Below are 57,222 nucleotides of genomic sequence, written 5' to 3' on the forward strand. Positions count from 1 at the left end.
CCCAGGGCTCCAGCACGGAGCTGCGCGTGCTCGCGGCCGGGACGATCGCCATCACCGCCCTGGTGGTGCTGCGGCAGATCGTGTCCTTCTACGACAACGCCAGCCTCCAGGAGCAGCTGTCCCACCAGGCCAGCCACGACGCGCTGACCCGGCTCGCCAACCGGTCGCTGTTCACCGAGCGCGCCACCGGCGCCCTGGCCGAGGCCCCGCAGCGCGGCGTCGCACTGGCCCTGATCGACCTGGACGACTTCAAGGGCGTCAACGACCGGCTCGGGCACGCGGTGGGCGACGCCCTCCTGGTGGCCGTGGCCGACCGGCTGCGCGAGTGCGTCCGGCGGGGCGACACGGTCGCCCGGCTGGGCGGCGACGAGTTCGCCGTGCTGCTGAACGACGTGAGCTCCGCCGAGGCCGACCGGATCATCGACCGGATCATCGCGGCGCTCGCCACGCCGGTCGCCGCCGACGGTCACGAGCTGCTCGTGCAGGCCAGCATCGGCCTGGTCGAGGGCGGGGAGGAGGTGAGCGCCAGCGAACTGCTGCGCCGCGCCGACGTGGCCATGTACTCCGCCAAGGAGCGGGGCAAGCGCCGCTGCGTGCGCTACGCCCAGGACATGGACGCCCGCGCCGTCGAGAACGCCCGGCTCAGCGCCGAGCTGCGCCAGGCCCCGGCCCGCGGCGAGCTGTTCCTGCTCTACCAGCCGGTGGTCACCCTGCCCGACGGCGAACTGTCCGGGGTGGAGGCGCTGGTGCGCTGGCGCCACCCGGAGCGCGGGCTGGTCTCCCCGGCGGAGTTCATCCCGGTCGCCGAGCGCACCGGCATGATCGTCGACATCGGCACCTGGGTGCTGGGTGAGGCCTGCCGGCAGATGGCCGCCTGGCAGCGGGAGTACGGCCCGCAGGCGCCCGCCAAGATGAGCGTGAACGTCTCGGCCCGGCAGCTGCTCGAACCGGCCTTCGCCCAGACCGTCGCCGGCGCGCTGCGCGAGCACGGGCTGCGCCCGTCCGACCTGCTGCTGGAGATCACCGAGACGGCCGTGTTCGACGGCGGGCTCGCCCTGGAGACGGTCAAGGCCGTCCAGGCGCTCGGCGTGCCGATCGCGCTGGACGACTTCGGCACCGGGCACTCCTCGCTCGGCCTGCTGCGCACCTGCCCGGTGGACGTGCTGAAGGTGGACAAGCTGTTCGTCGACGGCGTGACCGGTGACACCGAGCAGGCGGCGATCGCCACCTCGCTGGCGCACATCGCCCAGGCCCTGCGGCTGCGGGCGGTGGCCGAGGGCGTGGAGACCCCGGACCAGGCCGAACGGCTCTACCAGCTGGGCTACCGGCTGGCCCAGGGCTACCACTTCGCGCCGCCGCTGTCGCCGGACAACATCGAGCGGATCCTGCAGACCCGTACCGCGAACCCGGGTCCGGAGTCCTGGGAGCCCTCCGCCCTCGCCGGTTAGCCCGCGAGGGGACGCCGGTGGACTAGCGGGATTCGTCGGCCTCGCCGCGCTCCTCGATGAGCGCGGCGAGTTCCCGCACCTGGAGCACGGTGCGCGTCTTCTCCGATCCCTGCAGGCCCATGGCCCCGATGGTCATTCCGTCGGAGAAGTCGACCTTCGCCCAGGGTTCGCCCTCGACCAGGGTGACCGAGATCACCTCGGCCCACTCGTAGCGGTGCACCCGCAGGCCGTTGACCAGGGTGATCCCGCGCTCGTCCGCCTCCACCCGGCACCGGCCGAGCAGGTGCAGCACCCAGGCGACCAGCCCGGCGAGCGCCACCACCCCGAGCTTGTCGAAGATCGTGAACGGCGGCGGCAGGAAGATCGCCATGATCACGGCCCCGATCATGATCACCGTGGCGAGGCCGTACGCCACGATCCGGCCCGTCTTCGGCCGCCACACGACGGGCAGGGCGGGTGCGGGGACCCTGTCGGAGCTCACCTGAAGTTCACTTTCCTTAGCGGGGACGGCCGGTCGGACGCCGAAGGAAACCTACCGCACCGCCTCGCCGCCCCCGCCTCCGCCGGGGCGGGACACCGCCCCGGCGCGCCGGGACCGCCGTCAGTCCCGCAGGCCCCGCAGGATCAGGGCCGTCTCCAGCGCGGCCACGGTGGCCTCGTACCCCTTGTCCTCGTGACTGCCCGGCAGTCCGGACCGGTCGAGGGCCTGGTCCAGCGTGTCGCAGGTCAGCACGCCGTTGCCGACCGGCGTCTCCTCGTCGAGGGAGATCCGGGTCAGTCCCGAGGTGACGGAGTCGCAGACGTAGTCGAAGTGGGCGGTCTCCCCGCGGATCACGGCTCCCAGCGCCACCACCGCGTCGCAACGCCGGGCCAGCGCCTGGACCACGACCGGGATCTCCAGGGATCCGGCCACCCGGACCACGGTCGCCTCGGCGCCGCTGTCCCGGCACGCCCGCACGGCCCGCGTCACGAGCTGATCGGTGATCTTCTCGTGCCAGCGGGCGGCCACGATCCCGACCGTCAGCCCTCCGGCCTCGACCGCCTCCGCCCCCGGACGTCCTTCGCCACTCATGCTTGCCTCTCCCCGATGTCGTGGCCCAGGCGGTCGCGCTTGGCCAGCAGGTACTTCTCGTTGTACGGGTTCATCGCCACCGGCGTCGCCTCGCGGCCCAGCACCTTGACCCCGTAGCCGTCCATGCCGCGCAGCTTGGCCGGGTTGTTGGTCAGCAGCCGGACCGACTTCACGCCCAGGTCGGCGAGCATCTGCCCGGCGTTGGAGAACTCGCGGGCGTCCACCGGCAGGCCCAGTTCCACGTTGGCGTCCACGGTGTCGCTCCCGTTGTCCTGCAGGCCGTACGCCCGCAGCTTGGCCAGCAGCCCGATCCCGCGCCCCTCGTGCCCGCGCAGGTAGACCACCACCCCGCGCCCCTCCTCGGCGATCCGCGCCATCGCGTGCTCCAGTTGCACCCCGCAGTCGCACCGCAGCGAGCCGAGCACGTCCCCGGTGAGGCACTCGGAGTGCGCCCGGACCAGCACGTCCTCCCCGTCGCCGAGGTCGCCGTAGACCAGGGCCAGGTGCTCGCCGCCGTCCAGGGAGCTGGAGTAGCCGTACGCGCGCCACATCCCGTGCCGGGTGGGGATCAGCGTCTCGGCGACCCGGGTCACCATCCGCTCGGTCCTGCGCCGGAACTCCACCAGCTGCTCGATGGAGACCAGCGCCAGGTCGTGCTCGTCGCAGAACGTCCGCAGCTCCGGCAGGCGCTTCATGGTCCCGTCGTCGTTGACGACCTCGGCGAGCGCGCCGGCCGGGCTCAGCCCGGCCAGCCGGGCCAGGTCCACGGCCGCCTCGGTGTGGCCGCGCCGGACCAGCACACCGCCCTCGCGGTAGCGCAGCGGGAAGACGTGGCCGGGCCGGACCAGCTCGTACGGCTCGGTCGCCGAGTCGCACAGCGTGCGGATGGTCCTGGCGCGGTCGGCGGCCGAGATGCCGGTGCTCACGCCGTCACGGGCGTCGACGCTGATGGTGTAGGCCGTGCGCATGCGCTCGCGGTTGTCGTGGACCATCAGCGGCAGGCCGAGCCGGTCCAGGTCCTCGCCGGGCATCGAGACGCAGATGACCCCGCTGGTGTGCCGGATGGTGAAGGCCAGCAGCTCGGGCGTGGCCTTCGCCGCGGCGAAGATGATGTCGCCCTCGTTCTCGCGGTTCTCGTCGTCGACGACCACGATGGGCCGGCCCTCGCGGATGTCGGCGATCGCCCGCTCGATCGGGTCCAGCATGGTCACACGGCCTCCTTGGGGACGAGCACGGCCCGGGACCGGTACTCCTTGAGCCAGTTGGCGAATCCGGCGAGAACGAGGACGAAGAAGATCCCGTAGACGGCCCCGGAGACGACGAGACCGGAGCTGAACGCCAGCGGCACGCCGACCAGGTCCACCGCGACCCAGACGATCCAGAAGTCGACCAGCGCCCGGCCCTGCGCCCAGGTGGCGACCGCGCTGCCGACGAAGATGTAGGCGTCGGCGGCGACGAGGAGGTAGCCCTTGGGCCCCGGCGTGTGCACGCCCCACGACAGCTTGAACACGAAGAACAGCACGCCCACCACGGCGGTTCCCGCGAGCATGGCCGCGACCAGCCAGAGCCGTTCGTAGGAGGTGGCCGGCCGTACGGCCAGCGCCTGGCCTCCGGCGGTGCCGCGCGCCCACTTCCACCAGCCGTAGACCGCCAGCGCCCCGAACATGACCTGCTTGAGCGCGTTCCCGGTGAGCCCCGCGCCGACCGAGGCGATGAGCAGCAGCACCGAGCCGGTCAGCTGCACCGGCCAGGTCCAGATCGACTTGCGGATCGCCAGCACCACGGTGGCCAGCGCGGCCACGTTGCCGACCAGGTCCGTCCAGAGGACCTTGACGTCACCGAACAGGATGAATCCCGCGTCCGCCCAGTTCACGACCGACCTCCCAGACCGTAGGCGCCGACGAGCCTCTCCACGTGCTTGGCGATCACGTCGACCTCCAGGTTGACCGGGTCGCCGGGCCGCTTGGCGCCGAGGGTGGTCAGCTCCAGGGTCGTCGGGATCAGGCTGACCGAGAACGCCTCGCCGTCCACCGCGGTCACGGTGAGGCTGACGCCGTCCACCGCGATGGAGCCCTTCTCGACCACGTAGCGGTTCAGCTCGGCCGGCAGCGAGATCCGCACGACCTCCCAGTGCTCGGCCGGCTCCCGCGAGAGCAGCACGCCGGTGCCGTCCACGTGGCCCTGGACGATGTGACCGCCGAGGCGCTGGTCGGCGCGGACCGCGCGCTCCAGGTTGACCGGGGAGCCGGGGCGCAGCGCGCCGAGGCTGCTGCGCTTCAGGGTCTCCTTCATGACGTCGGCGGTGAACACCTCGCCGTCGGTCTCCACCACGGTCAGGCAGACGCCGTTGACCGCGATCGAGTCACCGTGCCGGGCGTCGGCGGTGACGACCTTGCCCCGGACGGTCAGCCGGGCGGCGTCCGGCAGCGGTTCGACGGAGGATATCTCCCCCAGCTCCTCGATGATTCCGGTGAACATTCTCACTGCTCCTTCACGGGTACCGGCCGGGCGGTCAGACGCAGGTCCGGCCCAACGGGGGTGATGTCCTCGAACTCCAGGCGGCGGGTTCCGGCGATCGTCGCGACGCCCGCCGGGCCGAGCGCGGCGGCGCCCTCGCCCAGCAGCGCCGGGGCGAGGTAGCCGACGACCCGGTCGATCAGGCCCTCCCTCAGGAAGGAACCCGCCAGGACCGGCCCGCCTTCCAGCAGCACGCCGACGATCTGCCGGCGGTGCAGTTCGGCCAGCAGGTCGCGCAGGTCGAGCCCGTACGGCCGCCGCGGCAGCCGTACCACCTCGGCCCGTTTCTCCAGCTCCGCCGCGTCGGCGTCCGGGGCGACCGCGACCAGGGTCGGGGCCCGCCCGTCCAGGACGCGGGCGGAGGGCGGGGTCCGGGCGTCGCTGTCGACGACCACGCGGAGCGGACCCCTCGCGGTGCCCGGACCGGCGCCACCGGGCCCGGGCCCGGGCCCGCCGGGACCGCCGGGCGGGCGGGCGGTGAGGCGGGGGTCGTCGGCCAGGACGGTGCCGACGCCCGCGATGATCGCGTCCGCTTCCGCGCGGAGGCGGTGCACGTCGGCGCGGGCCTCGGGCGAGGTGATCCACTGGCTGGTGCCGTCGGCGGCGGCCGAGCGGCCGTCCAGGGTGGCGGCGTACTTCCAGGTGACGTGAGGCCTGCCGAGCCGGACCGAGGTCAGCCACTCGGCGTTGCCCCGCTCGGCCTCCTCGGCGAGCACGCCGGTCTCGACGGCGACGCCCTCCGCGCGGAGCCGGTCCGCGCCGCCGGCCGCCGCGGGGTTGGGGTCCCGCACCGCCACGACGACGCGGGCGATCCCGGCCCGCAGCAGCGCGGCCGAGCAGGGCCCGGTCCGGCCGGTGTGGTCGCACGGTTCGAGGGTGACGTAGGCGGTGCCGCCGCGGGCCCGTTCCCCCGCCTCCCGGAGCGCGGCCACCTCGGCGTGCGGCCCTCCGGCGTAGGCGTGGAAGCCCTCCCCCGCGATCCGGCCCGAGGCGTCCAGGACGACGCAGCCGACGACGGGGTTCGGACTGGTGGTGCCGCGCCCGCGCGCGGCGAGTTCGACGGCCCTGCGCATGTGCGCGAGATCCACCTCGGGAGCGGGGTGTCCCGAGGACCCGGACTGTCCTGAGGGGCCGGACTGTCCTGAGGACCCGAGCCGTGCTGAAGGTCCGGGACGACCTGAAGGTTCGGGGTGCCCGGCACGCGGTAACGCGCCGTCGCTGGGGGTCGGCTGCCTCAACCCGGGTCTCCTACTCGCCAGTAGCTTCCTGCCACGGCGGGCCCCGGGGACGACGGGCGCGCAGACTCCCGCCTGCGAACCGTCTGCGGAGGGTGCCTCGACGGCACTCTCCGCTCGCGCGCTTCCTCCCATCCGGACTTTAACCGTCGGTCCCGGAATCTCACCGGGTCAACCGGTCGATGGCTTCGACCGGGTCGCGGACTTTAACCGCCGGTTCGGACTTTCACCGACCCCGGAGCACGCTGCTCTCTCTGATCACACGCCCTCCCGGGCGTACTCTCGTACATCAGTGTGCCACGCCCGGCAAACCGGACGGAACCGGCCTCCACCATATGAACCAAGCGAGCGCTTGGTCAATACTCGGGGACCGCCCACCGGCCTGAAGCGCCCGGCGAGCCCGGACTTCTCCCCCGTCCCCCTCAGGACGACTGCGACCCGCCGGCCCTCACGCCGCGTCGCCGACCGGCTCCCCGAGCGCCGCGGCGGCGCTGAGCCGCAGGGCCCGCCGGGCGTCGGGGGCGTACCTGACGGGGGCGGGGACCAGCCCGATCCCGGCGTGCAGGGTCTTCAGGGTGGCCGTCGCCCACAGGTCGCCGACCGGGCTGCCCGGCAGGCCGTACAGTCTGCGGGCCCAGCGCGGCAGGGTGGCGAAGGCCAGCAGGGTGAGCACGGGCATGACCGGCTTGAGCGGGAGCAGGAGCGGCGGGAGCGGCGTGCTGAGCGACTGGCGCAGCGGGTGGGTCGCCTCGGGCACGAACCGCAGGCCGGGACGGCACGCCTCGATGTAGTCCCGCATCTCCCCGACCGAGCCGGGGACGTCCTCGGGCGCCAGTCCGACGACCTCGGCGGCGCGGCGCCACTCGGCCACGAACCGGTCGGCCTCGGCGTCGGTCAGGCGCACTCCGGCGCGGCGGGCGACCGACAGGTAGGAGTCGACCTCGCCGACGTGCACCCAGAGCAGCCCGTCGGGCTCGTCCAGGCGGAAGCGCTGCCCGGTGTCGGGGTCGAGCGCGGTGAGCCTGGAGTGGATCTTCCGGACCCTGGCACCCGCCCGCTCCACCTCGGCGCTGGTGCCGTAGGTGCGCACGCGGACGAACTCGGTGGTGCGCACGAAGCGGTTCCACGCCTCCGCCGGGTCCATCAGCGCGGAGTTCTGCAGCACCCCGCGCATCGTCCTGGGGTGCAGCGCCTGCATCAGCAGCGCCCGGAATCCGCCGACCAGCAGGATCGGCTCCCCCATCACCCGCCACGTCACCGACTCCGGCCCGAACAACCCGTGGTCCCTGTCCATTCGCCACCTCCTCGTAAGTGAGTAATTACCCTACCTCTCCGGCACTCACACCCGGCGGGCGGGGCGGCTCCGGGAGACCGGCAGGACCGTCCCGGGAGGCGACGGAATTCATGTCACAAAATCGCGATGAATCACGGACGCGAACGGGACGAACATGTCATGGAAGCGTCATGGGCGCGTCACGGATCCGTGAAAACCGGTTTCCGGGGGACTCCCATTCTTCCATCGGGTTCCCGAAGGTCAACGAATTTACCGCAACGACCCCATGGAATTCGCACAACGATAAAAATAGCGGCGGCCGTTCCATTGATTGATGCCGGCGGTTTTTGCGATGGTTCCCCCAGATCCCGACCAGCCGTCGCCCCTGGGAGACCGCCCGATGACGATCCCCATGCCCGCCGTGACCGAGCACGGCGGGGCCCCGGCCCCGAAGGCCCCGGAGACGGTGGGCCGCTCCCCGGGCCGGCTGATGTGGCTGAGGTTCCGGCGCGACCGCACCGGAATGGCGTCCGCCGGAATCGTACTTTTCTTCTTTCTGGTCGCGGCGCTCGCACCGGCCATCTCCAGCGTCTACGGAAAGGACCCGTACACGCTCTACGGCCAGGACGCCCCGGGGCTGCTGAACGAGTACGGATATCCGGTCCTGCCCAACGGCGGAATCAGCTCCGAGTTCTGGTTCGGCATCGAGCCGGCGCTGGGCCGGGACGTGTTCATGCAACTCGTCTACGGGATAAGGACCTCGTTGCTGATCGCCGCCGCCGCGACGGTCCTGATCGTGGTGATCGGCATCGTTCTCGGAATCGTCGCCGGCTACGCGGGCGGGAGGACGGACTACACCATCGGCCGCGTGATCGACATCACGCTGTCGTTCCCCGCGACCCTCTTCATCATCGCGTTCATGCCGGTCGTGGAGAACCTCTTCGTCAGCCCGGACGAGGAGACCCCGGTCTGGCTGCGCGCGGTGACACTGGTGATCATGCTGTCGGCCTTCCAGTGGGCCGGCCTGGCCCGGCTCCTGCGCGGCCAGGTCCTCTCCCTGCGCGAGCGCGAGTTCGTCGAGGCCGCCCGGGTCACCGGGGCCTCCCCCGCCCGGATCGTCTTCAAGGAGCTGCTGCCCAACCTCTGGACGCCCATCCTGGTCCAGGCGACGCTCCTGCTCCCCGCCCTGGTGACGGCCGAGACGGCGCTGTCGTTCCTGGGCGTCGGCATGATCGAGCCCATCCCCGACTGGGGCCGCATGTTCCTGCGCGGCACCCAGGTCTACCAGAGCGACATCACCTACCTCATCTTCCCCGGCGCCGCCCTGGTCATCTTCGTGATCGCGTTCAACCTGCTCGGCGACTCGGTCCGGGACGCCTTCGACCCCAAGATCAAGCGCTAGATCCGATAGGAGAGACATGCCAGTCCTCAAGCGGTCGGCCGCGGCCGCGCTCGCCGCCGGCCTGCTCGTGCTCACCGGCGCGTGCGCCGAGGGCAACCAGGGCGCACCCCCCGCCCCCAGCGGCGCGCCCGCCGCCTCCGCGGAACCGTACAAGCCTCCGACGATCACCGTCGGCACGGCCGACGACTCCAAGGGCCCGGCCATCGCGCCCGAGGGCGTCGTCAAGGGCGGCACCGTCACCATGATCGACCGGGACGACTTCGCCCACTTCGACCCCGCGCAGAGCTACGTCAACACCGCGACCAACTTCGGCCTGCTGATCCACCGCGGCCTGACCGGCTACAAACGCGTCGCCAAGGGCGAGTACAAGCTGGTCGGCGACCTGGCCACCGACCCGGGCACCCCGTCCGACGGCGGGAGGACCTGGACCTTCACCCTCAAGGACGGGGTGAAGTGGCAGGACGGCTCGCCGATCACGTCCGAGGACGTGAAGTGGACGATCGAGCGGACGTTCGCGCCGTTCATCACCCAGGGCCCGACCTACATCCAGCAGTGGCTGACCGAGGTCGACCACAAGAAGGCCTACCCGGGCCCCTACGACGGCAAGCGCCTGGACGCCATCGAGACGCCCGACGACAAGACGGTCGTCTTCAGGTTCAAGACGCCGCACGCCGACGCGAACTACGCCTTCGCGATGGGCGGGTACGCCATCGTGCCCAAGGCCAAGGACACCAAGGAGAAGTACGACAAGGAGCCCTTCTCCAGCGGGCCGTACATCATCAAGAGCCACGTCGTCGACAAGTCGATAGACCTGGAGCGCAACCCGAACTGGGACGCCGCGACCGACCCGATCCGCGGCGCCTACCCGGACAGGTGGCGCATGGAGTTCGGCCAGGAGGCCCTGCAGATCACCGACCGCCTCATCGCGGACGCGGGACCGGACCAGACGGCGTTCACCTTCTACGCCAGCGTCCCGCCGGAGCGGCTCCAGCAGGTCCTCAACGACGCCTCCCTGGCCCCGCGCCTGCTGAAGAGCCCCTCGCCGTACGGGAACTACTACTACTTCAACCTCGACCGGGTGAAGGACATCAAGATCCGGCAGGCCGTCAACCACGCCTGGCCGTCCAGGCAGATCCAGCAGGTCTACGGCGGCCCGGCCGCGGCGGCGCTGCCCACCACGATCCTCAACGAGAACACCACCGCCGGTTACGAGCCCTACGACCTGTTCGGCAAGACCGCCAAGCCCGAAGGCGACATCGACAAGGCCAAGGAACTGCTGGCCCAGTCGAGCGACCCCAACCCGACCATCGTCTACGCCTACAACCAGACGCCGCTCCAGGAGCAGATCACCGTCGTGATCAAGAACGCTCTGGAGAAGGCCGGGATCAAGGTGGTGGCCAAGCCCCTGGACCGCAAGACCTACTACGACTCCATCGGCCTGGTGAAGAACGAGTTCGACCTGTACTGGGGCGGCTGGGGCGCCGACTGGCCGTCGGGCTCCACGGTCCTGCCGGTCATCTTCGGGCCCGTCGGCGACGGCGCCCCGAACTACGCGCACCTGAAGGACCCGGCGCTCACCGAGGAGATGGAGAAGATCGCGGCGATGCCCGACCTCGACGCGGCGAACGCCGCGTGGATGGCCCTGGACAAGAAGATCCAGGAGACGATCACCCCCCTGGTCGTCGCCGAGAACCGGATCGCCAACACCCTCCACGGCTCCAAGGTGGGCGGCGCGGAGATCGACCCGCAGTTCTGGATCGTGTCGCCGAACACCATCTTCGTCAAACAGTGACCACGCCCCGGGGCGCCGCGGCGGCACGGCCGCGGCGCCCCGGGCCACAGCGGTCCCCGCCACTCCCCCGGGAAGCAGCCGATGCTCCGTTTCCTCACCCGCCGCGCCATCGGCGCCGTGCTCACCCTGGTGATCATCGCCGCCGTCACGTTCTTCCTCTTCTTCGCCGTCCCCGCCGACCCGGCCCGGCTCGCCTGCGGCAAGGCCTGCCCGCCGGAGCTTCTGGAGCAGGCTCGGCACAACCTGGGCCTGGACCAGCCGCTGTTCGCCCAGTTCACCGCCTGGCTGACAGGGATCTTCGCCGGGCGTGACTACGCCGGGCTGGGACACTGCCCGGCGCCCTGCCTCGGCTACTCCTTCGTCAACCGGGCCCCGGTCCTCGAGACGATCCTGGACCGGCTGCCGGTCACCGTCTCCCTCACCATCGGCGCGGCGGTCATCTTCCTGCTGTTCGGTGTCGCCACCGGCATCGTCGCGGCGCTGAACCAGGGCCGGCCGCTGGACAAGATCACCAGTGTCTCGTCGCTGGTCGGCAGTTCCCTGCAGATCTACTTCGTCGGCACGCTCGCCCTCTACTTCCTGGTCTACGAGAACCAGATCCTGGCCAGGCCGCAGTACCTTCCCTTCACCGAGGACCCGCTCGCCTGGGCCGCCGGGCTGACGCTGCCCTGGGTCGTGCTGTCGATCATCTTCACCGCCGGCTACACCCGGATGACCCGCTCGACGATGGTGGAGCAGCTCGGCGAGGACTACGTGCGCACCGCGCGGGCCAAGGGCATGAAGGCGCGGAGCGTGACGCTGCGCTTCGCGCTGCGCGGCACCCTGACGACCGTCATCACCATCTTCGGCGTGGACCTCGGCGCCCTCATCGGCGGCGCCATCATCACCGAGACCACCTTCGGCCTGCAGGGACTCGGGCGGCTGTCCATCAACGCCGTCACCGACTCCGACCTGCCGGTCCTGATGGCCACGGTGCTCGTGGCGGCCGGGGCGATCATCGTGTTCAACATCGTCGTGGACGCCCTGTACGCCTTCATCGACCCCCGAGTACGGCTGAACTAGGAGCCCCGTGTCAACCCCGTTCCTCTCGGTCCAGGACCTGACCGTCGACTTCCACACCGAGGACGGTGTCGTCCACGCGGTGGACGGGCTCTCCTTCGGCGTGGAGAAGGGCACCACGCTGGGCGTCGTCGGCGAGTCCGGCTCGGGCAAGTCGGTGACCGCCCTGGCCGTCCTCGGCCTGCACAGCCCCGAGACCGCCAAGATGAGCGGCGGGATCCTCCTGGACGGCCGGGAACTGATCGGCGCCCCCCGCTCCGTCATGGAGCGCATCCGCGGCAACAAGGCGGCGATGATCTTCCAGGACCCGCTGACCTCGCTCTCGCCGTACCACACGATCGGCAGGCAGATCGGCGAGGTCTTCCGCAGGCACACCGGTGCGAGCCGGGCCGCCGCCAGGGACCGCGCGATCGAGATGCTCACCCGCGTCGGCATCCCGCAGCCGAAGCTCCGGGTGGACGACTATCCCCACCAGTTCTCCGGCGGCATGCGGCAGCGCGCGATGATCGCGATGGCCCTGGTCTGCGACCCCGACCTGCTCATCGCCGACGAGCCGACCACCGCGCTCGACGTGACCGTGCAGGCGCAGATCCTCGACCTGCTCCGGGACCTGCAGGAGCAGACCGGGACCGCGATCATCCTGATCACCCACGACCTGGGCGTGGTCGCGAACACCGCGCACGAGGTGCTGGTGATGTACGCCGGGCGGGCGGTGGAGCGCGGCACCGTCCGGGAGGTCCTCGGCGAGCCGCACCATCCCTACACCTGGGGTCTGCTGGCCTCCATGCCCCGGCTGAGCACCCCGGTGGACGCGCCGCTCCGGCCGGTGCGCGGCACCCCGCCGAGCCTCATCAACGTGCCGTCCGGCTGCCCGTTCCACCCCCGGTGCGACTATCCGGCGCTGGCCGGTCCCGAGCTGTGCCGTACCGAACGGCCCGAGCTGTCGCCGCGCCACGGCCACGGCGACGCGTGCCACCTGACCCTCGCCCAGAAACAGGAGATCGTCCGTTGAAGGAGACCGGGCCCACGACGGGGACGGCGGCCGAGCCGCTGCTGGAGCTGTCCGGGCTGGAGAAGCACTTCCCGATCATGAGCGGCCTCGTCTTCAAGCGGCAGGTCGGCCGGGTGCACGCGGTCGACGGCATCGACCTGGCCGTGTACCCGGGAGAGACCCTCGGGCTGGTCGGCGAGTCCGGATGCGGCAAGTCCACCACCGGGCGCCTGGTCGCGCGGCTGCTGGAGCCCACCGGGGGCACCGTCCGGTACGGCGGGCGCGACATCACCCACGCGAGCCGCAGGGAGCTCCGCCCGATCCGCGCCGAGATCCAGATGATCTTCCAGGACCCGTACTCGTCGCTCAACCCCCGGCACACCGTGGGCGGCATCATCCGCGGTCCGATGGAGATCAACGGCATCGATCCGCCGGAGGGACGGGAGCGGCGGGTCCGGGAGCTGCTGGAGATCGTCGGGCTCAATCCGGAGCACTACAACCGCTTCCCGCACGAGTTCTCCGGCGGCCAGCGCCAGCGCATCGGCGTCGCCCGCGCGCTCGCCCTCAACCCGAGGCTGATCGTCGCCGACGAGCCGGTGTCCGCGCTGGACGTCTCCATCCAGGCCCAGGTCGTCAACCTGCTGCGGGAGCTCCAGCGGGAGCTGGGCATCGCCTTCCTGTTCATCGCCCACGACCTGGCGGTGGTCCGGCACTTCTCCCAGCGGGTCGCGGTCATGTACCTCGGCAAGATCGTCGAGATCGCCGGCCGGGACTCGCTCTACGAGCGTCCCCGCCATCCCTACACCCACGCGCTGCTGTCGGCCGTCCCGGAGGCCGAGCCGGAGGGCCGGGCCCGCGAGCGCATCCGCCTCGCCGGGGACGTGCCCTCCCCGATCGACCCGCCGTCCGGCTGCCGGTTCCGTACCCGCTGCTGGAAGGCGCAGGAGAAGTGCGCGAGCGAGGAGCCGCCGCTGGTCCGGCTGGAGGGCAGCCCGGAGGGTCACCTGACCGCGTGCCACTTCCCGGAGGCGCCGACCGTCCACGGCCGGGACGTGGTGCTGGACCCGGCGCTGGCGTAGGTCCGCCACGCCGGGCACGAGAAGCCGCCGCCGCGCCGGGAACGCCCCCGCCCACCGGGAGCGTCCGTCCGGGCAGCTCAGGCCTTGGCGGCCAGTTCCCGCAGGTCGTCCACCGCGCGGGCGGGGTCGTCGGCGCCGTAGACCGCGTTGCCCGCGACGAAGACGTCGGCCCCGGCCTCGGCGCAGCGCTCGATGGTCTCGGCCGCGACGCCGCCGTCCACCTGGAGCCAGATCTGGCCGCCGTGCCGCTCGATGAGCGCCCGGGCCCGGCGGATCTTGGGCAGGACCACGTCGAGGAACTTCTGGCCGCCGAAGCCGGGCTCGACGGTCATCAGCAGCATCATGTCGATCTCGCCGAGCAGGTCCTCGTACGGCTCGACGGGGGTGGCCGGGTTCAGCGCGAACCCGGCGCGCGCCCCGGCGGCGCGGATCTGCCGAAGCGTGCGGACGGGGGCCCTGGCCGCCTCGGCGTGGATGGTCACGCTCCCGGCCCCCGCCTCGGCGTAGGCCGGCGCCCAGCGGTCCGGGTCCTCGATCATGAGGTGGCAGTCCAGCGGCAGGGATGTGGCCTTGAGCAGGGACTCCACGACTGGCAGGCCGAGCGTCAAGTTGGGCACGAAGTGGTTGTCCATGACGTCGACGTGCAGCCAGTCGGCGTTGGACACCGCCGCGGCCGCCTCGGCGAGGCGGGCGAAGTCGGCGGACAGGATGCTGGGCGAGATCTGTACGGCCATGATGCCCGAGTCTATTGGCGGCCCTCTCACCCTCTCCCACCACCCTTGCCCGGGACCCGCCCGGTCGTCGCGGACACCGACCGGCGCCGGGTTGCCCGGAGCGGAGGAGGATGTTAAATACTGATTAGCACTCTCACATAGAGAGTGCTAACAGCCAACCGAATGGACCATCGCCGCGGACACGGAGGAGACATGGCGGGCTATCTGCCGAGGAGACTGCGGGGACACCGATCCGCACACGCCTGAGGCGATAGCCGTACGCACCGTCCCGAGCTCTCCGGCGGAGTCCGGGACGCCTTCTGTTCGCAGCTTCCATTCGCGGGTTTCTTCGCTCGCAGGGGTCGACTCATCCGCGGGGGGCAGAGTTCGTCATGCGGTCAGTTCTCGGTTTCCTCGGTCGTGACATGGCAGTGGACCTGGGCACGGCCAACACGCTTGTCTACGTCCGCGATCGCGGCATCGTGCTGGACGAGCCGTCGGTGGTGGCGCTCAACACCAGGACCGGCAAGATCGCCGCAGTGGGGAGTGATGCGAAGCAGATGATCGGCCGGACCCCCGGTCACATCGTCGCCATCCGCCCGCTCGCCGACGGCGTCATTACCGACCTGGAGGTGGCCGAGCAGATGCTGCGGTACTTCATCAGGAAAGTGCACCGCCGCCGCTACCTCACCCAGCCCCGCCTGGTGGTCGCCGTGCCCAGCGGGATCACCGGCGTCGAGCAGCGCGCGGTCAAGGAGGCGGGATACCAGGCGGGTGCCAGGAGCGTCTACATCATCGAGGAGCCCATGGCCGCGGCCATCGGCGCCGGGCTGCCGGTGAACGAGGCCAGCGGAAGCATGGTGGTCGACATCGGCGGCGGCACCACGGAGGTCGCCGTGATCTCGCTGGGCGGGATCGTGACGGCGCATTCGCTGCGGATCGGCGGTGACGAGCTCGACCAGGCGATCATCGCGCATGTCAAGAAGGAGCACGCGTTGCTGCTCGGGTCGCGGACCGCCGAGGAGGTCAAGATTGCCATCGGCTCGGCCTGCCTGCCCGAGCAGGAGAGCCACTTCCCGATCAGGGGCCGTGACCTGGTCACCGGCCTGCCCAAGTCGGTCGACGTCTCCGATCGGGAGATCCACGAGGCGATCGACGAGCCGCTGCACATGATCGTCGACTCGGTCCAGGCCACCCTCGACGAGTGCCCGCCCGAACTCGCCGGCGACCTGGTGAAGAACGGCATCACGCTCACCGGCGGCGGCGCCCTGCTCCGCGGCCTGGACCGGCGACTCGCCGAGGCCACCGGCATGCCCATCACGGTGGCGGACAATCCACTCCACTCGGTGGCGCTGGGCTCGGGCCGGTGCGTGGAGGACTTCGACCACCTCCAGGGCGTCCTGGTTCCCGAACCCCGGCACTAGAGGAGGGGCGATGCGAGTCATCCGCCGTCATCGCCTCGTCCTCGCGCTGGCGGTGACCGCCTCGGCCGTGCTGATCACCTTGGACGTCCGCGACGGCACGACCGCGCTGCGCGAGTGGGCCGCCTCCGTGGCCGGGCCGGTGCAACGCCTCGTGGCCGCGATCGGCCGGGCCCCCGCCGGCGGAGAGCAGCGGGTACGGCTGGCCGCCGCACGATGGACCGCGCAGGCGATGGACGGAAGGAACCGCCGGGCGGAGCCCATCCGGACGGCCCCGCCGCGGCGACCCGTCGCGACGGGCCAGGTCATCGCGTTCGGCGCGCACGGCGACACCGTGGCCGTCGACGTGGGCACCCGGGACGGCGTGCACTCCGGCCAGATGGTGGTCAACGCCGACGGCCTGGTGGGCCTGGTGATCGAGGCCGGTCACTCGGTGTCCACCGTACGGCTGGCCGCCGATCCCGCCTCCAGCGTGGGCGTGCGCGTGGCCGGGTCCCGCGAGATCGGCATCGTCACCGGCCAGGGGGTGCGTAACGGACTGCTCCGCCTCCGGCTGCTCGCGGCGGACGCCGAGTTGCGCGCCGGGCAGCGCGTGGAGACCCTCGGTTCGGCCAAGGCGGGGCCGTACCTGCCCGGAGTCCCGGTCGGCACGGTCGTCCGGGTGGAAGCCGGCGCGGACCCGCTCGTCACGACCGCCCTGGTGCGGCCGGCGGTCAGGTTCACCGCCCTCGACGTGGTCGGCGTGACACTCGGGGGCGGCCGTGCGGATTAGCCCCGCCCTCACCGCCCTGGCCGCGCCCGTGCTGCAGGTGACCGTGGTGGAACGGCTCCCCCTGCCCGAAGGGACCGCACCCGACGTGGTCCTGGCCGCGGTCGTCCTGGTGGCCGTCGTCTGCGGCCCGATACCGGGCGTGCTCGCCGGCTTCACCGCCGGCCTGGCCACGGACCTCGTGCCGCCCGCCGACGGGGTGGCCGGCCGGTCGGCGCTCGTGCTCTGCGCGGTCGGCTACGCCTGCGGGCTGCCGGGGCGGCTGCCCGCCCCCGCCGTACTCGCCCTGGGCGTGACGGGCGGTTCGCTCGCCTCCGTCGCGGCGGACGCGCTGCTGCGCGACCCGCGCACGGTGCCCGAGGCGGCCGAGCTGCCGCTCGCCCTGCCCTCCACCCTGCTGATCAGCTCCCTCGTCTGGCTCGGCGTCACCCGGTGGCGCGCGGGCGCGGCGGCCCGGAGGATCCCCGATGCGTTCCCGTCTCGTCTTGGTGCACCTGCTCGTGACCTCTCTGTTCTGCGTGCTGCTCGGCCGCCTGTGGCAGGTGCAGCTCCTCGACGGCGACCGCTACACCCGCGCCGCCTCGGCGGACCACGTGCGCCACGTGGTCGTCCCGGCCGTGCGTGGGCGCATCGTCGATGACCGCGGTCGGCCCCTGGTGCGCAATCGCACCGCGATGACCGTGTCCGTCGACCGGAACGTCCTGGCCGGCCGGCCCGACGGCGGCCGGGAGGTGCTGGGACGGCTGGCCGCCCTGCTCGGAGTGAGCCGGAGCGAGATCGGCGACAGGATCCGGCTGTGTGGCGAGAGGCCGGTCACGCCGTGCTGGGCGGGGTCGCCGTACCAGCCGATCCCGGTGGCCGAAGCGGTCGACGAGCGGCTGGCGCTCCAGGTCGTGGAGCGGTCCGCCGAGTTCCCCGGCGTGATCGCCGAGCTCCGGCCGGTCAGGGACTACCCGCACGGTGACCTGGCCGCTCACCTCCTGGGTTACCTGGCGCCGGACGGCCGGTCGCCCGGCGGTACCGCGCCGGTCGGCCGGGACGGGCTCGAGGCCGCGTACGAGGCGGAGCTGCGCGGCACACCCGGCAGCCGCCGGATCGTCGTCGACAGCGGGGGGCGGGTCCTGCGCACGCTGCACGAGCAGCCGGCCGTCCCCGGCGCCACGCTCGTCACCAGCATCGACACCGGGATCCAGCGCGCCGCGGAGCGGGCGCTCAAACGCGCGGCCGCCGGCGCCAGAGCGCGCGGCCTCGCCGCGGACTCCGGGGCCGCGGTGGTGCTGGAGGCGCGCACCGGCCGTGTCGTCGCGCTGGCCGGCCTGCCCGGCTACGACCCGTCGGTGTGGGTGGGCGGCATCGACCCCGGCGACTACGCGCGGCTGACCCGTGAGGACCGGGGCAGCCCGCTGCTGTCCCGGGCGATCCAGGGACAGTGGGCGCCCGGGTCCACCTGGAAGGTCGTCTCCACCGCCGCCGCCGTCGGCGCCGGTTACCCCCTCCGCGGGGCCTACGACTGCCCGGGCTCCTACCGGGTGGGCGACCGGGACTTCCGCAACTACCGCGGCGCCGACCACGGCCGGATCGATCTGCACCGGGCGCTGGCGGTCTCCTGTGACACGATCTTCTACCGCTTCGCCGACGAGCTGTGGCGCGACGACCCCCGCGACCACTCGATGCAGCGCATGGCCCGCGCCTTCGGCTTCGGCCGGGAGACCGGCGTCGACCTGCCCGGCGAGGCCGCCGGCTGGGTGCCGGGCGGGCCCTGGGCGCGCCCCGGTGACGCCGCCAACTTCGCCATCGGCCAGGGCGACGTGCTGGTCACCCCGCTGCAGATGGCCCGGGCGTACGCGGCGCTGGCCAACGGGGGCACCCTGTTCAGTCCCCGGGTCGGCAAGCGGATCGTGGGCGCCGACGGCCGCGTCCTGCGCGAGGTGACCCCCCCGGTCGTCGGCCGTCTCCCCGTCGGCCGCACGACTCTGGCCTACATCCGCAGGGCGCTCGCCGAGGTGCCGAAATCGGGTACGGCCTCCGCCGCCTTCGCCGGTTTCCCGCTCGACAAGAGACCCATCGCAGGCAAGACCGGCACGGCGGAGGTCTTCGGCAGGCAGGACACCTCCTGGTTCGCCTCGTTCGACGACCGCTACGCGGTGGTCGTCGTGGTCTCGCAGGGCGGCAACGGCGGCGATACCGCCGCCCCGGCCGCGCGGGAGATCTGGTCCGCCATCCACCGGCTGGAGCGGCGATGAGAGACCGCCTGCGTGTCCTGGACTGGCGGATCTGCCTGCCGGCGACCGCCCTGTGCGTGGTGGGCGTGCTGCTGGTGTGGTCCTCGACCCGGGCGATGCCGCCGGAGGGGTCCCACACGCACCTCTGGCGCCAGATCGCCTACAGCGGCGCCGGACTGGCGCTGATGACCATCCTGGCCGGCGCCGACCGCTGGTCGCTGCGGGCCTGGGGCCCGCCCGCCTATCTGACCGGCTGCCTCGGCCTGGCGGCCGTCCTCAGCCCTCTCGGTGTGACGGTCAACGGGTCGAGGTCCTGGCTGAACCTCGGCGTGCTCCAGTTCCAGCCGTCGGAACTGGCCAAGCCGGCGCTGGTGCTCGCCCTGGCGGCCCTGCTCGGCGCGGCGCCCGACGGGGAACGGCGCCGCCGCGCCTCCGGGCTGCCGGCCGCCCTCGCCGTGGCCGGCGTCCCGCTCGGGCTCGTCATGCTCCAGCCCGACCTCGGAACCGCCCTGATCCTGGCCGCCACCACCCTGAGCATGATCGTTATCGCCGGTACGCCGGGGCGCTCGATCGGTCTCCTCGCGGGAGGCGCGCTCGGCGCCGCGGCCCTCGCCTGGTGGCTGGACCTGCTCAAGCCCCATCAGGTGCAGCGGCTGCTGGTCTTCGCCGACCCGGCGGCCGACCCACAGGGCGCGGGATACAACGCGATCCAGGCCCTGGAGACGATCGGCTCCGGCGGACTGCTCGGGCGCGGGCTCTTCCACGGCGACCAGACCGGTGGACGCTTCGTACCGGAACAGCACACCGACTTCATCTACACCGTCGCCGGTGAGGAACTGGGCTTCGCCGGGGCGGCTGTCGTCCTGGTGCTGCTGTGGAGCATCCTCTGGCGCGGCCTGCGCATCGCCGCGCAGGCGGCCACGCCGTACGACCGGCTGGTGGCCGGCGGGATCGTGTGCTGGCTCGCCACCCAGGCGACGATCAACATCGGCATGGTGCTCGGCCTCGCACCGATCATCGGGGTCCCGCTCCCGCTGGTGTCCTACGGAGGGTCGTCCGTCGTGAGCTGCCTGGCCGCCGCGGGAATCCTGATGTCGGTGCGCGGTGAGCACCGCGCCGCACCCCGGACGCATGTCATATGGAGCTGAGCGCCAGCGGAGACCTCGTCGGCAGCACGTCTGAAGAATCCATGCCCAGGGGTCCTTCGCGGAGGCGGCCGGACCCGGGCTGATCGATGGATCACCACCGGCTCGCGCATACCATGCGACGGTGGAGTTTTTGGAACCGGAGGTGTGGCGGGCCCGGGCGGAGGCCCATCGGCGACGGGTCGAGACGTGGACGGCACCGCACCTGGCGCGCAGGGAACGGGGGGAGACCCATCCCGTCGAGGACTTTCTGTTCACCTACTACGGGCACCGGCCGGCGCAGCTGCGGAAGTGGCATCCGGGCGCCGGGGTGGTGTTGAAGGGGGCCCGCGACTTCGGCCGCGACTACCTCGACACCCCCGATGGAGCCATCCTCGACACCGCGGCGCTGATGGGCAGGCGCAGGCCATCCGTCGAGTGGATCGCGCGGCTGCTGGCCGCCACCGCGGCGCGGCCGGCGTATCTGGGCTGTTTCGGCCTGCACGAGTGGGCGATGGTCTACAAGACCGCGGAGGTACGGCACGGCGCCTGGCCGCTGCGGCTCAGCGGGGAGGAGATCGCCGGGGTCGTGGAGGAGAGAGGCGTGCGGTGCAGCCATTTCGACGCGTTCCGCTTCTTCACCACCGAGGCGCGTCCGCTCAACGTGCTGCAGCCGACCCGGGAGCGGCAGGGAGAGCTGGAGCAGCCAGGCTGCCTGCACGCCAACATGGACCTGTACAAGTGGGCGTACAAACTGTCACCGCTGGTGAGCGGTGAGCTGGTGGCCGACTGCTTCGTCCTGGCCCGCGACATCCGCGCCGTGGACATGCGGGCCAGCCCGTACGACCTGAGCGCACTCGGCTACCGGCCGATCCGGATCGAGACCCCCGAGGGGCGGGCCGAATACGCCGCCGAGCAGCGGGGCTTCGCCGAGCGGGCGCGGACGCAGCGGCAGCGGCTGCTCGACGCCTGCGCGCGGGTGCTCGCCGACGCCCCCGCCTCCGGCGACGGGTCCCGCCCGGCTCTCGCACCACGCTGAGCACCCCGGAGCCCGGCCCGTCCTCCTGGAGCGCTCAGTAGCGGAGGTCCGCCAGGACGCCGTAGTGGTCCGAGGGGATGACCCCGGCGATCTCGGTGGTGCCGATGACCTCGCAGTGCAGGGGGTGCCCCGCGCCGCCGGGCTTGGGCCAGACGGACAGGATGTAGTCGAACCGGCGCTCGGGAAAGAGCGCCGGGGCGGCCCAGGGGTTCCGGCGGGACCAGGTGATCCCGGCGCCGCCGTCCCCCGCGACGGCCCAGGCGTCGTAGGCGAAGAACTTCTCGGCGGCGGGGCGGGTCAGGCCGGTGAGCATGCGCATCTCGTCGCTCTCCGCAGGCGCGTTGAAGTCGCCGCAGATCACAGCAGGTGTCGAGCCCCGGCCGGTCTCGGTGACGAAGGCCGCGAGATCGCGTACCGCATCCTGGCGGATCACGCTGTCATAGGGCCGGAAAGAGCCGAGGATCACGCTGAACAGGTGCAGCGGCCCGCGCGGCCCGTCGATCTCGGCGAACAGGACGGCTCCGCCGCTCGTACCGTGCTCCGGAGCGAGCCCCCGCCGCTCGTGCCGGGTGATCGGCCAGCGGGACAACACCGCGCAGGGCGTGGAGGCGTCCCAGTGGTCGCCGCCGAACCCGATCACGTGGTGGCGGCCCAGTTCGCCGGCGAGGCCGGCGACGCCCTCGGACCAGGACTCCTGCAGCGCGACCACGTCGGGATCCGCCTGCCGCAGGACCGAGCCGATCGCCTTCCAGCGCTGTTCCCACGGGCCGTGCCGGCCCCAGACGTTCCACGTCACCACCCGGAGGCTGGTGTCGATGAGGGGACCGTACGGCTGCGCCCAATCGATCTCCATGAACGGATTCTTCATGATCTGGAACTGACCGTACAGGGAGGCCCCGGCGCTTTCTGAAACCACGGCCCGCCGGGCGGCTGAGGCAGCGGGGAAAGACAAGACTGCTCTTTCCCCGCGTTCCCTTCTAGATTTCCCGGCACAGTCACCGAGGAGGGCGCATTGACGGAGTTGTGGGCACGGGGCGCGTGGGATCTGGCGGAAATGATCCGCGGCGGGGAGGTCTCGCGCCGGGAGGTCGTCGAGGCGCATCTCCGGCGGATCGACGAGGTGAACTCCCGGGTGAACGCCGTCACGGTCACGCTGCGGGAGGAGTCGCTCGCCGCGGCGGACGCGGCCGACACGGCATACGCGCGCGGCGGGACGACCGGCCCGCTGTGCGGTGTGCCGATGACGGTCAAGGAGAACATCGACGTCGCGGGGTCGGCCACGACGCAGGGGATCGTCGCCCTGCGGGAGGCGACGGCCGCCGCCGACGCGCCCTTCGTCGCCGAGCTGCGCGCGGCGGGCGCGATCCCGATCGGCCGGACGAACATGCCCGAGTTCGGCATGCGCTGGCACACCGACAACGCGCTGCGCGGCGCGACGGTCAATCCCTGGTCCGCCGGTCACACGCCGGGCGCGTCCAGCGGCGGGGAGGCCGCCGCGGTGGCGACGGGGATGTCCCCGCTCGGCATCGGGAACGACGCCGCGGGCTCGCTGCGCTGGCCCGCCCAGTGCTGCGGCGTCAGCGCGCTGAAGACCTCGCTGGGCAGGGTGGCGCAGGCCGGGGAGCGGGCGGGACCGGTCCCCTTCGCCTTCCAGCTGTTCGCCGTCCACGGCCCCGTCGCCCGGCACGTCCGGGACCTGCGCCTGGCCTTCCACCACATGTGCGGACGGCCCGGCGGGGATCCGTGGCACGCCCCGGTGCCCCTGAACGGCCCGCCCGTACCGGCGCCGGTACGGGTCCGGGTCGTGACCGACGTCGGCGGGACCGGCATGGCCCCGCAGGTCGCGGACGCGCTGCGGCGCGCGGCGGGGATCCTGGCCGACGCGGGTTACCTCGTCGAGGAGGGGGAGGCCCCGGCCCTCACCCGTTCGAGCGAGGTCTACACGCAGATCATGTCGGCCTACGGCCGCGTGCACCGGGATCAGCCCCCTGTCGAGACCATCGCCTCCCCCGGGTTCGTGCGCTTCTGGGAGCTCTACGAGCCGGTCTGGGCACGGGCCGCCGGAGCGGAGGCGTTCGACCCGATGATGGAGCGGGCGTCCATCGCGCGGCTGTGGAGCGTGTGGATGAGCCACGCGCCGCTGGTGCTCGCACCGGTCCGCACGCGTCCGGCCTTCCCCGTCGGGTCGGACCTCGATCCCCGATGGCTGGAGGACTGGCCGGACACCATGCGCATGGTCGTGGCGGTCAATCTCCTCGGCCTGCCCGCGGTCGCCGTACCCGTCGGGCTGGACGGTGCCCTGCCGCAGGCCGTTCAGGTCATCGGCCCGAGGTTCCGCGAGGACCTGTGCCTGGACGCCGCCGAGACGCTGGAGGCGGCGGCCGGGACGCCGACGCCGATCGACCCGCGCTGATCGCCGTCCCGGACAGGGCGACCGGCGAACGGCGATGGAACGGCGATGGAACCGCGCCGGCGGGCGGACCGGCGGGCCGGGCGGGGCGGAGGCTGCCGCGCCGCAGGCAAGAGGGTTCGGTCAGCGGCGGCGGATCAGGGCGAGGAACATGGCGTCGGTGCCGTGGCGGTGCGGCCAGAACTGGGCGTACGGGCCGTCGCCCAGGCCTTCGACCTCGGGGAGGTAGGCGCGGGCGTCGAGGACCTCGGTGTCGTCGCGGTCCCGGAGGAGGTCGCCGACCACGGTGACGGTCTCGGCCAGGTGCGGTGAGCAGGTCACGTAGGCCACGACCCCACCGGGGCGGGCGGCGTCGAGTGCGGATCTCAGCAGTGCGCGCTGGAGCCCGCCCAGTTCGGGGAGGCTCCGGGGGTCGCGGCGCCAGCGGGATTCGGGGCGGCGGCGCAGCGCGCCCAGGCCGGTGCAGGGGGCGTCCACCATGACCCGGTCGAAGGCTCCGGGCCGCCAGGCGGGGACCGTGCCGTCGGCGGTGACGACCCCGGCCTTCCGGGTGGTCTGCCAGACCAGGCGGGCGCGGTGGTGCTGCAGCTCGGCGGCGAGGAGACGGGCCCCTCCGGGGAAGGACACCGGACGGTCGGACGCCTCCGGGGACTCCGGGGACTCCGGGGACTCCGGGGAAGAGATCCCGGCGGGGGCGGCCGTGTCGCCGTGGGTGGCCAGGGCGTCCAGGAGGCCCGCCTTGCCGCCCGGACCGGCGCACATGTCGAGCCAGCGGGTGTCTCCGCCGGTCAACGGGACGCGGGTGAGAGCGAGCGCGACGAGCTGGCTGGCCTCGTCCTGGACGGCGGCGCGGGACTCGGCCACGGCTGGGATCGTTCCGGGGTCGCCCTCGGGCAGGTAGGCCGCGTAGCGGGAGAACTCGGCGGGCTGGGCGCCGGAGGCGAGCAGTTCCTCCGCCGAGGCCCGGCCGGGCCGGGCGACCAGGGTCACCCGGGGCCGTTCGTTGTCGGCGGCCAGCAGCGCGGCCGTCTCCTCGAAGTCCCCGCCGACGGCGTCGCGGAGCGCGGTGACGATCCATCGGGGGTGGCTGTGCGCCACGGCCAGGTGGCCGATCGGGTCGTCGGCCGGGTCCGGGGCCACGATCGGGATCCACTGCTCCAGGGATCGGGTCGCGACCTTGCGGAGCACCGCGTTGGCGTACTTGGACGGGCCCACGCCCACCCGGAGGCGGGCCAGGTCGACGGTCGTGCCGACGGCGGCGTGCGGGGGGATGCGGGTCTTGAGCAGCTGGTGCGCGCCGAGGCGGACGACGTCCAGCAGCGGCGGGTCGAGGTCCTCGGGGGCCCGGTCGCTGCAGGCTGCGATGATCTCGTCGTAGGTGCCCAGACCGCGCAGGGTGCCGTAGGCCAGCTCGGTGGCCAGGCCCGCGTCACGCCCGGACAGGCCGCGCTCGCGCAGCAGCACCGGCATCAGCAGGTTGGCGTAGGCGTCCCGCTCGTCCACGGCGCGCAGCAGGTCGTAGGCGGTGTTGCGGGCCTCGTCGTAGACCGGCCTGGACGGCCCCCGCCCGCGGCCCCGGCCCTGCCCGCCGGACGCGCCCTGCTTCCGGCCGTTCCCCGCGGCCCCCCGGCGCTCGCCGGAACCGCCTGCGCCCTGGCCACGGCCGCCGGAACCGCCGCCCGGACGGCCTCCGGCACCGCGACCTCCGCCGCGCGGAGCGGCTCCGCCGTTCCCCCGATCACCCATGATCCGTCAGACCAGCCGATCCTCGCCGGTGGGCCGCACGCCGCGGGCCCACTCCCCCGCACTCATCAGGCGCTTGCCCTGCGGCTGCACCTCGCCCAGCTCGACCGGGCAGGTGGCCGTGCCGGCCAGGACGGAGTTCTTCGACACCGCCATCTCGCCGGGGGCGAGGGCGGGGGCGTCGGGGGCGGGCCGTACCGGGCCGAGCTTGACGCGCTGGCCGCGGAACTCGGTCCACGCGCCCGGGGCGGGCGTGCAGGCGCGGATCAGGCGGTCCACCCGCATCGCGGGCGCGGACCAGTCGACCCGGGCGTCCTCGACGTTGATCTTCGGCGCGTGGCTCACCCCGTCGGCGGGCTGCGGCCGGGCCTCCAGGGTGCCGTCCTCGATGCCGTCCAGGGTCGCCGCCAGCAACCCGGCGCCCGACTCGGCCAGCCGGGCGAGCAGCTCGCCGCTGGTGTCGGTGGCGCGGATCTCCTCGGTGACCATGCCGTAGACGGGGCCGGCGTCGAGTTCCCTGACGATCTGGAAGGTGGTCGCGCCGGTGATCTCGTCGCCGTGCAGTACGGCGTGCTGCACGGGGGCCGCGCCCCGCCACGCGGGCAGCAGCGAGAAGTGCAGGTTGATCCAGCCGTGACGCGGGACGTCCAGCGCCGTCTGCGGCAGCAGGGCGCCGTAGGCCACCACCGGGCAGGCGTCCGGACCGATCTCCTTCAGCCGCTCCAGGAAGGCGGGGTCGCCCGCCTTCACCGGCCTGAGCACCTCGATGCCCGCCTCCTCGGCCAGCTCGGCGACCGGGCTCGGGTGGACCTTGCGCCCCCGGCCCGACGGGGCGTCCGGGCGGGTGACGACGGCGAGGACCTCGTGGCGCGGCGCGTCGAGCAGCGCGCGCAACGAGGGCAGGGCGGTGTCCGGGGTTCCGGCGAAGACCAGGCGCACGGTTCCTACAGAGCCTTCCCGTGGGTGGCGTGCGGGGAGAACTTGACGACCGGCGCGGCCAGGCCGCTCCACTCGGCCTGACGGATCTCCTTCATCGCGAGCTTGCGCTGCTGGGCGTCCATCCGGTCGATGAACAGCACGCCGTCCAGGTGGTCGGTCTCGTGCTGGAAGCAGCGGGCCATGAGGTCGGTGCCCTCCAGGGTGACGGGCTCGCCGTGCATGTTGAAGCCCTTGGCCACCGCGCGGACCGCCCGGGGCGTGGGGTAGGTCAGGCCGGGGAAGGACAGGCAGCCCTCCTCGCCCTCCTCGTCCATCTCGTCGGACAGGTCGAGGTTCGGGTTGATCAGGTGCCCGAGCTGGTCGTCCACGTGGTAGGTGAAGACCCGCAGGCCGACCCCGATCTGGGGCGCGGCCAGGCCCGCCCCGGGGGCGTCCAGCATGGTGTCGGTCAGGTCCTTGACGAGCTTGCGCAGCTCCTTGTCGAAGTCCGTGACCGGCTCGGCCGGGGTGCGCAGCACCGGGTCGCCGAAGAGACGGATTGACTGAATGGCCAACAGGGCTCCTTCCCGAGGGTCATCCCAGTCTACGGGCCCGGCCGGAGCGGGCCTTCATGGCCGCCTTCCGCGCGGCCTTGGCCACGGCGGCGTCGCTGTGGTGGGCGCCGAGCATGTCGAGCACCGCGATCCGGTCGGGATGGTCGACCACGGCCATCTCCTCGACCATGCGGACCAGGTCCTCGCCCGGTTCGATCGCGCCGAACTCGCCCATCCCGTCGGGGGCCTTGCCGAGGTGGATCAGTGAGGCCAGCGTGTCGACCGCGAGCCAGGTGTTGTCGGCGGGGGTGAGCGCCGGGGCGGGCAGGTCCCGGATGTGCAGCCAGGAGGCGGCGTAGCGCCACATGACGGGCTCGGCGAGCGCCTCCCGGAAGGGGGCCTCGGCCTCCGGTCCCAGCTCCTCCAGGATCGTGCCCACGGTGCCGCGCTGGCCGGCCGTGCCGGACGAAGCGATCTTGATCAGGTCGCGGGCGGCGGTCTCGGCGCTGCGGGACTCCAGCCACACGGTGACGGCGCTGGGCGGGACGGAACCCGCGACCATCGCCTCGACCAGCTCGGCCGCGCCGAAGTCCGCGAAGACGGCGACCTCGGCGCCGGTGGGCGCGTCGTGCCCCTCCCGCATCAGGTCCCGGCGGACGGCCCACACGCCCAGCGGGGTCAGCCGGTGCCAGCCCGCCGCCGCCGGTTCGACCAGCCCGCAGTAGCCGAGCAGCGCGAGCGCGGCGTCCAGCTCGGCGGGGAGGGAGGCGGTCAGCTCCCGCATCTGCGCCGGACGGGCCTCGCAGGCCACCTCGTGCGACTGGAGGATGCCCTTGACCAGGGTAGCGTGGGAGAGCCCCTCGTTCACGGCGTACATCGTCGCGAGCATCTCGGCGAGGTGCTCGTCCACCACCGCGGACCCGGTCAGGCTCTCGTCGGCGCGGTCCAGGACGTCCATGACCACGCCGTCCCAGAACTCCAGGAGCACCGTGGCGGGCAGTCCGGCGGAGAGGCTCAGCGGTCCGGGCGCGGCGACGCCCCGGGAGATCCGCACCATGCCGGTGTTGACCGCGACGACCCAGAGCAGGTGGAGCCGGTCCGGTCCGGAGAGCCCCAGCTCGGAGGCGGCCAGGGCGGGGTCGGGCAGCAGGCACTCGGGGGTCACCTCGCGGGTGCCGGTCCACGCCACCAGCCGCTGGACGTCGGCCACCAGGGGGACCCGGAGCACGGCGCGGGCGAGATCGGCGTCGGGCGCCAGGTCGACCGGGGGGAAGCTCAGCGTCTCGCTGTCGCAGCCGGGGCAGCCGCAGTCCGCACCACCGGTGACGACCTCGTCGAGCACGGCCGCGCGCGCCTCGGGCGGCGCGGTTCCCAACTCGTCGACCAGCCTCCGCAGCGCACCGAGATCGAAGACGTTGCCGGTGTTCCCGCTCTTTGCCACCCGTGAAACTTACTCCACAGGAGCCCCGCAGATGTACGGCTCAGCCGATGGCGCGCGAACGTGCCTTGAATGCTGCTTTCCGTGCTGCTTTGGCCACGCTCTGATCCGGCAGGGACCGTCCGAGAAGCTCCAGGACCTCGACCACGTCCGGGTGGTCCACCCGCCACATCTCCTCGATCATGTGCGCGGGAGGGCCGGAGGCCGCCATGTTCTCGCCGAACGCCTCCGGGTCCTCCCCGGCGGCCGGCAGGGCCAGGGCGAGCATGTCCACGCTCATCCAGAGCACCTCGTCCTCGGTGAGGCTGGGGGCGGCCAGTCCCCGGGCGGACAGCCAGTGGATGGCGTGCGGGCGCAGCTCGGCCTCTCCCAGGACGGCGCGGACCGCCTCCTCCGCCTCGGGGCCGAGCCGGTCCACGATCGTCACCGCGACGCCCCGGGCGACCGCGGGCGCGCCCGAGACCGCTCCGAGGAGCTCGGAGGCGGCCGCGACGGGGGCCCGGCGGCTCAGCCAGTTCTCGATGTCGGCCTCGGCCGCCTCCAGCGGCACTCCGGACAGCAGCCCCTCGATCAGCGTGGCCGCGTCGGCGCCGGCCAGGTCGGCGGCCTCGGGGGCGTCCAGGCCCAGTCTGAGGAAGAGCTCGCGCAGTCCCCAGACCGCCAGGGAGGTCAGCGCCAGCGCGTCGTCCCGGCGCTCGACCAGCCCGCAGCGGACCAGCCGCCGCACGGCCTCGTCGAGGTCGAGGTCCTCCTCCTCGGCGAGCAGGCCGATCTCCTCCAGGTACTCCGTGACGAGGTCGATCGAGAGCGGCGCCTGCAGCCGGTAGAGCATGTCGCACAGGCCGTACAGCTCCCCGTCGAAGACCTCCCAGCCGGTGACCGCGCCGCCGGTGCCCCCCTCGACGAGGAACTCCACCGCCTCGGCCCAGACCTGGAGCGGGTCGCGCTCCTCGGCGTCGAAGGCGGCCCCGCCCTCCAGCGCGACCAGGCCGGTCCGCACCGCCAGCTCCCACAGCAGCGCCGGGTCGGGGACGGCGAGCTGGGTGGCCGCCTCGGCGGCGTCGCGGGCGCGCAGGCGGCCTCTGACGGTGGGGGTACGGCCGCCGGCCAGCATCCACTGGACCAGGCGGCGGGCGTCGGTCATCAGGGGCACCCGGAGGACGGCCTCGGCGAGCACCTCGCGGGGCGCCAGCCGTACCGGGGGCAGGGGGGTGCAGCCGGGGCAGCCGCAGGGCTCGTGGGCGGACTCGCCCACCGGCACCGGCGGATCCCCCTCCAGCGCGTCGGCGCCCATCGCGCTGAACAGGCTCTTGGCCATGCCGAACCGGGTGGTGTCGGCCAGGGCGACCGGCATCTCGGGCTCGGCCCGGTCGATGGTGGCGCGCATGCGCACGGCCATCTTGCCGCCGATCTCCTCGGTGGAGAGAAGGAAGTCGACGAGGGTCCGGGCTGCGGCGATCGTCTCGGACGCGCTTTCCGGAGGCGCGATGACCTTGCGAGGATAGATGTCGAGCAGCAGTTCCTCGAAAGTGTCCGCGGTGAAATCACCCAGGTGACCGACGCCCAGGTAATCGCTCGCGTAGTCGCAGAGCAGCCGGATCTCGTCCACGTCGACGTGCAGGTCGTTCGCCCGTCCCCACGCACGCAGATCGTCTATGGCCCGATTCACCCATTCGATCGACACAGGGAGAAATTAACGGCTTACTGTCAGCACCGCGAATCGGGGAAACGACTCAAATGGTGTCCAGGGGGTCAATGCATACCTTGATCACCTCGTCCGCCTTACGCGCCGAGCGGACTCCGGAGGCCCCCTTCAGCGCCGCCGCGAGCGCCGGTCCCGCCGTCCACGGCACCCGCACCAGGGCGCGTTCCCGCACCTGGTCGTCCCTGGAGGACTCGACGGGGACGGGCCCGAGGACCTGTGCCCCCTCTGGGAGCACCAGTTCCCCCAGCATCTCCCGGACCGCCGCCGCGGACCCGGTCAGGGTCGCCATCCGCACCGCCGGGGGGAAACCGAGTTCTGTCCTGTCGGCCAGTTCCCGCTCGGCATGGGTGACCGGGTCCCAGCGGAGCAGCGCCTGCACGGGAAGGAGCGAGGAGTCGGCGAGCACGACGAGTTCGGCCCCGGGCCGCAGCAGGGCCGCGGCGTTCATCCAGCGGCGCAGCGTCTCCTCGGCGACCCGCAGGTCCGGGCGGCCGAGCAGGGCCCACCCGTCCAGCAGCACCCCGGCGGCGTACCCGCCCTCGGGCACCGGCTCGGCCCCCGGCGTGGCCACCACGAGCGCCCGGCCGGGCCCGACCGCGGCCAGCACACCGTCCCTGCCCGACGTCTTGACCGGGACCGAGGGGAATGCCCGCCCGAGCTCCTCGGCCGTACGGCGGGCGCCGACCACCCGCGCCCGCACCCGCACCCCGCCGCACGCCGGGCACCGCCACTGCCCGGCGAGCCGCCCGCACCAGCGGCAGTACGGCACCGCGTGGCCGCCGCGCAGCGCGAGCGGGCCCGCGCAGTGCCCGCACCGGGCCGGGACCCGGCACCCCTGGCAGGCCAGCGCGGGCAGGTAACCCCGCCGGGGGACCTGCACCAGCACCGGGCCGTCCTCCAGCCCGGCCTTCAGCACCCGCCAGGCGAGGCTCGGCAGCCGGGCCGCCCGCGCGGCCGCGTCCCTGGCCAGCTCGGCGTCGTCCCCGGCCGGGCGGACCCGGGGCGCCCTGGCCCGCACCGTCTCGCGGGCCGCGGTGATCGGACCGGCCCAGCCGGTGGCGACCAGCCGGGTGGCCTCCGCCGTCCGCGCGTACCCGCCGACGAGCAGGCCCGCGCGCCCGTGGTGGGCACGCATCGCCAGGACCTCCCGGGTGTGCGGGTACGGCGCCAGCCTCTCGGCGTGCAGGTCGTCGCCGTCGTCCCAGACGACCGCCAGGCCGAGGTCCCGCACCGGCGCGAACGCCGCCGCCCGGGTGCCGACGGCCACCCGGACCTCTCCCCTGGAGACCTTGAGCCATCGCCGGTAGCGTTCGGCGGGTCCCAGCCCGGCGGTGAGCGAGACGTGCTCGCCCGGCCCCAGGACGGCGCTCAGCGCCGCGTCGGCCAGCACCACGTCCTTGCCGTCGGGCACCACCACGAGCGCGCCCCGGCCGCCGCGCAGCGTCTCCCGCACGGCCACGGCCACCGCCACCGGCCACTCGGGCCCGTCCGCGCCGGTCCCGGGCAGGGCCGTCCACACCGCCCGCGGCGCGCGCCCCTCCGCCAGCGCCGCGAGGAACGCCGCGCCCTCCCGGTAGACCGCCCACGGCCCCGGGTCCCCGGCCGCCGTCGCACCGTCCGCTCCCGGGCCGTCCGCTCCCGGGCCGTCCGCTCCCGGGCCGTTCTCCCCCGCGCCGCCCGCTCCCGGACCGCCCTCCCCCGGGGAGAGGGGTGCGTCCGCCGGCGCGGAGGACCGCTCCGGGCCGGGCGGGGGCGCCGCCCGCTCCTCGGCCTCGACCCGGGCGTGGCGCGGCGGGACGGCCAGGCGCAGAACGTCGGCCATGGTCCCGGCGTAGCGGTCGGCGACGGCCCGGGCGAGCAACGCGATCTCCGGGGAGAGCACCGGCTCCGGCGAGACGACCCGCTCCAGACGCGCGAGCGCGCCCTCGTGCTCGCTGGCCTCGGCCCGCTCCAGCAGGAACCCGTCGACGAGCTTCCCGGCGAAGCGGACGCGGACCCGGCAGCCCGGGACCGCGTCGGAGTCGAGCGGGGCGGGGACGAGATAGTCGAACGGCCGGTCCAGATGGGGCAGCGGGGTGTCCACCGCGACCCGCGCGACCGGAAGCACGGCGGCCGTCTCCGGCACGCCCTTGGCCGGTGCCGCCTTCACCGGGCCGGCGGCCCGCCCTCCGCGACCGGCGGACCTCCGCTCCGCGGCCCCGTCGCCGGCCGGTTCCCGGCGCACGGAGGCGAGCGGCAGGAGGGCGCCGTCGTCTGGAGAGGGGGTCGTGTCAGCCACCCACCTGTCCTACCAGATGCGCGCGGGCACTCCCGCCCACTCGCGACGGGGCCCCGGGCACAGGGGGACGAGGTCCGCAGGAGCCCACGGACGCGGAGGGCACCCGCGGATACAGGGGTACCCACGGACACAGGGGGCGCCCACGGACGCAGGGGTGTTCACGGACGCGGGGGTGTTCACGGACGCGGGGGCGGGCGCGGACACGAAGGGCAGCCGCGAGCGCAGAGGGCGCCTTCGGAACGGCGGTGCCGAACGGTGAGCGCCCCGGGAGACGGCTCTCCGGGGGCGCTCACAGGACCGGCGCAGGCGCCGGCACGGTTGCGGGACGCCCGTCCGGCGGGCGCTCGCGGACTGCCCGAGGGCTACAGACCGGCGGCGGTGCGCAGGGCCTCGGCGCGGTCGGTGGCCTCCCAGGAGAACTCCGGACGGCCGAAGTGGCCGTAGGCGGAGGTCTCCGAGTAGATCGGGCGGAGCAGGTCGAGGTCGCGGATGATCGCGGCCGGGCGCAGGTCGAAGACCTGGAGCACGGCGTCCTGGATCGCGGTGATGCCGACCTTCTCGGTGCCGAAGGTCTCCACGAACACGCCGACCGGGTGCGCCTTGCCGATGGCGTAGGCGACCTGGACCTCGGCGCGGTCGGCCAGGCCGGCCGCGACGATGTTCTTGGCGACCCAGCGCATGGCGTAGGCGGCCGAGCGGTCGACCTTGGACGGGTCCTTGCCGGAGAAGGCGCCGCCGCCGTGCCGGGCCATGCCGCCGTAGGTGTCGACGATGATCTTGCGACCGGTCAGGCCGGCGTCGCCCATCGGGCCGCCGATCTCGAAGCGGCCGGTCGGGTTGACCAGCAGCCGGTAGCCCTCGGTCTCGATGTCCAGGCCCGCCAGGACCGGGTCGACCACGTGCTCCTTGATGTCGGGAGCGAGCATCTCCTTGAGGTCGATCTCGGCGGCGTGCTGGGTGGAGACGACCACCGTGTCGAGCCGGACCGGCCGGTCGCCGTCGTATTCGATGGTGACCTGGGTCTTGCCGTCGGGACGCAGGTAGGGGACGGTGCCGTCCTTGCGGACCTGCGACAGGCGGTGGGCCAGGCGGTGCGCCAGCGTGATCGGCAGCGGCATCAGCTCCGGGGTCTCCCGGCAGGCGTAGCCGAACATCAGGCCCTGGTCTCCCGCGCCCTGGCGGTCGAGCTCGTCGGTGTCGCCCTCCTCCCGGTGCTCGTAGGCGTCGTCGACGCCCTGCGCGATGTCCGGGGACTGCGCGCCGATGGACACCGAGACGCCGCAGGAGGCGCCGTCGAAGCCCTTGTGCGAGGCGTCGTAGCCGATCTCGAGGATCTTCTCCCGGATCAGGCCCGGGATGTCGACGTAGGTCTCCGTCGTCACCTCTCCGGCGACGTGGACCTGACCAGTGGTGATCAACGTCTCGACCGCGACACGACTCTTGGGGTCGCCCTTGAGCATGGCGTCGAGAATCGCGTCACTGATCTGGTCTGCGATCTTGTCCGGGTGGCCCTCGGTGACCGACTCGGAGGTGAACAGGCGACGGGACAAGTCAGGGCTCCTCATGCAGCGGCTGCTGGCGGTTTGGGGCTCCGGTACGGGGGTACCGGTAGCGTTCCGCCGAAGTCTAGCTCCACCTGGAGCGGCGTGGCGAAACTGTCTCGGATCCGGGCGCGGGAATCCCCGCCTCCGGGTGTGGCGGCCTCCGCACTCCCGGACAATCCCCGGCAGATCCCACCCGGACCGGAGTCACCGGGGGTCACCGGGTGTCAGAGATGGGGAAGCGGGTCGGGAGGCAGCGTCTCCGGGGCGAAGACCTCGGCGTCGGCGGCCAGGACCACCGCGCCGTACTCCTCCTCGACCTCCAGCACCATGCCGCCGAGCTCGATGACCGCGCCGGCGGAGAACTCCACCGGGCCGAGCCTGGTGCGCCGGGCGTGGGTGGCGTAGACCGCGGACGGCACGTCCCGGTCGAAGAGCTCGGTGGAGAGCACGGAGATCGTCCGGTCGGTGACCACGATGAGAAAGGCCGCCATGCCCGGCGGGCCCACCGAGAGCGCGGGGAAGATGTAGCGGATGTCCTGGCCTGCGGGGAGCAGTGCGCGGCAGCGTGCTCTGACGGCGGCGGGCACCGGCATGATCAGACCCCTCGGCAGCACGTTCCAGGTCGCTTCGGACGCAGTATCCGTCGGCGGAGGATCTCCGGCAAGCGGAATGCTCCGGGGCGTGCCCCGGATCTCCGCCGCGGCGGCCGCCGCGATCGCGGTGGATCCGATGAGCGGCGGACCCGGTGAGCGGCGGACCCGGTGAGCGGCGGACCCGGCGATCCGGGGAGCCCCCCGGCCTAAGGGGTGCGGTCGAGGCGCGCGGCGACGAGGTCCCAGACCACGTCGGCGAGGGCCTCCTTGGGGCCGCGCGGGATCTCCACCGGTTCCCCGTCCGCGACCAGGACCACGGCGGCGTTGTCCGGGGTGCCGAAGGCGAGGTTCTCCCCCACCTGGTTGACCACCAGCAGGTCGCAGCCCTTGCGGGCGAGCTTGGCCCGGCCGTTGGCCAGGACGTCGTCGGTCTCCGCGGCGAATCCGGCGATCACCGAGGGGCACGGCTTCACGCCGTCGCGGCGGCGCTCCCCCAACTCAGCGAGAATGTCCGGATTTTTCACCAGATGAATAGCGTCGGGCTCGGCCGAGGTCTTCTTTATCTTCGAGTCACTGCGCGCCGCGGGCCGGAAGTCGGCGACGGCGGCGGCCATGACCACGGCGTCGGCGTCCTCCACCGCGTCCAGCACGGCCTCGCGCAGGTGCAGGGCCGACTCGACCCGGACCACCGTGACCCCCGCGGGGTCGGGCAGCGCGACGTTGGCGGCGACCAGCGTGACCCGGGCTCCGCGGGCGGCGGCCGTCCGGGCCAGGGCGTATCCCTGCAGGCCCGAGGAGCGGTTGCCGATGAAGCGGACCGGGTCGATGGCCTCGCGGGTGCCTCCGGCGGAGACGACCACGTGACGGCCGGCGAGGTCGAGGGCGCGCCCGGCCAGGACCCGGCGGCAGACCTCGAAGATCTCCACGGGGTCGGGAAGCCTCCCGCGCCCGGTGTCGGCGCCGGTCAGACGGCCCACGGCGGGGTCCAGGACCAGCGCGCCGCGCTCGCGGAGGGTCGCGACGTTGGCCTGGGTCGCCGGATGCTCCCACATCTCGGTGTGCATGGCCGGGGCGAACACCACCGGGCAGCGCGCGGTGAGCAGGGTGTTGGTCAGCAGGTCACCGGCCAGCCCGTGGGCGGCCTTGGCCAGCACGTCGGCGGTGGCGGGGGCCACCACCACCAGATCGGCGCCCTGCCCGATGCGGACGTGCGGCACCTCGTGCACGGCGTCCCAGACGTCGGCGCTCACCGGGTTGCCGGAGAGCGCGGCCCAGGTCGGCTCGCCGACGAAGCGGAGCGCCTCCCGGGTCGGGACCACCCGGACGTCGTGCCCGGACTCGGTGAACAGGCGCAGCAGCTCGCACGCCTTGTAGGCGGCGATGCCCCCGCTCACCCCGAGGACGACGCTGGGCCTGCCTGACGCGTCCCGGCCGGACGTCCCCGCGGACAAGGGCTAGCCCTCGATGGGCTCGGTGGTGAGCAGGCCCTCGCTGACCTCGCGCAGCGCGATGGACAGCGGCTTCTCCTGCGCGTGGGTCTCCACCAGGGGGCCGACGTACTCCAGCAGGCCCTCGCCGAGCTGGGAGTAGTAGGCGTTGATCTGGCGGGCGCGCTTGGAACCGATGATCACAAGGCTGTACTTGCTGTCGACGATGTCGAGGAGCGCGTCGATCGACGGGTGGGTGATGCCTTCTGTGTAGGCAGCGTTGCTTGCCACGTTGTGTTTTCCCCTAGCTAGGTGAACGTCCGGGGCGTGAGGCCTCGGGAGCATCGGCCATCAAGGCTATCAGCCGGTGGCATACACCCTGGACGGACGTGTTCACCAGGGTCATGTCGAATTCCTGCTCGGCCGCCATCTCGACGCGGCCCGCGGCCAGCCGGCGGGCGATGACGTCCTCCGGCTCGGTGCCCCGGCCGCGCAGGCGCTTCTCCAGCTCCTCCCAGCTCGGCGGGGCCAGGAAGACCAGCAGCGCCTCCGGCATGGTCGCCCGGACCTGGCGTGCGCCCTGCAGGTCGATCTCCAGCAGCGTGGGGACCCCGGCGGCGAGCTTCTCCAGGACCGGCGTCCTGGGGGTTCCGTACCGGTTGCCGGCGAACTCCGCCCACTCCAGCAGTTCGCCGCGGGCGATGAGGCGGTCGAACTCGTCGTCGTCGGCGAAGAAGTACTCCACCCCGTGGGTCTCCCCGGGGCGGGGCTTCCTGGTGGTCACCGAGACCGACAGCCACACCTCGGGGTGTGCCCGCCGAAGCTCGGCGACGACCGTGGACTTGCCCACGCCCGACGGACCGGACAGGACCGTCAGGCGGTTGCCGGTCGGCCCGGCGGAGGCTCGCGCCCCCGCCGGGCTCCGGGCCGGGGGCGTGGGGTCACCGGATCCGCTCTGCGCGGCTTCCTCCGGAACCCGACTCTCGTCGGGCCACGACGTTCCGGTCACTCCGAACCCCCCGTTGATGCCATCCCCGCTGCTGCGAGGTGAGCGTGATGGTACGGAACCGAGATTAGCTCTCGGCCCCGCCGAACTCACGCTCGAGGGAGGCGCGCTGGTTGGCGCCGAGACCCCGCACGCGGCGGGACTCTGCGATGCCCAGCCGCTCCATGAGCTGCTTGGCGCGGACCTTGCCCACGCCGGGAAGCGACTCCAGAAGGGCAGAGACCTTCATCTTGCCGATGACGTCGTCGGCCTGCCCATCCTTGAGCACCTCGGCCAGAGAGACCGCACCGTGCTTCAGGCGGTTCTTGACCTCGGCACGCTCTTTACGGGCCTTGGCAGCCTTCTCTAGGGCTGCGGCGCGCTGCTCAGGTGTAAGGGGAGGAAGAGCCACGCCGGGTCACCTCGAATTTCCTGTCGATGTACTCGGACGGCAAGGGAAACTAGCTGGTCACGGCGTTTCAAGCAACGTCAAGACCAATTTCTCTTCCCAGAAAGGCAACTTTGCCACCATCTGTACCTGGAATGTTGCGGAGCGTCATCAAAACGACGTCTGCCCAGGCATTCTCAGCGATCTAGATCACACTGCCCGCCCCGGCCGTTCCGGCGTTCCCCACGCCCCGCGGGCCCCTCACGCCCCCGCCGTCACACCGTCCGCCCGGCCGTTCCCGAGGCGCGGCGGAGCGCCGCGGCGATGCCCGCGGCCGCCGCCCCGGGGTCGGCCGCGCCGGTGATCGGACGGCCGATCACCAGAAGGTCGGCGCCGTCGGCGAACGCCCGCTCGGGGGTCGCCACCCTCGCCTGGTCCTGGCTCTCGGCGCCGACGGGCCGGACGCCCGGAGTGATCAGTGTGATGTCCGGCCCGACCTCCGCGCGCACCACGGCGACCTCGCGCGGCGAGCAGACGAGCGCCTGGGCGCCCGCGCCGACGGCCAGGACCGCCAGACGGCGCACGGCGTCGTCGGACGGTCCCGTGATGCCCACCCGCTCAAGATCGGCCTCTGAGAGCGACGTCAGCACCGTCACGGCCGCGATCTGGGTGGCGGGGGCGGCGTCCACCGCCGCGCGGATCATCGCGGGCCCTCCGGCCGCGTGGACGGTCAGGATGGCGGGCTTGAGCCGGGCCACCGCCCTGGCGGCCCCGGCCACGGTGTTGGGGATGTCGTGCAGCTTCAGGTCCAGGAACACCCGCACCCCGCTCGCCCCGCGCACCGAGGCGATCACGTCGGGACCGTAGCGCAGATACAGTTCGAGCCCGACCTTGACCGTGCTGACATGCGGGGTGACCAGGCTCGCCCAGCGGGCCGCGGTCTCCAGGTCGGGCGCGTCCAGGGCGACGGCGATGGGGGCGGGAGTCACAGCGAGCTCTCCTCGAAATCCGTACGGTGCCGGGCGGTCGCCCCCGGCGGGCGGTGGGCCAGCCCGATCACGTCGGCCAGCCGCTGGTACCCTCGTGCCGCCACGATCTCCTCCAGCTCGCGCAGGATGCGCAGGCAGGAGGAGGGGTCGTGGAACAGCGCCGTGCCCACGGCGACGACGCAGGCCCCGGCGAGGATCAGCTCGAAGGCGTCCCTGCCCGTCAGCACGCCGCCCATGCCGATGATGGGCACGTCGGGCAGCGCGGCGCGGACCTGCCACACGCAGCGTACGGCCAGCGGGCGGATGGCCGGCCCCGACAGCCCGCCGGTGCCCGCCGCGAGCGCGGGAAGCATGGTCTCGGTGTCGATGCTCATGCCGAGCGGGTTGTTGATCATCGACAGCGCGTCGGCGCCCGAGGTCGCGCAGGCCCGGGCGACGCTCACGATGTCGGCGGTGTCCGGCGAGAGCTTGGCCACCACCGGGACGTCGTAGCGCATGACCGCGCGCACCGCGGCGATCACCTCGGCCGAGGCCGCGCCGTCCCGTGCGAAGACCCGCCCCCGGTCCTCGATGTTGGGGCAGGACAGGTTGACCTCCAGAGCGGTCACCCCGGGCGCGTCGTTGAGCCTGCGGGCCAGCGCGGCGTACTCGGCCACGGTGCCGCCGCCGATGGACACCACGGTCCTGATGTTGCGCTGGGCCAGCCAGGGCAGCTCACGCGTGAGGAACGCGTCCACCCCCGGCCCCTGCAGGCCGACCCCGTTCAGCAGCCCGGAGGGGGTCTCGGTCATCCGGGGCGTCGGACGGCCCGCCCGGGGGGCCATGGTGATCGACCGCGTGGTCAGCGCGCCGATCCTGCCCAGGTCGAAGAACTGGGCGAGCTCGGCCCCCGAGCCCGCGCACCCCGCCGCGGTGACGATCGGGTTGGCCAGCTCCACGTGTCCCAGGTATGTCCGCATGTCAACTGACATTCCGCGATCCTCCGCCGGGCGCCCCGAGCGCGTCGAAAGGGATCGTTCCCACGTCGTCGAAGCGCACGCGTTCCCCCCGGAAGACCGGCCCCTCCACACACGCGCGGACCATCCGGGTGACCCCGTCGTCGCCGATGACCGGGAGCACGCACGTCATGCACACCCCGATCCCGCAGGCCATGCGCTCCTCCACGGCCACCTGGATCGGGATGTCGAACTCGACCGCGACGGCGGTCGCCCTGCGGAGCGTCTCCATCGGGCCGCTGGCGTACACGACGTCGGCCCGCACGTCGGCGATCACACCGGGCAGCACGTCGGTCACCCTGCCGCGCATGCCCAGCGAACCGTCCTCGGTGGTGAGAGTGGTGGTCTCCGCCATCCTGCGGGCGCGCATGGCCCCGAACACCCTGTCGGCCGAGGCCCCGCCCAGCACGAAGTCGACGCGGCAGCCGCGCCGCTGGAGGGCGTCCGCGACGGTGAAGAGCATGGCGGAGCCGTACTCGTCGCCGACCATGACGCAGGTCACCGGGTCCCGGGGCAACGGGAACGGGCGGCCCAGCGGGCCGACCAGATCCAGCGTGTCACGGGCCCGGCGCCCGGCCAGCCAGGCCGTGCCGGGGCCGTCCACCGCGAAGACGAACTCCACCGTGCCGCCGTAGTCCGGTTTGACGTCGTGGATGAAGAAGGCGCGGCGGGTCAGCATGGACGTGTGCGGCCCGCCGACGGCCACCCCCAGGAAGTGACCCGGGCGGAACCCCTCGGCGATGCGCGGGGCGACCACGGTCAGCGCATGGTAAGCGTCGACCTGGCGGGTCGTCAGCACCGTGCCCGTGACCTGTACCGGAGTAACAGGCGTCTCCCTCACCTCCGCTGGGGGGCGTCAACCTCGCCTCAACCGGCCCTGCCTGTGGTCGCGCTCGGCTCGTCGCTCACTCCGCCGACGGCTCATCCTTCGCCGCCCGCTACGCTCACTCCTCGCCTCAACCGCTCCGCGTGCTCCTGGAGCGACCGTACGCCGATGTCGCCCCGCACGATGGCCTGAATGCCCTGAACGGCCGCGGCCAGGCCCTGGACGGTCGTGATGCAGGGGATCCCCCGCAGCACGGCCGCGGTGCGGATCTCGTAGCCGTCCAGCCGCGGCCCGGACTGCCCGGGGCTGCCGAAGGGCGTGTTCACGATGAGATCCACCTCGCCGTCCAGGATGCGCCGGACGATCGTCGGCTCTCCCTGCGGACCGGTCCCGTCGCTCTGCTTGCGCACGATCTTGGCACGGACGCCGTTGCGGCGCAGCACCTCGGCCGTTCCCTCGGTGGCCAGAATCTCGAAACCCATGTCCGCGAGCGCCTTCACCGGGAAGATCATGGCCCGTTTGTCACGGTTGGCGACCGAGACGAAGGCCCGCCCCTTGGTCGGCAGCGCGCCGTAGGCGGCGTCCTGCGACTTGGCGTAGGCCGTGCCGAAGAACTCGTCGATGCCCATGACCTCACCGGTGGAGCGCATCTCCGGGCTGAGCACGATGTCCACGCCGCGGAACCGGTTGAACGGCAGCACCGCCTCCTTGACCGCGATCGGCGCGTCCATCGGCAGGGTGCCGCCGTCCCCCTCGGCCGGGAGCATGCCCTCGGCGCGCAGCTGCGCGACCGTCGCGCCCATCATCACCCGGGCCGCCGCCTTGGCCAGCGGCACCGCCGTGGCCTTGGAGACGAACGGCACGGTACGGCTGGCGCGCGGGTTGGCCTCCAGCACGTACAGGATGTTCGCCGACATGGCGTACTGCACGTTGAGCAGGCCGCGCACGCCCACCCCGCGGGCGATGGCCTCGGTGGCGGCGCGGATGCGCTTGATGTCGTAGCCGCCGAGCGTCATCGGCGGCAGCGAGCACGCCGAGTCGCCGGAGTGGATGCCGGCCTCCTCGATGTGCTCCATCACCCCGCCGAGGTAGAGCTCCTCGCCGTCGAACAGGGCGTCCACGTCGATCTCGACGGCCTCGTCCAGGAACTTGTCCACCAGCACCGGGCGGTCGGGGGTCGCGCCCGCCCGCGCCATGTAGGTGACGAGGGTCTCGTCGTCGTAGACGATCGCCATGCCCGCGCCGCCCAGCACGTAGCTGGGGCGCACCAGCACCGGGTAGCCGATCTCCGCGGCGATCTCCAGCGCCTCCTGCTCGGTCACCGCGGTGCCGTGCTTGGGCGCGGGCAGCCCGGCCTCGGCGAGCACGCGGCCGAACGCGCCGCGCTCCTCGGCCAGGTGGATGGACTCCGGCGAGGTGCCGACGATCGGCACCCCGGCGTCCTTGAGCGCCTGCGCCAGGCCGAGCGGGGTCTGCCCGCCGAGCTGCACGATGACGCCCGCCACCGGGCCGGTCTGCTGCTCGGCGTGGACGACCTCCAGCACGTCCTCCAGGGTGAGCGGCTCGAAGTAGAGCCGGTCGGAGGTGTCGTAGTCGGTGGAGACCGTCTCCGGGTTGCAGTTGACCATGACGGTCTCGTAGCCCGCGGCCGACAGCTCGAACGAGGCGTGCACGCACGCGTAGTCGAACTCGATGCCCTGGCCGATCCGGTTGGGCCCGGAGCCGAGGATGAGGACCTTCGGGCGCTCGCCGTACGGAACCTCGGTCTCCTCGTCGTAGGTGGAGTAGAGGTACGGCGTCTGCGCGGCGAACTCGGCGGCGCAGGTGTCGACGGTGTTGTAGACCGGGCGCACGCCGAGCGCGTGGCGCAGGTCGCGCACGCGGGCCTCGTCCATGCCGCGGATCTCGGCGATCTGCACGTCGCTGAAGCCGTACCGCTTGACCCTGGTCAGGGTCTCGGCGTCCAGCTGCGGCGCCTCGCGCAGCTCGGCGGCGACCTCGTCGATCGCGAAGAGCTGGTCCAGGAACCACGGGTCGACGGCGGTGGCCTCGAACAGCTCCTGCGGGGTCGCCCCGGCGCGGATGGCCTGCTGCATGGTGTGCAGGCGGCCGTCGTGCGGCTTGCGGCAGGCGGCCAGCAGCCGGTCCTTGTCGCCGGGCTCGCCGGCCCAGGAGAAGGCCGCGCCCTTCTTCTCCAGCGAGCGCAGCGCCTTCTGCAGGGCCTCGGGGAAGGACCGGCCGATGGCCATGGCCTCGCCGACCGACTTCATGTGGGTGGTCAGGGTCTGGTCGGCGCCGGCGAACTTCTCGAAGGCGAAGCGCGGCACCTTGACCACGACGTAGTCGAGCGCGGGCTCGAACGAGGCCGGGGTCTCGCGGGTGATGTCGTTGGGGATCTCGTCGAGGGTGTAGCCGATGGCGAGCTTGGCCGCGATCTTGGCGATCGGGAAGCCGGTGGCCTTGGAGGCCAGCGCGCTCGACCGCGACACGCGCGGGTTCATCTCGATGACGATCATGCGGCCGGTGCGCGGGTTGACCGCGAACTGGATGTTGCAGCCGCCGGTGTCCACGCCGACCTCGCGGATGACCGCGATGGCGACGTCGCGCATGTTCTGGTACTCGCGGTCGGTGAGGGTCATCACGGGGGCCACGGTGACGCTGTCGCCGGTGTGCACGCCCATCGGGTCGAGGTTCTCGATGGAGCAGACGATGACGACGTTGTCGGCCCGGTCGCGCATGACCTCCAGCTCGTACTCCTTCCAGCCGAGGATGGACTCCTCCAGGAGCACCTCGGTGGTCGGCGAGGCGTCGAGGCCCGCTCCGGCGATGCGGCGCAGCTCCTCCTCGTCGTGCGCGAAGCCGGACCCGACGCCGCCCATGGTGAAGGAGGGCCGCACGACCAGCGGGTAGCCCAGCTCCCCCGCCGCCGCCAGGCACTCGTCCATGGTGTGGCAGATGATCGACTTGGCGGACTCGGCGTTGAGGCCGTACTCGGCCGCGACCTTGGCGACGATCTCCTTGAACCGCTCGCGGTTCTCGCCCGCCTGGATGGCGTCCACGTCGGCGCCGATCAGCTCGACGTTGTACTTGGCGAGCACGCCCGCCTCGTACAGGGAGATCGCGGTGTTGAGCGCGGTCTGCCCGCCCAGGGTGGGCAGCAGGGCGTCGGGGCGCTCCTTGGCGATGATCTTCTCGACGATCTCCGGCGTGATCGGCTCGACGTAGGTCGCGTCGGCGAACTCGGGGTCCGTCATGATCGTCGCGGGGTTGCTGTTGACGAGGATCACCCGGAAGCCCTCGGCGCGCAGCACGCGGCAGGCCTGGGTGCCGGAGTAGTCGAACTCGCAGGCCTGCCCGATCACGATCGGCCCGGAGCCGATCACCATGACCGACTGGATGTCCGTGCGCTTAGGCACCCTTGTTCTCCTCTGTCGTCGTGGTCCCGCCACGCTCCATCAACTTGCAGAAGTCGTCGAACAGGCTCGCCGAGTCGTGCGGGCCGGCCGCGGCCTCGGGGTGGTACTGCACGCTGAAGGCGGGCCGGTCGAGCAGCCGCAGGCCCTCGACGCAGTCGTCGTTGAGGTTGACGTGGCTGACCTCCGCCGGGCCGTACGGCGTGTCGAAGGTCCCCTCCAGCGGCGCCCGCACGGCGAAGCCGTGGTTGTGCGCGGAGATCTCCACCTTGCCGGTACGGCGGTCCTGGACCGGCTGGTTGACCCCGCGGTGCCCGTAGCGCAGCTTGTAGGTGCCCAGGCCCAGGGCGCGGCCGAAGATCTGGTTGCCGAAGCAGATGCCGAAGAACGGCTTGCCCGCCTCCAGCACCCCGCGCAGCGCGTCCACCGGGCCGTCGGCGGCGGCCGGGTCGCCCGGGCCGTTGGAGAAGAACACCCCGTCGGGGTCGAGCGCGAGGATGTCCTCGGCGGTGGCGGTGGCGGGCAGCACGTGCACCTCGCAGCCGCGCTCGGCCATCCGGTGCGGGGTCATGGACTTGATGCCCAGGTCCACGGCGGCCACGGTGTACTTCTTCTCACCGAGGGCGGGGATCACGTACGGCTCGGCGGCGGAGACCTGCTCGGCCAGGTCGGCGCCCTCCATGCCGGGGCTGCGGCGCACCCGCTCCACCAGTTCCCCGACCGGGGCGAGCGCCTGGCCGGAGAAGACCCCGGCGCGCATCGCGCCGCGCTCACGCAGGTGGCGGGTGAGGGCCCGGGTCCCGGGGATGGCGATCCCGACGACGCCGTGCTCCTTGAGGTAGTCGTCCAGGGAACGGTTGGCCCGCCAGCTGGAGGAGACGCGCGCGGGCTCGCGGACCACGTAGCCGGCGACCCAGACCCGGGAGGACTCGGGGTCCTCGTCGTTGACCCCGGTGTTGCCGATGTGCGGCGCGGTCATCGCGACGATCTGGCGGTGGTAGGAGGGGTCGGTGAGGGTCTCCTGGTAACCGGTCATGCCGGTGTTGAACACCATCTCGCCGAAGGTCTCGCCCTCGGCGCCGTAGGGGGTGCCGTGGAAGACACGGCCGTCCTCCAGGACGAGGACCGCGGTGGCGGCACCACCCGCGGCCGTGTCATGCCTGCCGGCTCGCTCGCTTCGCTCAGTCACAGAAACATCCCGATCATCTCGGTCATCGCTTACCAAAGTATGAAATATCCGGCGCATGGGTGACAGGCGCCTCCACCATGTGGGACGCCCGTGCACCGACAGGTCATGCGAGTTTGCCGTCCAGGACGGTCGGGCGGCCGCGGAGGAAGGTCGCGACGACGCGCCCGGGGAGGGTCCGGCCCTCGTAGGGGGTGTTGCGGCTCTTGGACGCGTAGGAGCCCGGGTCCACCTCCGCGCGCACGGAGGCGTCGTAGAGGGTGATGTTCGCCGGGGAGCCCGCCGCGATCGGGTGGCCGTGACCGGCCAGGCGGCCGATCCGCGCCGGGGCGTACGACATGCGCTCGGCGACCCCGGCCCAGTCGAGCAGGCCGGTCTCCACCATGGCCTCCTGGACCACCGACAGCGCCGTCTCCAGGCCGATCATGCCCATGGCCGCGGCGTCCCACTCGGTCTCCTTGTCCTCGACCGGGTGGGGGGCGTGGTCGGTGGCGACGACGTCGATCGTGCCGTCGGCCAGGGCCTCGCGCAGCGCCTCGACGTCGGCGCGGGTGCGCAGCGGCGGGTTCACCTTGTAGATGGGGTTGTAGGAGCCGACGGGGGAGTCCTCGACGAGGTCGTCGGTGAGCAGCAGGTGGTGCGGGGTCACCTCGGCGGTGACGTCCCAGCCCTTCGACTTGGCCCAGCGGATGATCTCCACCGAGCCCGCCGTGGAGACGTGGCAGACGTGCAGGCGGGAGCCGACGTGCGCGGCGAGCAGGCAGTCGCGGGCGATGATCGCCTCCTCGGCGACCGCGGGCCAGCCGGTCAGGCCGAGCCTGCCGGAGACGGCACCCTCGTTCATCTGCGCGCCGGCGGTCAGGCGGGGCTCCTGGGCGTGCTGGGCCACCACCCCGTCGAAGGCCTTGACGTACTCCAGCGCGCGGCGCATGAGCACCGCGTCGGAGACGCACTTGCCGTCGTCGGAGAAGACGCGGACCCGGGCGGCGGAGTCGGCCATCGCGCCGAGCTCGGCCAGCCGCTCGCCGGCCAGGCCCTCGGTGACGGCGCCGACCGGCTGCACGTCGCAGCGGCCGGCCTCCTGCCCCAGGCGCCAGACCTGCTCCACGACGCCGGCGGTGTCGGCGACCGGGGAGGTGTTGGCCATGGCGTGCACGGCGGTGTAGCCGCCCAGCGCGGCCGCCCGGGTGCCGGACTCGACGGTCTCGGCGTCCTCACGGCCGGGCTCGCGCAGGTGGGTGTGGAGGTCCACCAGGCCGGGCAGGGCGATGAGACCCCGGGCGTCGACGGTCTCGTCCCCGGTCAGGTCCTGTCCGACCGCGGCGACGGCGCCGTCCTCGATCAGGATGTCGGCGGGCTCGCCACCGAGGATCCGAGCGCCCTTGATGACGATGCTCACTGGTCTTCTCCTCCGAGGTCGGCGCCGCCGAGCAGCAGGTACAGGACGGCCATGCGGGTGGTCACACCGTTGGCGACCTGCTCGACGATCGTCGAGCGCGGCGAGTCGGCCACCTCCGCCGCGATCTCCATACCCCGGTTCATCGGCCCGGGATGCATCACGACGGCGTCCTCCTTCAGCCGGGCGAAGCGCTCGCGGTCGAGCCCGTAGCGCCGGCTGTACTCCCGCTCGGTGGGGAAGAACGCGGCGTTCATCCGCTCGCGCTGCACGCGCAGCATCATGACCACGTCCGACTTGGGCAGCACGGAGTCGAGGTCGTAGGAGACCTCACAGGGCCAGGAGCCGACGCTCACCGGCAGCAGGGTCGGCGGGGCGACCAGGGTCACCTCGGCCCCGAGCGTGCTCAGCAGCAGCACGTTGGAGCGGGCCACCCTGCTGTGCAGGATGTCGCCGACGACGGTGACCCTGCGGCCCTCCAGCGAGCCGAGGCGGCGGCGCATCGTGAAGGCGTCGAGCAGGGCCTGCGTGGGGTGCTCGTGGGTGCCGTCACCGGCGTTGACGACGCTGCCGCGCACCCAGCCGGCCAGACGGTGCGGCGCGCCGGAGGCGCCGTGCCGGATGACCACGGCGTCGGCGCCCATCGCCTCCAGGGTCAGCGCGGTGTCCTTGAGCGACTCGCCCTTGGAGACGCTGGACCCCTTGGCGGAGAAGTTGATGACGTCGGCCGACAGGCGCTTGGCCGCGGCCTCGAACGAGATCCGCGTCCGGGTGGAGTCCTCGAAGAAGAGGTTGACCACCGTACGGCCCCGCAGGGTCGGCAGCTTCTTGATGGAACGGTCCGAGATCCTCGCCAGCTCGTCGGCGGTGTCGAGGATGAGCAGGGCGTCGTCGCGGCTCAGGTCGGCCGCGGAGATCAGGTGCCGCTTCACTTGTCCTCCTCCTTCAGCAGCAGGACCGCGTCGCGGCCGTCGTGCTCTTCCAGGTAGACCTTGACGATCTCGGATTTGGAGGTGGGGAGATTCTTGCCCACGTAGTCGGCCCGGATGGGGAGCTCGCGGTGCCCCCGGTCCACCAGCGCGGCGAGTTGCACGGCCCGGGGGCGGCCCAGGTCGTTGAGCGCGTCGAGCGCGGCGCGGACGGTCCGGCCGGAGTAGAGCACGTCGTCGACCAGGACGACGGTCTTGTCGTCGATGCCGTCGGAGGGGAGCTCGGTGCGCCCGAGCGGCCGGGCCGGCTTGGTGCGCAGGTCGTCGCGGTACATCGTGATGTCGAGCGAGCCGACCGGGACCGGGTGCCCCTCGAACTGCCTGATGTGCCCGGCCAGGCGGCGGGCCAGATGGACGCCTCGCGTCGGGATTCCGAGGAGGACGACGTCCTCGCCGCCCTTGGTGCGTTCGAGGATCTCGTGGGAGATGCGGATCAGCGCCCGGTTGATGTCGGGACCTTCGAGGACCGCGTGCGCCGATGTGCGGGCACGCGAAACTGCCTCGGCCAAACAGAACACCACCTTTCCCGCCTCACAGGACGGGTCTTAAAGGAAGTCGACGTCTTCACGTTAGCAGCCGCGCGACGGCCGCCCGGCACCGGGCGGCCACTTCCCCACCTGGGCGGACAGGGCCGGAAAGCGGCCCGGAACCCCGTACGGCCGGCCCGGGCCGCGTCCTTCCGGCACCCCGAGCAGAAAAGATCTACCTTTCCCGTTGTGGAAAAACTTGACAAATAGTGTCAAATCCCTCCCCGCCCATCCCTGCCGAAGCACATCGGCCTCATACGGCCTCCCCCCCTCTCGACCTCCGGCGCCGCGCCCCTTCCCGGAAGGCGAGAAGACCCCCGGCGCAAGCCGTCCACTCCTCACGGAGCAGTGATTCCGCTCACCCCGAAGGCGCGTATCCTGCCCACACGCCTGCGGAAGACGGCTTCCCATCGCGCCGGATAGCGCTCTCCGCCCCCTGCGGCCAGGGCGAACACCCGGGCCTCGTCGTGCGAGAATGGACATGCGCGGCATTTGATGCGGATCCTGTCGGACCGGATTCAGCATCTTTTTTCCAATCAGCTTGACCTTCAGCGTTCGCGGCTTTACCGTCACTGTCCGTAACCACATGTCGCGGCGTTACGGGGCGAACCCTGTCGCTTCGGTCACTGAAGGTGCCCATCCTGGGTACCAACCCGGTGGACGGTGCACAGGCCGCGAGATAGCACAATCAATTGAAAGCAGCAATTAAGAGAGCCGGGGGGCACACGATGCCGTCTGAGTACGCCAAGTCGCTGGGTGCACGACTCCGCGCCATCCGCACCCAGCAGGGCCTGTCCCTGCACGGAGTCGAAGAGAAGTCCCGCGGACGGTGGAAGGCTGTCGTCGTCGGCTCCTACGAGCGTGGCGATCGTGCGGTCACGGTGCAGAAGCTTGCCGAGCTGGCAGATTTCTACGGAGTCCCGGTTTCCGAGTTGCTTCCCGGAGGTGCGGCCCCGAGCCCGCTCGGCCCCACCCCGAAGCTTGTGATCGACCTTGAGCGCCTCTCCCAGCTCCCCAAGGAGAAGGCCGGTGCGCTCGCCCGCTACGCGGCCACCATCCAGAGCCAGCGTGGTGACTACAACGGCAAGGTGCTGTCCATCCGCCAGGAGGACCTCCGGTCGCTCGCCGTCATCTACGACAAGTCCCCCAGCGAGCTCACCGAGGAGCTCATCAACTGGGGCGTCCTGGACCCCGAGGCGCGCCGCGCCGTCGACTCCTTCTGACGTCCCGCCCCGCGCGCACCCGGCCGCGGGCACGCCGGAACCCGGCGTGCCCGCGGCCGGCGCCGCTTCTCCCCCGTCCTCCCCCGGCAACATCGCACGTAATCCGCCACGGCCCGCGATCGCTGTGGTAGGAAAAAACCAACGTGCCGTTTAACAGGGCATTGTCGTCAGCGAGGCGTGGCTCGGCAGGACGTGGTGGAGATGTTCCGGAGGGACGATCGTCATGACCGTCCTCCACCGCGCCCGCCGGGCCGTCCCCTCGCGCTCCCGGCGTCCCTGCGCTCCTCCGTGAGCGGCGCCTTCGCCAGGCTGCTCTCCTCCGTCGAGACGTCCAAGACCCAGGCGACCCTGAGGTCCCTGCCGTTCATCGTGATGGCCGTGGTGGCCCTGATCGACCTCGCCTCCGGTCCCAACTCCGGCCTCTTCCCCCTGCTGGCGCTGGGCCCCGCCTTCGCCAGCGTGGCGTGCGGGCTGGCCCGCACCACCATGACCGGTGTCGTCGCCCTGGTGCTCTGCTTCGCACTCGCCCTGTACAACGACAACCTCTGGGAACCCCGCACCGCCATCACCGCCATGGCCATCCTCGGCGTGACACTGGCCAGCGTCCTGGCCAGCGCGGGGCGGCTCCGCCACGAACGGCGGCTCGCCGACGTCCGCTCGGTCGCCGAGGCCGCCCAGCGCGTGCTGCTCCGCCCGGTCCCCCGCCGGGCCGGACCCGGGATCGGCGTCGCGGTCTCCTACACCTCAGCCACGGCCGAGGCACGCATCGGCGGCGACCTGTACGAGGTCGTCAGCACCCCGCACGGCGTCCGGATCATCGTCGGAGACGTCCAGGGCAAAGGACTCGAGGCCGTGGAGACCGCCGCGGTGGTGCTGGGCGCCTTCCGCGAAGCGGCATACGACGAGGCCCGGCTCCAGGGCGTGGTGACCCGGCTGGAGAACGCTCTGACCCGTGAGCTGTCCGGCGAGCAGTTCGTCACCGCCGTACTCGCCGAGACCGCCGGCGACGACTCCCTCACCGTCCTGAACTGCGGCCACCCGCCCCCCATGGTGCTCACCTCCGGCGGCGACCACTGGTTCGCCGACCCTCCGGACGAGGCGCTCCCCCTGGGCATGGGATCGCTGCAGGTCACCGAACCGGTGCCCTACCGGCTCCCGTTCGAACCCGGCGACCAGGTCCTCTTCTACACCGACGGCGTGATCGAGGCCCGGGACGGGACCGGCCGCTTCTACCCGCTCGCCTCCCGCGCGCACCTGCTGTCCGACACCGACCCCCAGGTGGCCCTGGACGCCCTCCGCGCCGACCTCCTGCGCCACGTGGGCCGCCCCCTGGCCGACGACGCCGCCATGCTCCTCCTGCGCCACCGCGCCGCCCACCCCGCCTCCGCCCAGAACGCCGCCTGACCCGCACGGCACGCCACCTACGACGCGCCGCATGGGATACCGCAGCTCTGGCGGAGTATGCGCCGTCAGTCGATGACCGCGGACAGCTTCCCGTCGCAGACGAGCAGGTTGCCGGCGGCGACATCACCATGGAACCAGACCGGCGGGAACGGCCAGGCCGAGGTCAGCGCACTCGCCCAGACGGCCCGGCAGGCGGCGACGTCGACGACGCCCTTGAGCCTGTCGAGAGCCTGCTCGACCTGGTCACCGAATTTCACGATCAGTTCTCAATCTCTATGCCCAGCGCGGCCACCAGGCTGTAGAGCAGCCCCTGGGCGTCCCGGCTGCTGACGGTCGCACCCCCTGAGGCTGCCCACCCCGCCGATCTCCAGGAGGGTGCAGCCGACGAAAAATCGGCTGCCGGACACGCGAAGAGCCTATTCCCACCGGCGGGACTCACGATCGTTCGAGGCGCCCGCCGTGAGCCCCGGACGTTCAGGTCCGGACCCGCCGGAGGACGCCTCGCCGAAGGCCGCGCTCAGCCTGCTGCGCAGGTCCGGCGGGAGCTGCCCCGTCACATCCCGTACGGTCTCGGCGCCGACAGGGCCGAAGGACGCCGCGTGTTCGACCGCCACGCGCACGGCCCGCTCCTGTACGGTCGCCGCCTGGTGGCCGAGTGCCACCGCCAGCGACGGCGCCAGCCCGTCTGCCCGGACCGGCTCCTGCCGCAGGAACCGGTCCAGCCACGCCAGTCCGGCCTGGACCAGCCCGCCCTCCGTGCGGAACAGCAGGCCGGACAGGGCCTCGTCCACCTTGTCCGGGTCGAGGGAGTCCAGGCGGTCCAGATGCTTGAACGCCAGCTTGGCCACCGGTCCCGGGGCCACCGGCAGCAACCGCAGATAGTCGCCGACGCGGGAGGCCACCTCGGCCGGGGACGGTTCGAGCAGTTCGTGGAGGCGGGCGAAGAACCGCAGCTCGGTCGTGCTCCCCCCGCGCAGGAACCGGCTCACGCAGCCCCGCAGCAGCATCTCCCGGTCCACCCTGCCCTCGGCGGCCAGGGCGTGCAGCGTGCCCAGCCACGACTCGGCGGCCGGCGGATCGGCCCGTTCCCCGCTCAGTGCCCGGCCCACCCCCTGGGCCTCGAAGAGCCTCGGCAGGAGCACGTCGAGCAGCCGATCGCCACGGAGCCGGTCCGCGGTCGGCGGCGTATCGACCCAGACGAGCACGAGCGGGTCGTGCTCGGGCGGCGTCGTGCCGGTACGGCCCAGCAGCGCGAAGGTGAGCGGCAGGTTCCGGTCTCGGGGATCGCCCGCCCATCGGTCGCGTCGGACGCGCACCCGCAGCGCGAGCCGTACGGCGAGGTCGGCCTGCCACTCGGCGGGGCGCGCGGCGATCGCCTGGAGCACCGGTTCGACGAGGTCGGCGGAGCGGTCGCGGCGTTCGAAGTCGCTCCGGTGCAGCCAGGCGACCACGGCCGCCGTGGTGGGGAGCGTGCCCGCCCCCGCGACCCGCATCGTGTCGATCCAGGCGTCGTACTCGGACGGGGACGGATATTCGCGTTCGGACTCCGGGAGCTTCAGCCGGGGATCCTCCCAGGTGCCCTCCATGTCGCCGCTCCAGCCCAGGGTCTCCGCCCACCGGCGGTGGATCTCCCGCAGGGGCACCCCGCGCTCGCGGGCGAACCGCTTGTACGCCTCCCCCCGCTCCAGCCGGATCCGGCTGAGCCGCTCCGAACGTTCACGCAGGGGCCTCTCCACATCCCTGCGAGCCGCCTCGACGTGGCCTGGCAGCTCCCGGGCCACTTCCTTGCGCCCGGCGTCGTCGAGGTCGGCGACCCTGGCCGCGACCTTGAACGCGTCACCGGTACCGATGAGGTCGCGAACCTCCTCCCACACGGTCATGGCGGCATCCCCTGAAAGTCGGTCTGAATCACTCGAGCGAAGCGCACAGCGCGCCAGCCACAAGGGACATTAGGGAACACCTCAGACGGAATTGAGCATTAACGCCTAGACCATAAAAAGATCACCCTGTGGGCGGACCCCGCCTCCCCCGGGAGGCGGACCTCCCCCGTACGGGTGGACGGTGCAGGTCAGGGGAGCAGGGACTTCAGGGTCTCCTCGTCGCGGGCGATCACGGCGCGGCCGTCGTCGGTCAGCACGATCGGACGCTGGATGAGGACCGGGTTCGCGACCAGGATCGCGATCCATTCGTCCCGGTCGCGGGCTTCGGCGGCCAGGCCGAGCTCCTTGGCCCGGGGTTCGGTCATCCGGGTGATGTCCCACGGTTCGAGGCCGAGCCGGTCGAGGACGTCGGAGAGTTCGGCGGCCGTCGGGGGTTCGTCCAGGTATCGGCGGATGACCACGTCCTGGCTGGACTCGGTGAGCGCGCACAGGGCGTTGCGGATCTTGGAGCAGCGGGGGTTGTGCCAGACCGTGGTCACCGTTCCACCTCCACGGGCGTCCCGCCGGTGATGCGGATCAGCTCCTCGTAGGAGCTGGGGAAGACCGTGTGCGGGTGACCGGCCGCGGCCCACACGACGTCGTGCCTGCTGAGCCAGGTGTCGACGAGGGTCCGGACGGGGGCCGGGTGGCCGACCGGGGCGACGCCGCCGATGGCCTGGCCGGTGGCGGCCCGGACGAACTCGGGGGTGGCCCGCCTGACCGCGGACGCGCCGACCGTCGTGGCGATCAGGCCGGTGTCCACGCGGTGGGCGCCGCTGGTGAGGACGAGGAGCGGCTCGCCGTCGGCGTCGAAGATCAGGCTGTTGGCGATGGCGCCGACCTCGCAGCCGAGTTGCGCGGCGGCGGTGGCGGCCGTCGGGGTGGCCTCGGAGAACACGACGATCTCGCCGGTGACGCCGTGTTCCGCCAGGACGGCGGCGACCTTCTCGACGTTGGGATGCAACTTTTCGGGCACCCGGACACTCTAAACAAAACGACGGTCCATTACCGCTTCATAACCATCCCCGGAGGCGCAGGGGCTGTGCGCTATGGTCCGTCGATCCAGTTATCAGTGATTTGAGGGGATGACGTTACGTGGGGGTTGGACGGCGGCTCGCAGTGGCCGCTCTGGTGACGGGGACGGTGATTCTGTCCTCTTCCGGTGGTGCGAGCGCGGCGGCCGGGGTCCCGGCGTTTCCGGCGGCCGCGGTGGAAACCGCCGCGCAGACCGGGACCGCTTCCTTCACCGCTCCGGGCAAGACGCTCAAGCCCGGAGCCAAGGGTGCGGCGGTCAAGGTGCTCCAGCGGCGGCTGAAGGAGCTGGGCTACGACCCCGGCAAGATCGACGGCCGGTACGGCGGTGCGACGATGTCCGCCGTCTGGGCCTTCCAGAAGGTCAACGGCCTCAAGCCGACCAGTACGGTCGCCCGCAGGACGTGGAACGCCCTGGAGGCGCCCCGGGCGCCGAAGGTACTGGTGCCCAGGGGCAAGCCGACCCGCGCCGAGGTGAACCTCGCCACGCAGGTGATGGTGCTCTATGTCGACGGGCAGGTGAAGCTGATCAGCCACGTCTCCTCGGGCAGCGGGATCCCGTACTGCGAGACGGCGAACTGGCAGGGCAAGACGCAGCGGTTCTGCGGTGACGCCCGCACGCCGACGGGTGACTACAAGACGACCTGGCGCAGGGACGGGTGGCACAAGTCCTACCTGGGGCAGCTGTACAACCCGATTTTCTTCAACGGCGGGATCGCCTTCCACGGCGCGCTGTCGGTGCCGCTGACACCGGCCTCGCACGGCTGCGTCCGGCTGCCGATGCACGTGGCCGAGGTCCTTCCGGACCTGCTCGGCACGGCGGTGCCGGTCCACGTCCGGGGGAAGTTCGTCCGGTAGCCGTCATTCACCGCAACCGGAGGCCCCGGAAGATTTCGATCTTCCGGGGCTTTTCCGTTCCCACAATGATCGAACTTTTGTTCGTCGATTTACTTGACACCATCGATGATCGAATTTATGTTCGATGTAATGACGTGGGACTCGCGGCTCACGTTCAGGGCGGTCGGCCTGACCTCCACCGTCAAGGAAGGCGGCGGGGAACGGTCGGGACGGACGGGGAGAGGGGAAGCTCCTCGTCCGACCGCCCGGCGGAATTGTCGGTGGGGTCTGCGAACGTGGCTTCACCGGCGAAAACGCCGGGAGCCGCTTGCGACCAAGGAGGCTGAGAAACAATGACCCCTCGGCTCAGCGATTCCGGTGGGCCCCGGTTGTCGCCCACGGTGCGCGCGCGCCTGACCGACGCGCGCGACTGCCTGGAGGAGGCGGCGAGCGCCCGCACCTCGGCGGAGCGTTACGTCGCGGCGCATCTGGCCGCGCTCCGGGCCGCCGCGGCCATCCTGGCCGCCCGGCCCCGGCCGATGGACGGCCGCAGGCGCAGGCTGCGCAGCGCCTGGGAGCTGCTTCCGGAGGCCGAACCCCGGCTTGCCGACTGGGCGCCCTATTTCGAGGTGAGTGCGGCCAAGCGAGCCGCGATCGAAGCGGGGATGACCAGTTCCGTGCCGTCACGTGACGCCGAGGAGCTGGTCTCCGAGGCCGAGCGGTTCGTCACCACGGTGGAGACGCTGCTCGGTGTGCCCAGTCAGCCCACGTTGCCCACCAGCATCCCCCTGGCCGGTTAGGGAGCCGCCGCCGTCACCCCGCCGCTACCCCGCTGCCACCGGAGCGAGGATGACGGGAAGGCTCCTGCCCGGGCCGAGCACGTCACGCTTGAATATTTCGCCAGAAACGCTGAGCACCGCTTTTGCCGCCTTCATCGGGTTGAGCTGGACATCCCCCTGCTAGGGTCGACAAGTGACCGGACTGCGACGGATCGACCCCGATGAGTTCGCCGCTCGGCTGGATTCCGTTCTCGAGATCTACACCGCGGCGATGAAGCCGCCCCCCGAGCAGCTCTCCGGTCGCCAAGCGATCATGGCGAACCACGCCGCCCATCCCGGGTTCACCTGCCTGTTCGCCGAGACGGACGAAGGGCTGCCGGTGGGTCTCGCCTACGGCTTCCACGGCGTGGCCGGCCAGTGGTGGCACGACGTGGTCCACCGGGCCCTCACCGACCAGTTCGGCGAGAAGAAGGCCTACGACTGGCTGGGGGACGCCCTGGAGATCGCCGAGGTTCACGTGCACCCTGACCACCAGGGCCGTGGCATCGGCCGTGCCCTGGTGAGAGCCCTGTGCGCCGGACGCCGTGAGCGCACCGCCGTGCTCTCCACCCGTGACCAGCCCACCGTGGCCCGGCGCCTCTACCGCAGCATGGGCTTCGTCGACCTGCTCACCTGGTTCGTCTTCCCCGGCGGCTACGAGCACTACGTCATCGCCGGAGCCGTGCTCCCCCTGGCGGAGGACACGGACGACATGGGCCGATAGCGACATACCCGGCGGATCGCCACCGTGGAGGGGATCCGCCGGGCGCACCGGGGCCCACGCGACCGGCATCGCTCCACCCGGTCGCCGGTTCACGCGGTCAGCGGGACTCACGCGGTCAGCGGGGCCGCCTCCCGGGCGGAGTCGAGGGCCTGGAAGACCTCACGGGTCGCACTGGACCTGTTGAAGGTGATGAAGTGGATCCCGGGCGCGCCCTCGTCGAGGAGGGTCTGGCAGAGCTCCGCGGCGTGTTCGACACCCAGCCTGCGCACGGCCGCGGGGTCGTCGGCGACGGCCTCGAAGCGGGCGGCCACCTCGGGCGGGAACGGCGCACCGGAGAGCTGCTCGGACCGGGCGATCGTGCTCATCTGGGTGACGGGCATGATGCCGGGAATGATCGGGGTGTCGCAACCGGCGGCCGCCACCCGGTCGCGCAGCCGCAGGTAGTCCTCCGCCCGGAAGAACATCTGGGTGATGGCGTAGTCGGCGCCGGCCCGGCACTTGCGCACGAAGTACTCGGTGTCGGACTCCACCGAGGCCGACCTCGGGTGCTTGTAGGGGAAGGCCGCCACGCCCACGCAGAAGTCGCCGGACTGGCGGATCAGCCGGACCAGGTCCTCGGCGTAGAGCACGCCCTCGGGGTGGGCCACCCACTCGCCCATCGGGTCGCCGGGGGGGTCGCCCCGCACGGCGAGGATGTTGCGCACGCCGGCCCCGGCGAACCGGCCGATCAAGTGGCGGAGCTCGCGGATCGAGTGGTTGACGGCGGTGAAGTGCGCCACCGGGGTCAGTGTGGTCTCGTGGGCGAGCCGCTCCACGATCTCGACCGTACGGTCCCGGGTGCCGCCGCCGGCGCCGTACGTGACGGAGACGAAGGTGGGGCGGAGCGCCTCCAGTTCCCGGATGGCGCGCCAGAGCTGCCGCTCCCCCTCGTCGGTCTTCGGCGGGAAGAACTCGAACGAGAAGGACCGGCCACCGGCCGCGAGAAGCTCGCGCACGGTGGGCACACGATCGGGAAGGATTGAGGAGCGACCCAGAGCCATGCCCCTAGGGTACTGGTACGGCTCCCCGGGCGAGGTGCGCCGGGAGCAGGCCGCGTCGTACGTGACCGGCGCGAACCCCCGCGAAACGGAGACGGGGTTCCCGTCCCCCCCTTGATCAGAATCAGGCCCCCGGACGTTAATCTCTGTGCATGACCGCTTCCGCAGCTCTGCTGGACATCGTCCGCTCCCAGGTGGATCGTTCCCTCAGGGAGTTCCTCGACCGGCAGCGACCGCTGGTCAGCGCCCCTGAGCTCGCACCCCTCGTCGCCGCCTACGAGGACTTCCTCAGCGGGGGCAAACGGCTCCGCCCGGCCTTCTGCTACTGGGGCTGGCGCGGCGCGGGCGGCGAGGACGACCCCGCCCTCTTCACCGCGGCGGCCTCGCTCGAACTGCTCCAGGCCAGCGCGCTCGCGCACGACGACGTGATGGACGCCAGCGACCTGCGCCGGGGCATGCCCTCGGCGCACCGCCGTTTCCAGGCCCTGCACGAGAAGGCGGGCTGGCACGGCTCGGCCGAGCAGTTCGGCGAGGGCGCCGCCATCCTCCTGGGCAACCTGCTGCTGGTCTGGTCGGGCGAGATGTGGCGGACCAGCGGCCTGCCCCCGGCCGCGCTGGCCGCGGCCCAGCCGGTCTACGACCACATGCGCACCGAGCTGATGTGCGGCCAGTACCTGGACCTGCTGGAGCAGGCCCACGGTGAGAACACCTTCGAAAGCGCGCTGCGGGTGGCCCTGTTCAAGAGCGGGAAGTACTCGGTGGAGCACC

General features: G+C 72.3%; 53 protein-coding genes and 1 riboswitch (2 of these 54 running past the window's edge). Of the genes, 19 read left to right on the forward strand and 34 right to left on the reverse strand.

Translation table 11 applies throughout. The features are described from left to right. Nucleotides 1-1,448: the 3' portion of a putative bifunctional diguanylate cyclase/phosphodiesterase gene (locus IEZ08_RS05510; protein ID WP_176728445.1), read on the forward strand. Its footprint begins 910 nt before the window's first position; the window shows 1,448 of its 2,358 coding nt (coding positions 911-2,358); the start codon falls outside the window, past its left edge; it ends in the stop codon at nucleotides 1,446-1,448. Between the two features lie 22 nt (nucleotides 1,449-1,470). Here IEZ08_RS05510 and IEZ08_RS05515 read toward each other — a convergent pair whose 3' ends face one another. The 7 genes from IEZ08_RS05515 to IEZ08_RS05545 all read right to left on the reverse strand — a co-directional run bounded on the left by IEZ08_RS05515 (nucleotide 1,471) and on the right by IEZ08_RS05545 (nucleotide 7,566). Continuing rightward, a complete protein-coding gene (locus IEZ08_RS05515; protein ID WP_068922674.1) occupies nucleotides 1,471-1,929 on the reverse strand; it encodes a PH domain-containing protein in 459 nt (152 codons plus the stop codon). Nucleotides 1,930-2,049: 120 nt separating this feature from the next. Beyond that, nucleotides 2,050-2,520, reverse strand: a complete 471-nt coding sequence (ribH, locus tag IEZ08_RS05520) for a 6,7-dimethyl-8-ribityllumazine synthase (RefSeq protein ID WP_068922673.1) — start codon at nucleotides 2,518-2,520, stop codon at nucleotides 2,050-2,052. After that, a complete protein-coding gene (locus IEZ08_RS05525; RefSeq protein ID WP_068928620.1) occupies nucleotides 2,517-3,725 on the reverse strand; it encodes a bifunctional 3,4-dihydroxy-2-butanone-4-phosphate synthase/GTP cyclohydrolase II in 1,209 nt (402 codons plus the stop codon). The genes ribH and IEZ08_RS05525 overlap by 4 nt, the downstream gene beginning before the upstream one ends. A 2-nt stretch (nucleotides 3,726-3,727) precedes the next feature. Next, nucleotides 3,728-4,393 (reverse strand): nicotinamide mononucleotide transporter family protein, encoded by a 666-nt coding sequence (locus IEZ08_RS05530; protein ID WP_068922672.1) that lies wholly within the window; start codon nucleotides 4,391-4,393, stop codon nucleotides 3,728-3,730. Beyond that, entirely contained in the window at nucleotides 4,390-4,998 is a 609-nt protein-coding gene (locus IEZ08_RS05535; RefSeq protein WP_068922671.1) for a riboflavin synthase, read from the reverse strand. The genes IEZ08_RS05530 and IEZ08_RS05535 overlap by 4 nt, the downstream gene beginning before the upstream one ends. A 2-nt stretch (nucleotides 4,999-5,000) precedes the next feature. After that, on the reverse strand, nucleotides 5,001-6,125 hold the full coding sequence (gene ribD / locus IEZ08_RS05540) for a bifunctional diaminohydroxyphosphoribosylaminopyrimidine deaminase/5-amino-6-(5-phosphoribosylamino)uracil reductase RibD (protein WP_229802937.1): 1,125 nt from the start codon (nucleotides 6,123-6,125) through the stop codon (nucleotides 5,001-5,003). A gap of 264 nt (nucleotides 6,126-6,389) precedes the next feature. After that, nucleotides 6,390-6,520, reverse strand: a riboswitch (FMN riboswitch). Between the two features lie 200 nt (nucleotides 6,521-6,720). Then, nucleotides 6,721-7,566: an oxygenase MpaB family protein gene (locus IEZ08_RS05545; protein ID WP_068922669.1), complete on the reverse strand. Its 846-nt coding sequence runs from the start codon at nucleotides 7,564-7,566 to the stop codon at nucleotides 6,721-6,723. A 379-nt stretch (nucleotides 7,567-7,945) separates the two neighbouring features. Here IEZ08_RS05545 and IEZ08_RS05550 point away from each other — a divergent pair, with 379 nt between their 5' ends. The 5 genes from IEZ08_RS05550 (at nucleotide 7,946) to IEZ08_RS05570 (ending at nucleotide 13,868) form a co-directional block, all read left to right on the forward strand. Then, a complete protein-coding gene (locus tag IEZ08_RS05550) occupies nucleotides 7,946-8,947 on the forward strand; it encodes an ABC transporter permease (protein ID WP_203863229.1) in 1,002 nt (333 codons plus the stop codon). A gap of 16 nt (nucleotides 8,948-8,963) precedes the next feature. After that, complete coding sequence (locus tag IEZ08_RS05555; protein ID WP_068922668.1) at nucleotides 8,964-10,739, forward strand: ABC transporter substrate-binding protein; 1,776 nt, start codon at nucleotides 8,964-8,966, stop codon at nucleotides 10,737-10,739. Between the two features lie 81 nt (nucleotides 10,740-10,820). Further along, nucleotides 10,821-11,801 (forward strand): ABC transporter permease, encoded by a 981-nt coding sequence (locus IEZ08_RS05560; RefSeq protein WP_068922667.1) that lies wholly within the window; start codon nucleotides 10,821-10,823, stop codon nucleotides 11,799-11,801. A 7-nt stretch (nucleotides 11,802-11,808) separates the two neighbouring features. Continuing rightward, nucleotides 11,809-12,810, forward strand: a complete 1,002-nt coding sequence (locus tag IEZ08_RS05565) for an ABC transporter ATP-binding protein (RefSeq protein WP_068922666.1) — start codon at nucleotides 11,809-11,811, stop codon at nucleotides 12,808-12,810. Between the two features lie 77 nt (nucleotides 12,811-12,887). Next, a complete protein-coding gene (locus tag IEZ08_RS05570) occupies nucleotides 12,888-13,868 on the forward strand; it encodes an ABC transporter ATP-binding protein (RefSeq protein WP_141704371.1) in 981 nt (326 codons plus the stop codon). Between the two features lie 77 nt (nucleotides 13,869-13,945). Here the strand turns inward: IEZ08_RS05570 and rpe are convergent, their stop codons facing one another. Continuing rightward, nucleotides 13,946-14,602 (reverse strand): ribulose-phosphate 3-epimerase, encoded by a 657-nt coding sequence (gene rpe / locus IEZ08_RS05575; protein WP_068922664.1) that lies wholly within the window; start codon nucleotides 14,600-14,602, stop codon nucleotides 13,946-13,948. Nucleotides 14,603-14,973: 371 nt separating this feature from the next. Between rpe and IEZ08_RS05580 the strand changes: the two genes are divergently transcribed. The 6 genes from IEZ08_RS05580 (at nucleotide 14,974) to IEZ08_RS05600 (ending at nucleotide 21,156) form a co-directional block, all read left to right on the forward strand. Continuing rightward, nucleotides 14,974-16,005, forward strand: a complete 1,032-nt coding sequence (locus tag IEZ08_RS05580) for a rod shape-determining protein (protein WP_068922663.1) — start codon at nucleotides 14,974-14,976, stop codon at nucleotides 16,003-16,005. A 10-nt stretch (nucleotides 16,006-16,015) separates the two neighbouring features. After that, a complete protein-coding gene (mreC, locus tag IEZ08_RS05585) occupies nucleotides 16,016-16,774 on the forward strand; it encodes a rod shape-determining protein MreC (protein WP_068922662.1) in 759 nt (252 codons plus the stop codon). Continuing rightward, nucleotides 16,764-17,411, forward strand: a complete 648-nt coding sequence (locus IEZ08_RS39355) for a rod shape-determining protein MreD (RefSeq protein WP_229802938.1) — start codon at nucleotides 16,764-16,766, stop codon at nucleotides 17,409-17,411. The genes mreC and IEZ08_RS39355 overlap by 11 nt, the downstream gene beginning before the upstream one ends. Beyond that, nucleotides 17,293-19,014: a penicillin-binding protein 2 gene (gene mrdA, locus IEZ08_RS05590; RefSeq protein ID WP_229802950.1), complete on the forward strand. Its 1,722-nt coding sequence runs from the start codon at nucleotides 17,293-17,295 to the stop codon at nucleotides 19,012-19,014. The genes IEZ08_RS39355 and mrdA overlap by 119 nt, the downstream gene beginning before the upstream one ends. Then, nucleotides 19,011-20,141, forward strand: coding sequence for a rod shape-determining protein RodA (gene rodA, locus IEZ08_RS05595; protein ID WP_189241783.1), 1,131 nt, complete (start codon nucleotides 19,011-19,013; stop codon nucleotides 20,139-20,141). The genes mrdA and rodA overlap by 4 nt, the downstream gene beginning before the upstream one ends. A gap of 121 nt (nucleotides 20,142-20,262) precedes the next feature. Next, complete coding sequence (locus tag IEZ08_RS05600) at nucleotides 20,263-21,156, forward strand: 3-methyladenine DNA glycosylase (protein WP_068922658.1); 894 nt, start codon at nucleotides 20,263-20,265, stop codon at nucleotides 21,154-21,156. Nucleotides 21,157-21,190: 34 nt separating this feature from the next. On the opposite strand, the gene IEZ08_RS05605 is transcribed toward IEZ08_RS05600, so the two are convergent. Further along, nucleotides 21,191-22,009 carry an endonuclease/exonuclease/phosphatase family protein gene (locus IEZ08_RS05605; protein ID WP_068922657.1) on the reverse strand — a complete coding sequence of 273 codons (819 nt, stop codon included), beginning with the start codon at nucleotides 22,007-22,009 and terminating at the stop codon, nucleotides 21,191-21,193. 159 nt (nucleotides 22,010-22,168) lie between these two features. On the opposite strand from IEZ08_RS05605, the gene IEZ08_RS05610 reads away from it, so the two are divergent. After that, complete coding sequence (locus IEZ08_RS05610) at nucleotides 22,169-23,569, forward strand: amidase (RefSeq protein ID WP_068922656.1); 1,401 nt, start codon at nucleotides 22,169-22,171, stop codon at nucleotides 23,567-23,569. A gap of 120 nt (nucleotides 23,570-23,689) precedes the next feature. On the opposite strand, the gene IEZ08_RS05615 is transcribed toward IEZ08_RS05610, so the two are convergent. From IEZ08_RS05615 to pyrR, 20 genes are all read right to left on the reverse strand, one after another. After that, nucleotides 23,690-25,312 carry an RsmB/NOP family class I SAM-dependent RNA methyltransferase gene (locus IEZ08_RS05615; protein ID WP_189241784.1) on the reverse strand — a complete coding sequence of 541 codons (1,623 nt, stop codon included), beginning with the start codon at nucleotides 25,310-25,312 and terminating at the stop codon, nucleotides 23,690-23,692. 6 nt (nucleotides 25,313-25,318) lie between these two features. Further along, nucleotides 25,319-26,248, reverse strand: coding sequence for a methionyl-tRNA formyltransferase (gene fmt, locus IEZ08_RS05620; RefSeq protein ID WP_189241785.1), 930 nt, complete (start codon nucleotides 26,246-26,248; stop codon nucleotides 25,319-25,321). 5 nt (nucleotides 26,249-26,253) lie between these two features. Then, entirely contained in the window at nucleotides 26,254-26,802 is a 549-nt protein-coding gene (gene def, locus IEZ08_RS05625) for a peptide deformylase (RefSeq protein WP_068922653.1), read from the reverse strand. Nucleotides 26,803-26,821: 19 nt separating this feature from the next. Next, a complete protein-coding gene (locus IEZ08_RS05630) occupies nucleotides 26,822-28,222 on the reverse strand; it encodes a hypothetical protein (RefSeq protein WP_068922652.1) in 1,401 nt (466 codons plus the stop codon). A gap of 40 nt (nucleotides 28,223-28,262) precedes the next feature. Beyond that, nucleotides 28,263-29,903 (reverse strand): hypothetical protein, encoded by a 1,641-nt coding sequence (locus IEZ08_RS05635; protein ID WP_229802939.1) that lies wholly within the window; start codon nucleotides 29,901-29,903, stop codon nucleotides 28,263-28,265. Between the two features lie 49 nt (nucleotides 29,904-29,952). Then, nucleotides 29,953-32,202 (reverse strand): primosomal protein N', encoded by a 2,250-nt coding sequence (locus IEZ08_RS05640; protein ID WP_189241786.1) that lies wholly within the window; start codon nucleotides 32,200-32,202, stop codon nucleotides 29,953-29,955. Nucleotides 32,203-32,564: 362 nt separating this feature from the next. Further along, nucleotides 32,565-33,752: a methionine adenosyltransferase gene (gene metK / locus IEZ08_RS05645; protein WP_068922651.1), complete on the reverse strand. Its 1,188-nt coding sequence runs from the start codon at nucleotides 33,750-33,752 to the stop codon at nucleotides 32,565-32,567. Between the two features lie 218 nt (nucleotides 33,753-33,970). Further along, nucleotides 33,971-34,339 (reverse strand): hypothetical protein, encoded by a 369-nt coding sequence (locus IEZ08_RS05650; RefSeq protein ID WP_189241787.1) that lies wholly within the window; start codon nucleotides 34,337-34,339, stop codon nucleotides 33,971-33,973. Nucleotides 34,340-34,545: 206 nt separating this feature from the next. Then, nucleotides 34,546-35,790, reverse strand: a complete 1,245-nt coding sequence (coaBC, locus tag IEZ08_RS05655; RefSeq protein WP_068922650.1) for a bifunctional phosphopantothenoylcysteine decarboxylase/phosphopantothenate--cysteine ligase CoaBC — start codon at nucleotides 35,788-35,790, stop codon at nucleotides 34,546-34,548. Nucleotides 35,791-35,793: 3 nt separating this feature from the next. Next, nucleotides 35,794-36,057 (reverse strand): DNA-directed RNA polymerase subunit omega, encoded by a 264-nt coding sequence (rpoZ, locus tag IEZ08_RS05660; RefSeq protein ID WP_068922649.1) that lies wholly within the window; start codon nucleotides 36,055-36,057, stop codon nucleotides 35,794-35,796. A 13-nt stretch (nucleotides 36,058-36,070) separates the two neighbouring features. Then, the gene (gmk, locus tag IEZ08_RS05665) at nucleotides 36,071-36,643 is read right to left on the reverse strand and encodes a guanylate kinase (protein WP_189241816.1); all 573 of its coding nucleotides are present in this window, start codon (nucleotides 36,641-36,643) and stop codon (nucleotides 36,071-36,073) included. Nucleotides 36,644-36,839: 196 nt separating this feature from the next. Further along, the gene (mihF, locus tag IEZ08_RS05670) at nucleotides 36,840-37,163 is read right to left on the reverse strand and encodes an integration host factor, actinobacterial type (protein ID WP_068922648.1); all 324 of its coding nucleotides are present in this window, start codon (nucleotides 37,161-37,163) and stop codon (nucleotides 36,840-36,842) included. Between the two features lie 251 nt (nucleotides 37,164-37,414). Then, nucleotides 37,415-38,128 carry an orotidine-5'-phosphate decarboxylase gene (gene pyrF, locus IEZ08_RS05675; RefSeq protein ID WP_068922647.1) on the reverse strand — a complete coding sequence of 238 codons (714 nt, stop codon included), beginning with the start codon at nucleotides 38,126-38,128 and terminating at the stop codon, nucleotides 37,415-37,417. Next, nucleotides 38,125-39,099, reverse strand: coding sequence for a dihydroorotate dehydrogenase (locus IEZ08_RS05680; RefSeq protein ID WP_068922646.1), 975 nt, complete (start codon nucleotides 39,097-39,099; stop codon nucleotides 38,125-38,127). Before IEZ08_RS05680 ends, pyrF begins: the two co-directional genes overlap by 4 nt. Continuing rightward, nucleotides 39,089-39,964 carry a dihydroorotate dehydrogenase electron transfer subunit gene (locus IEZ08_RS05685; protein WP_189241788.1) on the reverse strand — a complete coding sequence of 292 codons (876 nt, stop codon included), beginning with the start codon at nucleotides 39,962-39,964 and terminating at the stop codon, nucleotides 39,089-39,091. The genes IEZ08_RS05680 and IEZ08_RS05685 overlap by 11 nt, the downstream gene beginning before the upstream one ends. An 80-nt stretch (nucleotides 39,965-40,044) precedes the next feature. Continuing rightward, nucleotides 40,045-43,365 carry a carbamoyl-phosphate synthase large subunit gene (gene carB, locus IEZ08_RS05690; RefSeq protein WP_068922644.1) on the reverse strand — a complete coding sequence of 1,107 codons (3,321 nt, stop codon included), beginning with the start codon at nucleotides 43,363-43,365 and terminating at the stop codon, nucleotides 40,045-40,047. Then, nucleotides 43,358-44,551 carry a glutamine-hydrolyzing carbamoyl-phosphate synthase small subunit gene (gene carA, locus IEZ08_RS05695; protein WP_068922643.1) on the reverse strand — a complete coding sequence of 398 codons (1,194 nt, stop codon included), beginning with the start codon at nucleotides 44,549-44,551 and terminating at the stop codon, nucleotides 43,358-43,360. Before carA ends, carB begins: the two co-directional genes overlap by 8 nt. Nucleotides 44,552-44,654: 103 nt before the next feature. Then, nucleotides 44,655-45,947, reverse strand: coding sequence for a dihydroorotase (locus IEZ08_RS05700; protein WP_068922642.1), 1,293 nt, complete (start codon nucleotides 45,945-45,947; stop codon nucleotides 44,655-44,657). After that, entirely contained in the window at nucleotides 45,944-46,876 is a 933-nt protein-coding gene (locus tag IEZ08_RS05705; RefSeq protein ID WP_068922641.1) for an aspartate carbamoyltransferase catalytic subunit, read from the reverse strand. The genes IEZ08_RS05700 and IEZ08_RS05705 overlap by 4 nt, the downstream gene beginning before the upstream one ends. Further along, nucleotides 46,873-47,442: a bifunctional pyr operon transcriptional regulator/uracil phosphoribosyltransferase PyrR gene (gene pyrR / locus IEZ08_RS05710; RefSeq protein WP_068928614.1), complete on the reverse strand. Its 570-nt coding sequence runs from the start codon at nucleotides 47,440-47,442 to the stop codon at nucleotides 46,873-46,875. Before pyrR ends, IEZ08_RS05705 begins: the two co-directional genes overlap by 4 nt. A gap of 746 nt (nucleotides 47,443-48,188) precedes the next feature. On the opposite strand from pyrR, the gene bldD reads away from it, so the two are divergent. Next, nucleotides 48,189-48,683 carry a transcriptional regulator BldD gene (bldD, locus tag IEZ08_RS05715; protein WP_068894204.1) on the forward strand — a complete coding sequence of 165 codons (495 nt, stop codon included), beginning with the start codon at nucleotides 48,189-48,191 and terminating at the stop codon, nucleotides 48,681-48,683. 288 nt (nucleotides 48,684-48,971) lie between these two features. Next, nucleotides 48,972-50,087 (forward strand): PP2C family protein-serine/threonine phosphatase, encoded by a 1,116-nt coding sequence (locus tag IEZ08_RS05720; protein ID WP_229802941.1) that lies wholly within the window; start codon nucleotides 48,972-48,974, stop codon nucleotides 50,085-50,087. A gap of 65 nt (nucleotides 50,088-50,152) precedes the next feature. Here IEZ08_RS05720 and IEZ08_RS05725 read toward each other — a convergent pair whose 3' ends face one another. The 4 genes from IEZ08_RS05725 to IEZ08_RS05740 form a co-directional block, all read right to left on the reverse strand. Further along, nucleotides 50,153-50,344: a phosphotransferase gene (locus IEZ08_RS05725; RefSeq protein ID WP_068922640.1), complete on the reverse strand. Its 192-nt coding sequence runs from the start codon at nucleotides 50,342-50,344 to the stop codon at nucleotides 50,153-50,155. A 159-nt stretch (nucleotides 50,345-50,503) separates the two neighbouring features. Then, nucleotides 50,504-51,967 carry a DUF6493 family protein gene (locus IEZ08_RS05730; protein ID WP_189241789.1) on the reverse strand — a complete coding sequence of 488 codons (1,464 nt, stop codon included), beginning with the start codon at nucleotides 51,965-51,967 and terminating at the stop codon, nucleotides 50,504-50,506. 188 nt (nucleotides 51,968-52,155) lie between these two features. After that, the gene (locus IEZ08_RS05735) at nucleotides 52,156-52,506 is read right to left on the reverse strand and encodes an arsenate reductase family protein (RefSeq protein ID WP_189241790.1); all 351 of its coding nucleotides are present in this window, start codon (nucleotides 52,504-52,506) and stop codon (nucleotides 52,156-52,158) included. Continuing rightward, nucleotides 52,503-52,982 (reverse strand): YbaK/EbsC family protein, encoded by a 480-nt coding sequence (locus tag IEZ08_RS05740; RefSeq protein WP_189241791.1) that lies wholly within the window; start codon nucleotides 52,980-52,982, stop codon nucleotides 52,503-52,505. Before IEZ08_RS05740 ends, IEZ08_RS05735 begins: the two co-directional genes overlap by 4 nt. A gap of 167 nt (nucleotides 52,983-53,149) precedes the next feature. Between IEZ08_RS05740 and IEZ08_RS05745 the strand changes: the two genes are divergently transcribed. From IEZ08_RS05745 to IEZ08_RS05755, 3 genes are all read left to right on the forward strand, one after another. Beyond that, nucleotides 53,150-53,896, forward strand: coding sequence for a L,D-transpeptidase family protein (locus IEZ08_RS05745; protein ID WP_229802942.1), 747 nt, complete (start codon nucleotides 53,150-53,152; stop codon nucleotides 53,894-53,896). A 332-nt stretch (nucleotides 53,897-54,228) separates the two neighbouring features. Then, entirely contained in the window at nucleotides 54,229-54,675 is a 447-nt protein-coding gene (locus IEZ08_RS05750) for an SAV_6107 family HEPN domain-containing protein (RefSeq protein ID WP_189241792.1), read from the forward strand. A gap of 172 nt (nucleotides 54,676-54,847) precedes the next feature. Then, nucleotides 54,848-55,417, forward strand: coding sequence for a GNAT family N-acetyltransferase (locus tag IEZ08_RS05755; RefSeq protein WP_229802943.1), 570 nt, complete (start codon nucleotides 54,848-54,850; stop codon nucleotides 55,415-55,417). Nucleotides 55,418-55,524: 107 nt separating this feature from the next. Here IEZ08_RS05755 and metF read toward each other — a convergent pair whose 3' ends face one another. Next, entirely contained in the window at nucleotides 55,525-56,457 is a 933-nt protein-coding gene (gene metF / locus IEZ08_RS05760; protein ID WP_068922634.1) for a methylenetetrahydrofolate reductase [NAD(P)H], read from the reverse strand. Nucleotides 56,458-56,606: 149 nt separating this feature from the next. Between metF and IEZ08_RS05765 the strand changes: the two genes are divergently transcribed. After that, nucleotides 56,607-57,222 carry the 5' portion of a polyprenyl synthetase family protein gene (locus tag IEZ08_RS05765; RefSeq protein ID WP_068922633.1) on the forward strand. It continues 452 nt past the right edge of the window, so only the first 616 of its 1,068 coding nucleotides appear in the window; it begins with the start codon at nucleotides 56,607-56,609; the stop codon falls past the right edge of the window.

It is taken from the genome of Planobispora rosea (assembly GCF_014648175.1).
Taxonomy (GTDB): Bacteria; Actinomycetota; Actinomycetes; order Streptosporangiales; family Streptosporangiaceae; genus Planobispora; species Planobispora rosea.

What these genes read in the sequence shown, in the direction of transcription:
- ribH (WP_068922673.1), bottom strand. Translation starts at nt 2,520, where the DNA reads ATGAGTGGCGAAGGACGTCCGGGGGCGGAGGCGGTCGAGGCCGGAGGG.
- bldD (WP_068894204.1), top strand. Translation starts at nt 48,189, where the DNA reads ATGCCGTCTGAGTACGCCAAGTCGCTGGGTGCACGACTCCGCGCCATC.
- IEZ08_RS05615 (WP_189241784.1), bottom strand. Translation starts at nt 25,312, where the DNA reads ATGGGTGATCGGGGGAACGGCGGAGCCGCTCCGCGCGGCGGAGGTCGC.
- IEZ08_RS05535 (WP_068922671.1), bottom strand. Translation starts at nt 4,998, where the DNA reads ATGTTCACCGGAATCATCGAGGAGCTGGGGGAGATATCCTCCGTCGAA.
- rodA (WP_189241783.1), top strand. Translation starts at nt 19,011, where the DNA reads ATGAGAGACCGCCTGCGTGTCCTGGACTGGCGGATCTGCCTGCCGGCG.
- IEZ08_RS05750 (WP_189241792.1), top strand. Translation starts at nt 54,229, where the DNA reads ATGACCCCTCGGCTCAGCGATTCCGGTGGGCCCCGGTTGTCGCCCACG.
- IEZ08_RS05570 (WP_141704371.1), top strand. Translation starts at nt 12,888, where the DNA reads ATGAGCGGCCTCGTCTTCAAGCGGCAGGTCGGCCGGGTGCACGCGGTC.
- IEZ08_RS05650 (WP_189241787.1), bottom strand. Translation starts at nt 34,339, where the DNA reads ATGCCGGTGCCCGCCGCCGTCAGAGCACGCTGCCGCGCACTGCTCCCC.
- IEZ08_RS05545 (WP_068922669.1), bottom strand. Translation starts at nt 7,566, where the DNA reads ATGGACAGGGACCACGGGTTGTTCGGGCCGGAGTCGGTGACGTGGCGG.
- IEZ08_RS05580 (WP_068922663.1), top strand. Translation starts at nt 14,974, where the DNA reads ATGCGGTCAGTTCTCGGTTTCCTCGGTCGTGACATGGCAGTGGACCTG.
- rpe (WP_068922664.1), bottom strand. Translation starts at nt 14,602, where the DNA reads ATGGCCGTACAGATCTCGCCCAGCATCCTGTCCGCCGACTTCGCCCGC.
- IEZ08_RS05730 (WP_189241789.1), bottom strand. Translation starts at nt 51,967, where the DNA reads ATGACCGTGTGGGAGGAGGTTCGCGACCTCATCGGTACCGGTGACGCG.
- IEZ08_RS05605 (WP_068922657.1), bottom strand. Translation starts at nt 22,009, where the DNA reads ATGGAGATCGATTGGGCGCAGCCGTACGGTCCCCTCATCGACACCAGC.
- IEZ08_RS05560 (WP_068922667.1), top strand. Translation starts at nt 10,821, where the DNA reads ATGCTCCGTTTCCTCACCCGCCGCGCCATCGGCGCCGTGCTCACCCTG.
- mreC (WP_068922662.1), top strand. Translation starts at nt 16,016, where the DNA reads ATGCGAGTCATCCGCCGTCATCGCCTCGTCCTCGCGCTGGCGGTGACC.
- IEZ08_RS05550 (WP_203863229.1), top strand. Translation starts at nt 7,946, where the DNA reads ATGACGATCCCCATGCCCGCCGTGACCGAGCACGGCGGGGCCCCGGCC.
- IEZ08_RS05555 (WP_068922668.1), top strand. Translation starts at nt 8,964, where the DNA reads ATGCCAGTCCTCAAGCGGTCGGCCGCGGCCGCGCTCGCCGCCGGCCTG.
- IEZ08_RS05680 (WP_068922646.1), bottom strand. Translation starts at nt 39,099, where the DNA reads ATGTCAGTTGACATGCGGACATACCTGGGACACGTGGAGCTGGCCAAC.
- IEZ08_RS05525 (WP_068928620.1), bottom strand. Translation starts at nt 3,725, where the DNA reads ATGCTGGACCCGATCGAGCGGGCGATCGCCGACATCCGCGAGGGCCGG.
- metF (WP_068922634.1), bottom strand. Translation starts at nt 56,457, where the DNA reads ATGGCTCTGGGTCGCTCCTCAATCCTTCCCGATCGTGTGCCCACCGTG.